Source organism: Sphingobium sp. CFD-1 (assembly GCF_024611115.1).
GTDB classification, from domain to species: domain Bacteria; phylum Pseudomonadota; class Alphaproteobacteria; order Sphingomonadales; family Sphingomonadaceae; genus Sphingobium; species Sphingobium baderi_A.
This window is the reverse complement of record NZ_CP084398.1, coordinates 2,179,500-2,235,262: the sequence shown is the minus strand read 5'-3', so window position 1 is coordinate 2,235,262 and position 55,763 is coordinate 2,179,500. Positions and strand designations below refer to the sequence as shown.

General features: G+C 63.6%; 56 protein-coding genes and 2 pseudogenes (2 of these 58 cut by a window edge). 22 read left to right on the top strand and 36 right to left on the bottom strand.

Annotation, left to right across the window (positions count from 1 at the left end):
* A protein-coding gene (locus LDB26_RS11325) for a hypothetical protein (RefSeq protein WP_373886107.1) crosses the window boundary here: on the bottom strand, nt 1-105 show its start. The gene continues 732 nt to the left of window position 1, outside the view; the window shows 105 of its 837 coding nt (coding positions 1-105); the start codon lies at nt 103-105; its stop codon lies off the left edge, out of view.
* Nucleotides 106-118: 13 nt separating this feature from the next.
* Between LDB26_RS11325 and LDB26_RS11320 the strand changes: the two are divergent.
* Nucleotides 119-319, top strand: a pseudogene (locus LDB26_RS11320) (hypothetical protein); the annotation flags it as partial.
* Here the strand turns inward: LDB26_RS11320 and LDB26_RS11315 are convergent.
* The 6 genes and pseudogenes from LDB26_RS11315 to LDB26_RS11290 all read right to left on the bottom strand — a co-directional run.
* On the bottom strand, nt 319-804 hold the full coding sequence (locus LDB26_RS11315) for an OmpW family protein (RefSeq protein WP_257538477.1): 486 nt from the start codon (nt 802-804) through the stop codon (nt 319-321). The pseudogene LDB26_RS11320 and the gene LDB26_RS11315 sit on opposite strands and share 1 nt — an antisense overlap.
* Before the next feature lie 615 nt (nt 805-1,419).
* Nucleotides 1,420-2,232, bottom strand: coding sequence for a universal stress protein (locus LDB26_RS11310; RefSeq protein ID WP_257538476.1), 813 nt, complete (start codon nt 2,230-2,232; stop codon nt 1,420-1,422).
* A gap of 240 nt (nt 2,233-2,472) precedes the next feature.
* A complete protein-coding gene (locus LDB26_RS11305; RefSeq protein ID WP_257542090.1) occupies nt 2,473-2,937 on the bottom strand; it encodes a hypothetical protein in 465 nt (154 codons plus the stop codon).
* On the bottom strand, nt 2,937-3,254 hold the full coding sequence (locus LDB26_RS11300) for a DUF1971 domain-containing protein (protein ID WP_169572433.1): 318 nt from the start codon (nt 3,252-3,254) through the stop codon (nt 2,937-2,939). The genes LDB26_RS11305 and LDB26_RS11300 overlap by 1 nt, the downstream gene beginning before the upstream one ends.
* Before the next feature lie 4 nt (nt 3,255-3,258).
* A complete protein-coding gene (locus LDB26_RS11295; RefSeq protein ID WP_043153852.1) occupies nt 3,259-3,702 on the bottom strand; it encodes a globin domain-containing protein in 444 nt (147 codons plus the stop codon).
* A 184-nt stretch (nt 3,703-3,886) separates the two neighbouring features.
* Nucleotides 3,887-4,240, bottom strand: a pseudogene (locus LDB26_RS11290) (group III truncated hemoglobin); the annotation flags it as partial.
* 139 nt (nt 4,241-4,379) lie between these two features.
* On the opposite strand from LDB26_RS11290, the gene LDB26_RS11285 reads away from it, so the two are divergent.
* Nucleotides 4,380-4,841 carry an Rrf2 family transcriptional regulator gene (locus LDB26_RS11285; protein ID WP_257538475.1) on the top strand — a complete coding sequence of 154 codons (462 nt, stop codon included), beginning with the start codon at nt 4,380-4,382 and terminating at the stop codon, nt 4,839-4,841.
* Nucleotides 4,842-4,876: 35 nt separating this feature from the next.
* Here the strand turns inward: LDB26_RS11285 and LDB26_RS11280 are convergent, their stop codons facing one another.
* Entirely contained in the window at nt 4,877-6,154 is a 1,278-nt protein-coding gene (locus LDB26_RS11280; protein ID WP_257538474.1) for a DUF4010 domain-containing protein, read from the bottom strand.
* Between the two features lie 277 nt (nt 6,155-6,431).
* Between LDB26_RS11280 and LDB26_RS11275 the strand changes: the two genes are divergently transcribed.
* Nucleotides 6,432-9,020, top strand: a complete 2,589-nt coding sequence (locus tag LDB26_RS11275; protein ID WP_043153848.1) for a cation-translocating P-type ATPase — start codon at nt 6,432-6,434, stop codon at nt 9,018-9,020.
* Nucleotides 9,021-9,027: 7 nt separating this feature from the next.
* Here LDB26_RS11275 and LDB26_RS11270 read toward each other — a convergent pair whose 3' ends face one another.
* The 6 genes from LDB26_RS11270 to LDB26_RS11245 all read right to left on the bottom strand — a co-directional run bounded on the left by LDB26_RS11270 (nt 9,028) and on the right by LDB26_RS11245 (nt 12,504).
* Nucleotides 9,028-10,089 (bottom strand): AI-2E family transporter, encoded by a 1,062-nt coding sequence (locus LDB26_RS11270; protein WP_257538473.1) that lies wholly within the window; start codon nt 10,087-10,089, stop codon nt 9,028-9,030.
* 10 nt (nt 10,090-10,099) lie between these two features.
* Nucleotides 10,100-10,435 carry a TraR/DksA C4-type zinc finger protein gene (locus LDB26_RS11265; RefSeq protein WP_048576312.1) on the bottom strand — a complete coding sequence of 112 codons (336 nt, stop codon included), beginning with the start codon at nt 10,433-10,435 and terminating at the stop codon, nt 10,100-10,102.
* Complete coding sequence (locus LDB26_RS11260) at nt 10,435-10,683, bottom strand: YdcH family protein (RefSeq protein ID WP_043153844.1); 249 nt, start codon at nt 10,681-10,683, stop codon at nt 10,435-10,437. The genes LDB26_RS11265 and LDB26_RS11260 overlap by 1 nt, the downstream gene beginning before the upstream one ends.
* 87 nt (nt 10,684-10,770) lie before the next feature.
* On the bottom strand, nt 10,771-10,962 hold the full coding sequence (locus LDB26_RS11255; RefSeq protein ID WP_257538472.1) for a hypothetical protein: 192 nt from the start codon (nt 10,960-10,962) through the stop codon (nt 10,771-10,773).
* A 159-nt stretch (nt 10,963-11,121) separates the two neighbouring features.
* Nucleotides 11,122-11,682, bottom strand: coding sequence for a response regulator transcription factor (locus LDB26_RS11250; protein WP_257538471.1), 561 nt, complete (start codon nt 11,680-11,682; stop codon nt 11,122-11,124).
* Between the two features lie 459 nt (nt 11,683-12,141).
* Nucleotides 12,142-12,504, bottom strand: coding sequence for a hypothetical protein (locus LDB26_RS11245; protein WP_257538470.1), 363 nt, complete (start codon nt 12,502-12,504; stop codon nt 12,142-12,144).
* A gap of 527 nt (nt 12,505-13,031) precedes the next feature.
* Between LDB26_RS11245 and LDB26_RS11240 the strand changes: the two genes are divergently transcribed.
* Both LDB26_RS11240 and LDB26_RS11235 read left to right on the top strand, forming a co-directional pair.
* The gene (locus tag LDB26_RS11240; protein ID WP_257538469.1) at nt 13,032-13,847 is read left to right on the top strand and encodes a universal stress protein; all 816 of its coding nucleotides are present in this window, start codon (nt 13,032-13,034) and stop codon (nt 13,845-13,847) included.
* A complete protein-coding gene (locus tag LDB26_RS11235; protein WP_257538467.1) occupies nt 13,844-14,191 on the top strand; it encodes a hypothetical protein in 348 nt (115 codons plus the stop codon). Before LDB26_RS11240 ends, LDB26_RS11235 begins: the two co-directional genes overlap by 4 nt.
* A 138-nt stretch (nt 14,192-14,329) precedes the next feature.
* On the opposite strand, the gene LDB26_RS11230 is transcribed toward LDB26_RS11235, so the two are convergent.
* The 4 genes from LDB26_RS11230 to LDB26_RS11215 form a co-directional block, all read right to left on the bottom strand.
* The gene (locus tag LDB26_RS11230; protein ID WP_257538466.1) at nt 14,330-14,785 is read right to left on the bottom strand and encodes a MarR family winged helix-turn-helix transcriptional regulator; all 456 of its coding nucleotides are present in this window, start codon (nt 14,783-14,785) and stop codon (nt 14,330-14,332) included.
* A gap of 47 nt (nt 14,786-14,832) precedes the next feature.
* Nucleotides 14,833-15,258 (bottom strand): organic hydroperoxide resistance protein, encoded by a 426-nt coding sequence (locus LDB26_RS11225; protein WP_257538465.1) that lies wholly within the window; start codon nt 15,256-15,258, stop codon nt 14,833-14,835.
* A gap of 694 nt (nt 15,259-15,952) precedes the next feature.
* The gene (locus LDB26_RS11220; protein ID WP_043153833.1) at nt 15,953-17,167 is read right to left on the bottom strand and encodes a phospholipase A; all 1,215 of its coding nucleotides are present in this window, start codon (nt 17,165-17,167) and stop codon (nt 15,953-15,955) included.
* Nucleotides 17,164-17,424, bottom strand: a complete 261-nt coding sequence (locus LDB26_RS11215; RefSeq protein ID WP_257538464.1) for a hypothetical protein — start codon at nt 17,422-17,424, stop codon at nt 17,164-17,166. The genes LDB26_RS11220 and LDB26_RS11215 overlap by 4 nt, the downstream gene beginning before the upstream one ends.
* A 517-nt stretch (nt 17,425-17,941) precedes the next feature.
* On the opposite strand from LDB26_RS11215, the gene LDB26_RS11210 reads away from it, so the two are divergent.
* The 4 genes from LDB26_RS11210 to lptB all read left to right on the top strand — a co-directional run bounded on the left by LDB26_RS11210 (nt 17,942) and on the right by lptB (nt 21,602).
* A complete protein-coding gene (locus LDB26_RS11210) occupies nt 17,942-18,682 on the top strand; it encodes an SDR family NAD(P)-dependent oxidoreductase (RefSeq protein WP_257538463.1) in 741 nt (246 codons plus the stop codon).
* A 49-nt stretch (nt 18,683-18,731) separates the two neighbouring features.
* Entirely contained in the window at nt 18,732-19,454 is a 723-nt protein-coding gene (gene phbB / locus LDB26_RS11205; RefSeq protein WP_257538462.1) for an acetoacetyl-CoA reductase, read from the top strand.
* Between the two features lie 25 nt (nt 19,455-19,479).
* Nucleotides 19,480-20,664 (top strand): acetyl-CoA C-acyltransferase, encoded by a 1,185-nt coding sequence (locus tag LDB26_RS11200; protein ID WP_257538461.1) that lies wholly within the window; start codon nt 19,480-19,482, stop codon nt 20,662-20,664.
* Between the two features lie 80 nt (nt 20,665-20,744).
* A complete protein-coding gene (lptB, locus tag LDB26_RS11195; RefSeq protein WP_373886202.1) occupies nt 20,745-21,602 on the top strand; it encodes an LPS export ABC transporter ATP-binding protein in 858 nt (285 codons plus the stop codon).
* A 150-nt stretch (nt 21,603-21,752) separates the two neighbouring features.
* Here the strand turns inward: lptB and LDB26_RS11190 are convergent, their stop codons facing one another.
* Nucleotides 21,753-22,478, bottom strand: a complete 726-nt coding sequence (locus LDB26_RS11190) for a TetR/AcrR family transcriptional regulator (protein ID WP_257538459.1) — start codon at nt 22,476-22,478, stop codon at nt 21,753-21,755.
* Nucleotides 22,479-22,608: 130 nt separating this feature from the next.
* On the opposite strand from LDB26_RS11190, the gene phbB (LDB26_RS11185) reads away from it, so the two are divergent.
* The 8 genes from phbB (LDB26_RS11185) (at nt 22,609) to LDB26_RS11150 (ending at nt 32,156) form a co-directional block, all read left to right on the top strand.
* Nucleotides 22,609-23,337 (top strand): acetoacetyl-CoA reductase, encoded by a 729-nt coding sequence (phbB, locus tag LDB26_RS11185; protein WP_257538458.1) that lies wholly within the window; start codon nt 22,609-22,611, stop codon nt 23,335-23,337.
* 102 nt (nt 23,338-23,439) lie between these two features.
* Entirely contained in the window at nt 23,440-23,877 is a 438-nt protein-coding gene (locus LDB26_RS11180) for a hypothetical protein (protein ID WP_257538457.1), read from the top strand.
* 110 nt (nt 23,878-23,987) lie between these two features.
* Entirely contained in the window at nt 23,988-25,439 is a 1,452-nt protein-coding gene (locus tag LDB26_RS11175; RefSeq protein ID WP_257542088.1) for an efflux transporter outer membrane subunit, read from the top strand.
* A complete protein-coding gene (locus LDB26_RS11170; protein WP_222886452.1) occupies nt 25,436-26,509 on the top strand; it encodes an HlyD family secretion protein in 1,074 nt (357 codons plus the stop codon). Before LDB26_RS11175 ends, LDB26_RS11170 begins: the two co-directional genes overlap by 4 nt.
* Entirely contained in the window at nt 26,506-29,277 is a 2,772-nt protein-coding gene (gene rbbA, locus LDB26_RS11165) for a ribosome-associated ATPase/putative transporter RbbA (protein ID WP_257538456.1), read from the top strand. The genes LDB26_RS11170 and rbbA overlap by 4 nt, the downstream gene beginning before the upstream one ends.
* 1 nt (nt 29,278) lies before the next feature.
* Complete coding sequence (locus tag LDB26_RS11160; RefSeq protein WP_257538453.1) at nt 29,279-30,403, top strand: ABC transporter permease; 1,125 nt, start codon at nt 29,279-29,281, stop codon at nt 30,401-30,403.
* 205 nt (nt 30,404-30,608) lie between these two features.
* Complete coding sequence (locus LDB26_RS11155; protein ID WP_051520107.1) at nt 30,609-31,232, top strand: hypothetical protein; 624 nt, start codon at nt 30,609-30,611, stop codon at nt 31,230-31,232.
* A 66-nt stretch (nt 31,233-31,298) separates the two neighbouring features.
* The gene (locus tag LDB26_RS11150; RefSeq protein WP_257538451.1) at nt 31,299-32,156 is read left to right on the top strand and encodes an SDR family oxidoreductase; all 858 of its coding nucleotides are present in this window, start codon (nt 31,299-31,301) and stop codon (nt 32,154-32,156) included.
* 17 nt (nt 32,157-32,173) lie between these two features.
* Here the strand turns inward: LDB26_RS11150 and LDB26_RS11145 are convergent, their stop codons facing one another.
* The 8 genes from LDB26_RS11145 to LDB26_RS11110 all read right to left on the bottom strand — a co-directional run bounded on the left by LDB26_RS11145 (nt 32,174) and on the right by LDB26_RS11110 (nt 40,769).
* Nucleotides 32,174-32,692: a GNAT family N-acetyltransferase gene (locus LDB26_RS11145; protein WP_257538449.1), complete on the bottom strand. Its 519-nt coding sequence runs from the start codon at nt 32,690-32,692 to the stop codon at nt 32,174-32,176.
* Nucleotides 32,682-33,371 carry an ABC-type transport auxiliary lipoprotein family protein gene (locus tag LDB26_RS11140; RefSeq protein ID WP_257538447.1) on the bottom strand — a complete coding sequence of 230 codons (690 nt, stop codon included), beginning with the start codon at nt 33,369-33,371 and terminating at the stop codon, nt 32,682-32,684. The genes LDB26_RS11145 and LDB26_RS11140 overlap by 11 nt, the downstream gene beginning before the upstream one ends.
* Nucleotides 33,368-34,258: an MlaD family protein gene (locus tag LDB26_RS11135; protein WP_257538445.1), complete on the bottom strand. Its 891-nt coding sequence runs from the start codon at nt 34,256-34,258 to the stop codon at nt 33,368-33,370. The genes LDB26_RS11140 and LDB26_RS11135 overlap by 4 nt, the downstream gene beginning before the upstream one ends.
* Before the next feature lie 44 nt (nt 34,259-34,302).
* Complete coding sequence (locus tag LDB26_RS11130; RefSeq protein ID WP_257538443.1) at nt 34,303-35,088, bottom strand: ABC transporter ATP-binding protein; 786 nt, start codon at nt 35,086-35,088, stop codon at nt 34,303-34,305.
* Entirely contained in the window at nt 35,085-36,197 is a 1,113-nt protein-coding gene (locus tag LDB26_RS11125) for an ABC transporter permease (protein ID WP_257538441.1), read from the bottom strand. The genes LDB26_RS11130 and LDB26_RS11125 overlap by 4 nt, the downstream gene beginning before the upstream one ends.
* Before the next feature lie 187 nt (nt 36,198-36,384).
* Nucleotides 36,385-37,581, bottom strand: a complete 1,197-nt coding sequence (locus LDB26_RS11120) for an acetate/propionate family kinase (RefSeq protein WP_257538439.1) — start codon at nt 37,579-37,581, stop codon at nt 36,385-36,387.
* On the bottom strand, nt 37,578-38,990 hold the full coding sequence (locus tag LDB26_RS11115) for a bifunctional enoyl-CoA hydratase/phosphate acetyltransferase (protein ID WP_373886201.1): 1,413 nt from the start codon (nt 38,988-38,990) through the stop codon (nt 37,578-37,580). Before LDB26_RS11115 ends, LDB26_RS11120 begins: the two co-directional genes overlap by 4 nt.
* 18 nt (nt 38,991-39,008) lie before the next feature.
* Nucleotides 39,009-40,769, bottom strand: a complete 1,761-nt coding sequence (locus LDB26_RS11110) for an alpha/beta hydrolase (RefSeq protein ID WP_257538437.1) — start codon at nt 40,767-40,769, stop codon at nt 39,009-39,011.
* 638 nt (nt 40,770-41,407) lie between these two features.
* On the opposite strand from LDB26_RS11110, the gene LDB26_RS11105 reads away from it, so the two are divergent.
* Nucleotides 41,408-41,809: a response regulator gene (locus tag LDB26_RS11105; protein ID WP_237366874.1), complete on the top strand. Its 402-nt coding sequence runs from the start codon at nt 41,408-41,410 to the stop codon at nt 41,807-41,809.
* A gap of 66 nt (nt 41,810-41,875) precedes the next feature.
* On the opposite strand, the gene LDB26_RS11100 is transcribed toward LDB26_RS11105, so the two are convergent.
* From LDB26_RS11100 to LDB26_RS11065, 8 genes are all read right to left on the bottom strand, one after another.
* Nucleotides 41,876-42,295: a response regulator transcription factor gene (locus tag LDB26_RS11100; protein WP_048576339.1), complete on the bottom strand. Its 420-nt coding sequence runs from the start codon at nt 42,293-42,295 to the stop codon at nt 41,876-41,878.
* 85 nt (nt 42,296-42,380) lie between these two features.
* Nucleotides 42,381-43,004, bottom strand: coding sequence for a response regulator transcription factor (locus LDB26_RS11095; RefSeq protein WP_257538435.1), 624 nt, complete (start codon nt 43,002-43,004; stop codon nt 42,381-42,383).
* Nucleotides 43,001-44,875, bottom strand: a complete 1,875-nt coding sequence (locus LDB26_RS11090) for a PAS domain S-box protein (RefSeq protein ID WP_257538434.1) — start codon at nt 44,873-44,875, stop codon at nt 43,001-43,003. The genes LDB26_RS11095 and LDB26_RS11090 overlap by 4 nt, the downstream gene beginning before the upstream one ends.
* 761 nt (nt 44,876-45,636) lie before the next feature.
* Nucleotides 45,637-46,812 (bottom strand): host attachment protein, encoded by a 1,176-nt coding sequence (locus tag LDB26_RS11085; protein ID WP_257538433.1) that lies wholly within the window; start codon nt 46,810-46,812, stop codon nt 45,637-45,639.
* A 2-nt stretch (nt 46,813-46,814) separates the two neighbouring features.
* Nucleotides 46,815-47,468 carry a dienelactone hydrolase family protein gene (locus LDB26_RS11080; protein ID WP_257538432.1) on the bottom strand — a complete coding sequence of 218 codons (654 nt, stop codon included), beginning with the start codon at nt 47,466-47,468 and terminating at the stop codon, nt 46,815-46,817.
* 2 nt (nt 47,469-47,470) lie between these two features.
* The gene (locus LDB26_RS11075; RefSeq protein WP_257538431.1) at nt 47,471-48,808 is read right to left on the bottom strand and encodes an erythromycin esterase family protein; all 1,338 of its coding nucleotides are present in this window, start codon (nt 48,806-48,808) and stop codon (nt 47,471-47,473) included.
* A gap of 30 nt (nt 48,809-48,838) precedes the next feature.
* Nucleotides 48,839-49,642 carry a universal stress protein gene (locus LDB26_RS11070; protein WP_257538429.1) on the bottom strand — a complete coding sequence of 268 codons (804 nt, stop codon included), beginning with the start codon at nt 49,640-49,642 and terminating at the stop codon, nt 48,839-48,841.
* Between the two features lie 887 nt (nt 49,643-50,529).
* Complete coding sequence (locus LDB26_RS11065) at nt 50,530-51,183, bottom strand: BON domain-containing protein (protein WP_053085635.1); 654 nt, start codon at nt 51,181-51,183, stop codon at nt 50,530-50,532.
* Nucleotides 51,184-51,546: 363 nt separating this feature from the next.
* On the opposite strand from LDB26_RS11065, the gene LDB26_RS11060 reads away from it, so the two are divergent.
* From LDB26_RS11060 to LDB26_RS11050, 3 genes are read left to right on the top strand one after another with little or no spacing between them, the layout of a single operon-like run.
* The gene (locus LDB26_RS11060; protein ID WP_257538428.1) at nt 51,547-51,795 is read left to right on the top strand and encodes a hypothetical protein; all 249 of its coding nucleotides are present in this window, start codon (nt 51,547-51,549) and stop codon (nt 51,793-51,795) included.
* A 56-nt stretch (nt 51,796-51,851) separates the two neighbouring features.
* On the top strand, nt 51,852-52,364 hold the full coding sequence (locus LDB26_RS11055) for an Hsp20/alpha crystallin family protein (protein WP_257538427.1): 513 nt from the start codon (nt 51,852-51,854) through the stop codon (nt 52,362-52,364).
* 4 nt (nt 52,365-52,368) lie between these two features.
* Nucleotides 52,369-53,925 (top strand): bifunctional aminoglycoside phosphotransferase/ATP-binding protein, encoded by a 1,557-nt coding sequence (locus tag LDB26_RS11050; RefSeq protein ID WP_257538426.1) that lies wholly within the window; start codon nt 52,369-52,371, stop codon nt 53,923-53,925.
* Between the two features lie 58 nt (nt 53,926-53,983).
* Here the strand turns inward: LDB26_RS11050 and LDB26_RS11045 are convergent, their stop codons facing one another.
* Nucleotides 53,984-54,943 carry a L,D-transpeptidase gene (locus tag LDB26_RS11045; protein ID WP_257538425.1) on the bottom strand — a complete coding sequence of 320 codons (960 nt, stop codon included), beginning with the start codon at nt 54,941-54,943 and terminating at the stop codon, nt 53,984-53,986.
* 301 nt (nt 54,944-55,244) lie between these two features.
* Here LDB26_RS11045 and LDB26_RS11040 point away from each other — a divergent pair, with 301 nt between their 5' ends.
* Nucleotides 55,245-55,763: the 5' portion of a universal stress protein gene (locus LDB26_RS11040; RefSeq protein ID WP_257538424.1), read on the top strand. Its footprint extends 294 nt past the window's final position; the window shows 519 of its 813 coding nt (coding positions 1-519); the start codon lies at nt 55,245-55,247; its stop codon lies off the right edge, out of view.

Here is a 55,763-nt window from a genome sequence, read left to right as displayed (position 1 = left end):
GTCATTGTGGAGGCGGCCGGCGGTTGCGTCCTTGCCCTTGGGTAACCCGGCCTTGGATACAGTGCCATGGTCAGTGCGATGGCTGACGGTGATCGCGTTGACCACCTCGCGCAGGTCGTTGCGAACGCTCGCTGACGCAATGCGGGGTGCCGATGTCTTCCTTGGATTGTCTGTCGAAGGCGCTGTTTCAGCCGAGATGGTAGACTCGATGGCGGCCAAGCCGATTATCTTCGCGCTGGCGAATCCCAATCCCGAAATCCAACCGGAGGTCGTCAAAGCGATCCGGCCCGATGCGATCGTCGCGACTGGCAGGTCCGACTAGCCGAAGCTGTCCTTCAGTTTCAGCTTCGTGTCACCAATAGCCGACTGGAGCGCATTGCTGGCCTTTTCCGAATAGAAGATCGTGTAGTTGACGCCCGCGCCGACATAGGGCCGAATATGTGCGTTGGGCGCAAAATGATATTGAAGCGTGAGCGTTGGCGGAAGCACCCAGGTTCGTCCTGCCTTGCCGAGCCCGTCAAGCGCGCCGCGTCCTTCGATGTAATGCTTCGTCGTGGCCAGGATCAGTTCGGCACCGATGTGCCTAGTCGCCATATAGGTGAAGTCCACTTCTGGCGCATAACTGTTTGTCACCGCCGTATGGGCGGTCGGAAAACTCGGAAGGATCGGGCCGGTCTTCTCGGTCGGCGTCACCCGGATCGCACGGGCACGGATGATCCAACGCTTGTCTGCTTCTTCGGCATGGGCCGGGACCGCGAGCGCGGCAACAACTGCGCCAATCGATACAAGGACTATCCTTTTCATGCCTATCTCCATGCCGTGTTAGATATGGATTAGGAGACTTGCCGACTTCGAACTTTGACCGAGCGCAAACATATGTGCGCGATCTGAGTTGGTTCCAATAGACCCGGTCGCATTGGTTTCGTCGGACTACAGAGGCGGAAATTACGTGCATTGGCGCGATAGATATCGCGCAGATTGCCGCGGATCCGATCCGCTCTCTGGCGCACTGTTCGAAGCGCGCCTGATAGGCTCTCTCAAGTGGTGGTGTCGCGGCCGTTCTCGAACAATACCGCCGCGTTGCTTGCGCGGGCCGTTCCGGGATATGATTCAACCGAACATGAATACTTCAAGGGGATGCGGAGGTTTGAGCTTCGTTTCCGCGATACGTACGAAAGGACGCCCCACCCGGTTGCCCGGAGGGGGCGAGTTCCGTTCGCGGGCGGGGAGGAGATGGCCCGCGTCCGGTATGGTGTTAGGCGAGGGTAGCGCTTCTCTCTTTGATCGTGGTCAAAATATGCAATGTGGGGCTGATATGCCCTTCAAGGAGTCATAGTGTAATTTGCGACTGCTTGCATGGCCACGGCGGCGCGAACTGGATGACGGCAGTCGACCGTCGCACTTACGCGCACGGCTCCTTCAGTGCCCGAGCACCAGCGGCAGCTTGCTCTTGGTGAGCATCCGCTTCGTGACGCCGCCAAACGCTTCCAACAGTCGGCCGTGACTATAGGCGCCCATCAGCACATAGTCGGCGTGCCAAAGAGCCGCTTCCTCGGCGATCAACGCGTCCGGCGCGTGAAGTCCGTCGTCGACGATCTTCACGCTCGCGTGCACGCCATGGCGTGACAGATATTCGGCGGCTTCGGTCGGTTCGGTCTTCTCGGCGCCGTCGCGAGCCATGAAGATATGGACGTCGGATGCGAGCTGAAGAAGGGGCACGCAGGCGCGCATCGTGTCTGCCGCAGACGCCTGACCATCCCAGGCGATGAGCGCGCGACCGGCCGCGTTGAGCCGTTCCAGGTTCTCCGGAACAGCAACGATGGGCTTGCGCGCGTGCATCAGAATCCGGCTGGCGATCGTGCGCATATCGGGAAGGGGATAGGCGTCGAGCGTCCGATTGAGCACGATCAGATCCGCGAGCGTCGCCGCCTCGAGGACACAACTGGCGATATCGCCGGTCGCGTCGGTCCAGTCCCAGCGAACGTCTTCATGCGAGAGGCGCTCCGTCAGCGCAGCCCTGTTCTTTGCCTCGTTCTCCCGCTCGTCGGTCAGCATCACGGCTTCACCAAAGCCGGCATAGAGGTCGCCCGCGACCACCGGCGATTGCGTGACGTCGATACAGGTCAGATGCCCATCAAGGGCACGTGTCAGGTCGAGCGCCGTCTGCAGCCTGGCTTCCTGCCCATCGTCGGCGTGAACCAGCAAAAGAATGTTCTTCATCGTCGCCTCCATATTGATGGAGGGACTCTATTTGCGACCCACGGCTCAGAATATGCGGGACTATACTGATGCGAGACAGTCACATGGTGACTGCAGCGATCGCTGGATGGCTGTTCGCTCAGCAACCTGTGGCGGCAAAGCGCCTTCGCGTTGCGGCAAACCAAATGGATGGTGGCATTGTCGGTGGCGTACCCCCGGGGACTGGCCGCCGGCCGGCCGACGGCCTCCGATAGTTTGCGAGTTCAGCGTTGCTCAGATGAGGCCATGGCTTCCCGCGACGGCAGCCATGACCGTCAGGAGTGACAGGACCAGCACAGCATTATGCATCCGTTGCATGCGATCGAAGACGGCCGCCGGCGTCACCGGATCCGCCAGGCGCCGGTGAGCGACCAACGGCTCGGCTACAAAGAGCATGGCGGCAAATCCGATCCAGAGCAGCAGCATCGCATGCATCCACCAGAAATGCAGGTCGGCGAACCTTTCGAGCATGCCGCCGCGCCCGATCATCCAGCCGCCACTTAACCCGGCGAGCAGCACCCACAGTCGCGCCTGCGCCGCGAACCGCCCCTCGAATGCATGGAAGGTCGCGAGCCGCTCGCCAGGTGGATGGCGTCGCCGGATGGCCGGCATGAGCACCGTCGTGACGAAGGCGACGCCACCGATCCAAAGGACGACAGCTGCCACATGCAGAGTCCGCGCGAGGGCGAGATCGTCGATCACGACGCGTCCGCCGCGCGCCAGAATTCGACATAAAAGCGAACCGGGCCAACCGGGAGTACATGGTGAAGGATTGTCGGCTCGACGACACCGGGCGGCCCGCCAGAGGCCAAAAGCCGTTCGCCCGGCTGCCGGCGGGGATCGGTCACCCTGTAGCGCAACGCGCCTTCGGTCACATGGACGAGCCCCCATGTGCCAGGCTTGGTGTTGTGGTCCCGCAGTAGGGCCGCCGGGATCGTCTCCGACGTAAACTCGGCGGTCCGCCGATAGACGGCAAGCCCATCGGGCAAAGTGAGCGCTGCGGGAGCCAGCTCCATCGGATCAGGCCGCCTCGGCGTAGAGCGCCGCCTCACGCGCGATCAGCACGTCGGCAAGAAACCAATAGGCTTCGCCCCAGGCCGCGAGTACCTGTTCGTCGATCGCGTCACCGAGCACGTCCTTGATCGCCGGCAGCAGGGCATCGGCGACGGCCGGGTAATGCGCGGGCTTGATATGCGTCTCGACATGCCGACTCGCGATGCGCTCGATCGCGGAAGTCAGGACGTCGAGCTTGTCGACATTCTTGGCAAAAGCGAGGATGGCGTCGGCTAGGCGTTTCGGCTGCTCGCCCGACCGTTGCGCGGCCTGATTGAACAATGCCCTTATCTCGGGATCAACAAACAGGCGTTCATACATTCGTGTCGTGATCGCCAAGCCGTGCTGCTGAAGCGCGGGTGCGGTGGATTTGACGATAGCCATCGTTTCAGCCGACATCGTGCGTGCCATCAGATATTCTCCAGATTGGGGCGTTGTGGTGGGATCGGCCGCATGCCCCTCGCTGCGGTCGAACCGGGAAATCAGGCCGCGAGGCGTATGTCTTTGGCATGCGCGGGATAGGGGGCGGGCTGCGTCTCCACGGGAAGCACGGACATGACGATACTCCTGGAGATCGGGCCGGCCTGCGGCCGGTCGGGGAAGGCGATGGCTTGAAGAACAGGGCGAGGCTCAAGCTTTCGGCAATGCGGGCGGCCTTGCCTTGCAACATATGCGCCGCTTCGGGCGTCATCAGCGCGTTCGTGGTTTCCGCCCACAAGGCGAGCCAACGGTCGAACATGGCCGGCGTGATCTGCGCGCGATAGCGTGCGTGCGCCGGCACCGGCTGCCCCTTATAGCGTCCGCTACCGAGCATGACCGAGGACCAGAAGTCGGCAAGCCTGGTCAGATGGCCTGGCCAGTCGTCGATCGCGCCGTTGAAGAGTGGGCCGATCAGCTTATCGGCCCGCACCCGGGCATAGAAAGCGTCGACCAACTGCCGCAGCCCCATTTCGTCGATATCGGTACGCTGCGCCACCGTCTCGTCCTCCAATCATGAATTGGAGATGCATCTATCGGGGCACAGAGAAACATGCATTTGGGATATATACTTATAGTGCTTGGACCGGCTTTCTCCCATATCTGGCGGCATGCGATTGACCCGTTACACCGACTATGCGCTCCGGGTGCTGCTGTATCTCGCCGAGCGTCCCGAACGTGTTTGCGCGATCGCCGAGATCGCCACCGCGCATGCGATTTCCAAGAACCATCTGATGAAGGTCGTCCACGAGTTGGGCAAGGCGGGCTATGTCCAGAGCGTGCGCGGCTGCCACGGCGGCATGCGCCTTTGCCGGCCGCCCGACGCCATCAATATCGGCGCTGTCGTACGGGAGATGGAAGGGGACTTCGACCTTGTCGATTGTGCTTCGTGCGTCATCACGCATCGCTGCGGCCTGCAGGGCGCGCTCGGCGAAGCCCTGGGCGCATTTCTTGCCGTCCTTGACGATTATTCGTTGGCGGACCTGTCCCGTCAGGCGCCAGCATCGCTGACGAATGCTCAGATCACCTCTCCAATGCTGGGGGCGGTGCAACGGCCCTTTGCGACGTCCTGACTGGGAATTCGGGGTGGCCGGACGCCCCCGATCGGTCAGTGCAAGAGGACGGGTAGCATCAGTAGGCTCGCTGCGACGCTCGCGATCAGGGCCAGGGCGGCAGATCTGCCCCGATGCCTCCCGGCCAGGCTGATCGTGGCCCCGGCCTTGACGAGGGTGTTGAGCATGACCGGGGCGGCCAGAACAAGGCCCGCCGTTCGTCCGTCCAGCACGCCCTTTGGCAACCCGCCCATCGTGATGATAGCGGAATCGACATCCACCATCCCCGACAGGGCCAGAACCGTGGCAAGGCCGGCATCGCCAAACCGACCGAGCACCCAACGCGAGGCCAGCGACAGAACCATCACCAGCGCCATGAGGCCGAGCGCCGGCGCGAGGTTGAACGGGTTGCGAACAGGAACTTCCCGGCTGGACGATGAGGGCAACAGCGCCGCTGCCCGGAGCTGCCAAGCCGTGGCGAGGGCACTGACCACCGCCGCCGGCGCGACCAGCAGCGCAAGCGCCGGCAGCGCAAATGGCGCCAGCACGCCCACTAGCACCAGCACGCGCACCAGCATGACCACGGAGGCGGTGGTGATCCCTGCTATCAGAATGGGAGCATTTTCCGTACCGTCGCGCAGCCGGGTCGCCAAAGCGGCGGTTACCGCCGTGGATGAGACCATGGCGCCGGCAGCGGCCGTTGCGAGTGTCCCGCGAGATGCGCCCAGGCGCTTGCTGGCCATATAGCCGGCGAAGGAAAAGCCCGAAACAAGGACGACCACCATCCACAGTTGCCGCGGATTCCAGGCATCGTAGGGACCGTAAGGGCGATCGGGAAGGATTGGCAGGATGGCGAGCGAGATCAGTGCGAATCGGGCGATTGCGCTTACCTCAACCTCGCTCAACCGCCCGATCCAGCCGTGAAGCTGCGAGCGGAGCGCAAGTACCAGCGTCATCAAAACTGCGATGATCGTGGCGAGGCGTTCCTGCTGGCTTGTCGCGAGGAACCCGCAGCCGAGCGTCAGCATCCCGGCAAGGCTCGCTGTTCCGCTGACCGGTCCGCCACGCCATGCCGCCTGCGCATATCCCATCAGGACCAGCATGGCCGCAGATGCGATCAGGATGATCGCCACGCCGGACTCGATCGACCGAAGGGCGCCCGCGACGCCGCCGGCCAGCCCCAGAAGTCCAAAGGTCCGGATGCCCGCGAAGCGGGAGCCGGCCGGTTCATGGCGTAAGGTCCAGCCACGCTGGACGCCGATGAGAAGGCCAAGGGCCAGCGCTAGCGCGATGCCGGCTATGGTAGCAACGCCTCCGGCTATCGCAAAATCCATCTCAAACGCCGTCACTTATGTCCTCGGTTCTGAATGCAAGGTAGTCCAATGGCCTTGATGCGACCGTATGACCCAATCCAAATGCGAATATCTATTGGCTGCGGGTAGCGGCCAAGGCTCACGGCGCCAATCTTGGCGAGCATAATAGGATAACAGGAATGACGATCAGAGGAATCCGTAAGTACCCGTAATGTGCCGGTAGTCGGCTTGCACCAGAATGATCTTGAAGCAGGCCGGCGACGCAGCACGTCGCTCACTTCGAACAGGAAGAGAATGGATGCCGATCGCCACTGACCAGCGACCTACCGCGCCATCCCGGTCCGGGCTGACCGCAGCGGAGGCCCGGCGACGCCTTGATGCCCAGGGACCGAACGAACTGCCTAGAGCAGGGCGGCGCACGGTGCCGCACATTCTCGCTGAAGTGGTCCGGGAGCCGATGCTGGCGCTGCTGCTTGCGGGCGGCGTCGCCTATATGCTGCTGGGTGACCTTGGCGAAGCGCTCATCCTCCTTGGCTTCGCGACCTTTTCGATCGGCATCACGGTCATCCAGGAAAGCCGCACCGAGCATGTCCTAGAGGCGCTGCGCGACCTGTCGGCGCCGCGTGCGCTGGTGATCCGCGACGGGACCCGCATCCGCATTGCCGGGCGCGAGGTGGTCGATGGCGACCTGCTCGTCCTGGAGCAGGGGGACAGGGTCGCCGCCGACGCGATGCTGATCGCGGCGGACGATCTTCAGGCCGATGAATCGCTGCTTACCGGCGAGTCCGTACCTGTCCGCAAGCAGGCGGTGCTTCAGGGCGAGGAATCGTTGCGGCGACGGCCGGGCGGGGAGGACCAGCCGCTTGTCTATTCGGGCTCGCTCATCACCCGCGGCTCGGGGCTGGCGCTGGCGATCGCGACCGGCCCGCGCAGCGAGATCGGCAAGATCGGCCAGTCGCTCTCGACGCTCGATGCCGAGCCGCCGCGCCTACGCCGGGAAACCGCCCGGATCGTCCGGCTCTGCGCGATCGGAGGCGGCTTCGTCGCCCTCCTTGTCGTCCTGCTCTTCGGGCTCCTGCGCGGAGGATGGATCGACGCTATGCTCGCGGGAATCGCGATCGGCATGTCCATGCTGCCGGAGGAGTTCCCGGTGGTCCTCACGATCTTCCTCGCGATGGGGGCATGGCGCATTGCCCAAGCCGGCGTCCTCACGCGCCGGGCGGCCGCCATTGAGACGCTCGGTTCCGCGACAATATTATGCACCGACAAAACCGGAACTCTCACCGAGAACCGGATGGCCGTGACGGAGCTGTGGCTGGCGTCGGGCGAGACGGCGACGGTCGACGGCGTGACCGAGCCTTCGACCCGGTTTCACGAACTCCTGGATACCAGTATCCTGGCCAGCGCCCCGGTGCCGGTCGATCCGATGGAGGTCGCCTTTCACCAGGCAGGCGCGGGCATCCCGGACCTTGCAGAACGCCGTGCCAAGCTCAGTTTGGCCCACAGCTATGGACTGCGGCCTGAATTGCTGGCGATGTCGAACGTCTGGCAAGCGCCCGACCCCGAGGCGGCCTGCACGGTGGCGGCCAAGGGCGCGCCGGAGGCCATCGCTGCGCTCTGTCATCTGTCGCCGGATGAGCGCGCGCGCCTGAAGGCTGCCGTCGATACCATGGCTCTAAGGGGCATGCGCGTGCTGGGTGTCGCAACGGCATCGACTGGCCCGGGCGACAGCTTGCCGGAATCCCAGCAGGAGCATGATTTTGCCCTGATCGGTCTGATCGGCCTTGCCGATCCCCTGCGCGCCAGTGTGCCGGCCGCCGTGGCCGAATGCCGTAGCGCCGGGATCAGGGTCGTGATGATCACGGGCGACTACGCTGCCACCGCGCGAGCGATAGCGACGCAGGCCGGAATCATGGATGGCGATGTGCTGACCGGGACCGAGCTCGCTGCCCTGGACGACGCGGCGCTTGCAGAACGGCTGAAGACGGTGACAGTCTTCGCGCGGATCATGCCGGAGCAGAAGCTGCGGATCGTGGCGGCATACAAAGCGGATGGCGAAATCGTCGCCATGACCGGAGACGGGGTGAATGACGCACCGTCGCTCAAGGCCGCGCATATCGGCATCGCCATGGGTAAGCGCGGCACCGATGTCGCCCGGGAAGCCTCGGCGATCGTCCTGCTCGACGATGATTTCGGGTCGATCGTGAAGGCGGTGCGGCTCGGGAGGCGCATCTACGACAATATCCGCAAGGCGATGGCCTTCATCTTTGCCGTCCATGTGCCGATCGCAGGCCTCGCGCTGCTGCCGCTTGCCTTCGGCCTGCCCATCCTGTTCGGGCCGATCCATATCGCGTTGCTCGAGATGATCATCGATCCTGTCTGCGCGCTCGTCTTCGAAGCCGAGCGCGAGGAGCAGGATTTGATGAACCGTAAGCCGCGCCACCCCGAGGAACGGCTCTTCTCGCTGCGCATGATCGGCTGGAGCGTGTTCCAGGGCGGGCTGGGCTTTGTGCTGCTCGCCGGGATATTTCTGGCATCGAGCTATTCCGGCATGCCGGAAGCCGATGCGCGCGCGTTGACCTTCTTTTCGCTCATCGGCGTGATCTTGGTGCTGATCCTGGTCAATCGCTCGTTCGACACATCGCTCCTTCACGCGCTGGTCCGGGGCAATGCGGCCCTGCGCTACGTCCTGGGCGCGGTGGTTGCGGTCGCGGCCATCATCATGACCGTTCCCGCACTTCGTAGCCTACTTAAATTCGGTCCGCTCCATGGCCCCGACCTCGCGATCACCATGGGGTCAGCAGCGCTGCTCCTGATCCTGCTTGAGGCGAGCAAGATGGTCGAGTTGCGGTGGGCGTCAAGCTTTGCACGGCAGCCGCGAACGTGACACGTGCCTATGATGCATCCGGTTGAGGCTGGAATCGCGAGCGTGCGAATATATCCCATGCAGCGATGAACAAAGCCGCCGCCGCCGGACCGATCACGAGCCCGTTGAAGCCGAGTACTTGCAGACCGCCGAGGGTGGAGATCAGGACGACATAATCGGGCATGCGCGCGTCCCGACCCACCAGGATCGGGCGCAGGAGATTGTCCACGAGGCCGATCACGAACAGGCCGCACAGGATCAGAATGACGCCTTCCCAGACCGCGCCGGTTACGAGCAGATAGACAGCGACCGGCGCCCAGACGATGCCTGTCCCGATCGCCGGCAGAAGCGACAGAAACGCCATCAGCACGCCCCAGAGCAACGCGCTATGGATGCCCAGCGCCCAGAAGACGATCCCGCCGATGGCGCCCTGGATGACCGCAACCACGAGGCTGCCCTTGATCGTCGCCCGAATAACGGCGGCGAATTTCGCCAGCAGCGCTGCGCGTTGGTCCGGATCGAGCGGAATGGCCGTTTCCACCCGGGCAGCCACCTGCTTGCCGTCGCGCAAAAGAAAGAAAGTCAGGTAGAGCATGACGCCCAGGGCGACGACGAAGCCGAAGGCGCTCTGGCCGATGCTGAATGCTCGCGCCGTCAGGGTCTGGAAGCTAGCGGCGATCCCGGCGGTCAATTTGGTCCGGACGGAATCGAAATCGCTCAGGCCCAACCCTGTCAGCAGCGACTTCAGCCATTGCGGCAGATGTGCCTGGAACCGGAGGAAGTAGGTGCCGGGATCAGCCTCGCCGCTTTGCATTCGCGCGTAGACGCCCGCCACCTCCTGAAGCAGGAACGCAGAAAGCAGGATGGCGGGGAGGATTACCATCGCCATGATCACGAGCAGCGTCAGCAGAGCGGCAAGGTTGTTCCGCGTCGGCATCGCACGCAGCAGGCGATCGTTGAGAGGCGCGAAGAGGATCGATGCGATGACGCCCCAGAGAATGGCGCCGAACAGCGGTTGCACGATCCACGCGAAGGCCATCGACACGGCCAGGATGAGTACAGCAAAGCTCGTGTCCTCGATGCGGCGCATACGCGGTCCATCAGGCCCTGTCGTGCTCCGCCGCGCTTGCACATCGGATGCAATGTGCGGCGGCGGGCAGCGCCTCGAGCCGTGCCGGCGCTATCGGCTCCCCGCACGTGGTGCACAGGCCATAGGTGTCCGAATCCAGTCTTGCGAGCGCCTGTCGCGTGAGGGCGATTTCGGCCAACGTCGAGCGCTCGACAGCATCCAGTGCTTCATCATCCTGGCGGGCTATCGCCTGTTCTTCGAAATCGGCGTCGAGAGGTTGGCCCTGCTCCTCCTCGATGCGCTCGACTTGGGCGTTCAGTTCGGAGAGGCGATCGGTGAGACGCTGGCGCATAAGGTCGAAATCCATCACGCATCCTGCCTTTCCGCAATCATCGCTGCGACCTCATCGAGCAGGCTCAGGCGCTGCTTTTTCAGGTCTTCGAGTCGGTCATCGGAAGCGGCATCAAGTCCCGCCTCGATCCGGTATATCTGCTGGGCCAACTTATGATGGCGGTCGGCCAGGTCGCGGTAATGCGCGCTCTCCAGCTTCAGCGCGTGAAGGATCTCGCGCTGCGCGGGAAACAGCGCGTGCAGATCGTGGCCAAGTTCACTCATCTTTTCTCCGATCGAAGTTTGTCGTTGGGGACAGGTGTGTGGTTACCGCTCGTACACGGCGGCGCCAGCGCATCGAGCGGGCGGGCATCATGCGGCCAGCCGCTCCTGATACATCGGAGTTGCCGATGCGCGCGCGCGTCGCAGGGCAAGCAACCGCCGTTGGTAACTGCTGACGAACTGCTGATGAATGCAACGGGCTTCAGCACAGCTGGTGATACGGGCCAATGTCCGGTGTGAACGGCAGCGGTCTAGCAGGTAGGAAATGTCGGGATCATCCATGATGGCAGGCCTCCTTCCATGAGAAGGTGCCGCCTGACGGGGTAGATGTCGCTACGTGAATCTCCGCACCAGTTGGATCGATTGGTGCGTCTGCGGGAGGAAGGCTTCTACGCCGAGTCAGCATTCTGCCGCTGGGGCAAGGACCGACACACGGGACGTTTACGAGGGTTCCGCGGCTCCGACATCGGGCAGCTTGTCGCGCTGTGCAAGGGCAATGTCGATCAACGCGGGAAGGCTCGGCACCGCGAGCTTCCGCATCAGCCTCGCGCGATGGATTTCCACTGTCCTGTGGCTGATTCCCAGCTCCCGACCGATTTCCTTGTTGGTAAGCCCGTGCAGGAGCCAGGCCACGACTTCGCGCTCACGTGCCGTCAGCCGATCGATGTCCCTGGCATCGGGCGTCCGGTGAAGGTGTCCGCATTTGCTGGTCGCCAGCTGGATGGCATCCAGAAGACGCTGCTCGGACAGCGGCTTTTCAAGGATGTCGACAGCGCCGGCCCGAATAGCGGCAACGCCAAATGCGAAGTCCGGCGCTGCCTTCGCGAGCAACACAGCTTGCACCGATCCACGCTTGCGAAGGGTGGCGATGGCATCCGACACGTCATCCTGAACACTGTCGGCGTCGAACAGGACGATACCCGGCGCCAGCCGCGTCGAAGCCACAAGAAAGTCGTGAAGCGTCGCAAAGTAACGCGAAGCGACAGCACTCAGCGCTGACATCAGTTCAGGGCGCAGCTCGTTGCCGATACAGTAGACTGCGGGAGTTCCCGCAGCCGCCGATAAATCCTTCACCGTCCCGCCTTTCCACTCGTGCAACCTACGAAGGGGGCGGTGGGCATGTCATACGCAATGCTACGGACTCTCCCCGGGAGATTGCGCGTGGGCTCGGCCAAGCGAGGCACGGTCCTGGCAGGGGAAATATAGAGCCGCAAGGCAATGGCAATGCTCGTTGCTGCCGGGTCCACGGCAACGCTGCCGGTTTCATTCTGCTTGAGGACATCATCGCAGAGCCTTCCGGATCGCTGCGTCGAGGCCTTCAGACCCTTGCAAAGTTGGCGCGAGACGGCGGTGCCTGATTTCCGGCGATCAAGCGCCCGAAACCCTCGGCGGAATCATGGGCAGGCGATCCCGCCGGCAGGTCCTTCGACCGTCCTCAGACCTTAGTATCCACCAACATGGTCAGGATAAGATGCGGGCGATGATAGTCTCGGTATAACGGTCATCACCTGCATCATAGCCATCGAACGGATTGAACGGCTCTGAGGTGATGACCGCACCGCGAAGACCCGAAAGCTTGAAGGTGCCCAGTTTCGTTTCGGTGGACCTGGCGCCATTGCGCTCGATAACCACAGCATCCGCGAACCGGTCGCCGTGCCGCGTGTAGAGGATGTGCGGCGCAAGGATCACCAGCCCACGATTGTAGCTTGCCCGCACACACAGCTGATGGGTGATCGCGTGGGCGAAGATGCTCTCTCCCTCATCTTCCGGCGCGTTTCCGCCGCCTGAATGGCGGAGCGTCAAGGTTTTGCGAATCTGCATCATGCCACTGGCTATTCACCGTCTCAGGTCGTTGCAAGAACGAACCTGAAGATATTGCGATGAGGAAATCCAATGCTGGACACATCCCGCATTTGGTGACCTTGCCATAGCATAACGATCGCGCGATAGTCTCGACCAATAGACGTTCGCGCGCGCGTGAGAGGGCAGAGCGGGCGCGAACGGCGTTGTCGGAATGGCCGGTAGCGCCTGGAATCGTATCATGCACGCATGAGAAATATCCACCCGCATCGCCGCCGAATGGACACGCAACATTCGAGGTCGTCTCGATTTCCGCCGCGGCGCGAGAGCCTGTTGCCGGTGGCGTCGAGCGGGACCGTAAGGCCCGTCCGGGTGCCAAACCTACTGAGCGATCCACGCGACGAGAGCGCTCATCGTCGCGCCTGTAAGTAGATGACCCGATAGGGAAGCAATGTCGCATAGCCTACGGATATCTTCTGTCGATACCTTGGGAATTCGTCCCGGCAACGCGACACATCGTAGGAGGCCCGCCAGTGAGTTACGCAACTTTGATGGTGCATCTGGAGCTCGGCCGGTCCAATGCCGCGCTGCTCAATGTTGCTGCCGACCTGGCCGAACGATCGCAGGCTGGCGTCATCGGAATTGCCGCGTGCCAGCCGTTGATGGCGACGGCATTTGCTGGCGCTTATGTTTCCGGTGAAGCGATCGAACTGGATCGTGTCGAAATTGAAAGCGAAGCCAAGGAGGCCCAGGCAGAGTTTCGAGCTCTGCTGGACGGCCGAGTCGCGGATATTGAATGGCGCTGCGTGGAGATGGCCACGCCGCTTGCGGACTATTTCGCACGCGAGGCACGCGGCGTCGATGTCATCCTGACCGCACCGGATCGTGGCGGCTCGCTGCTTCCCGATACACGACGCGCAAATATCGGCGATCTGGTGATGCAGACTGGGCGACCGGTAATTGTCGTTCCTACGCACGCTAAGGGGCTGCGACCGGAGCAGGTGCTGGTGGCCTGGAAGGACAGCCGTGAAGCCCGGCGTGCCGCACTTGATGCATTGCCGCTACTGGAAATGGCCGGCCATGTGACTGTCGTCGAGGTCGCTAGGGAGGAGGACGAAGCTGCGGCCGGTCGGCGGCTGACCGATGTGGCCGCATGGCTCAAAAGACACGGTATTCTGGCGGAGACGCTGGTGGCGCCGTCGACCGGCGATGATGTGGCTGCCCTTGCGGCGGTCGCTCGCGCTCAGCACGCCGATGTCGTTGTCGCCGGAGCATATGGGCACGGCCGGCTCCGGGAATGGGCGTTTGGTGGCGTGACCGCCGATCTGTTGCTGGATCCCGTAAGATGCACAATGCTGTCCCATTGACCGCTGTCGACATAGGGGGCGGGCGGTCGCTGGCTCCAAAAGCAAACGCGCGATCAGCGCAAGTGATCGTGACGTCGCAAAAGATCGTGCTGCTCCTGGTCACACTCGGCCTCGCAAGCTGTGACAAGATGGTGGATCCACGCAGCAATGACACCAACAGAAGGGCGGCCGCGGCGGCGGTGACCCAATATGAGATAAACACGGAAGGGGCCAGCGCGGCGGATCGGTGCCTACAGGCCGGGTTGGCGGCCGCAGCCTATCTGCAGGCCCAGGATGAAAGCAACTACGCAAAGTGGAGGGCACTGGAGGAGGCCAGCTGTGCTGAAACGAAGACAGCAAGATAGCACTGATCAATGCCTCAAGTGGCAAGCTGATGCGGAACGCGGCGGGTCGAGGCAAGGCTGAGCGGTCCGGCGGGCAGCCCGCGCCACAATCCGCCGCTCCGATTGAGATATACCGAGATGATGGACGGTCAACATGGCTTATGTTCCTTTGTGCCGCGGTCGTTTCGTAAGCACCGCCACCAAATTCTGCACCGCATCCCGCAACGAGACGACCGCCTCTGGAGAAAGGTCAAGGCCTTCGCCCAGCGTCGCGGGCACGCTACTCGCCGGCACCCGCAGGCAGCGCCCGGCCTCGGTCAGCGCAACGATCACGCGGCGCTCGTCGGCGAGATCCCGTCGACGCGTGAGAAGTCCGGCAGCCTCCATCCGTTTCAGGAGCGGCGTGAGCGTTCCACTGTCCAGATGCAGCGTGGCGCCGAGCTCGCCAATGGTGTGGGGCTCAGACTCCCAGAGCACCAGCATGACAAGATACTGGGGGTAGGTGAGACCGATCTTTGACAGAACCGGACAATAAAGCCGGGTCAAAAGGTTCGAGGCGGCATAAAGCGGGAAGCAGACCTGACGGTCCAGTCGCAGGGGATCGTCCTCCGTCATCGCCGTTTCCGCCGAGATCTCGTCAGCGTCCGCTTCCCGCCTCACCATCAGCGCGTGCTCACGCTAATCGCGACGTCCACATTACCCCGGACTGCGTTCGAGTAAGGGCAGACGGCATGCGCGGCTGCGATCAGGTCTTCGGCGGCGACCTGCTCCAGGCCCGCGATCGAAACGTCGAGAGCGGCGGCCAATTTGAAACCGCCGCTGCCGTTGGGCAGAAGGCTGACCGTGGCGACCACTTCAAAATCATCATCGGCCATAGCGAGCTTCTTGCTCCGCGCGACGTGAATGGCCGCATTCTCGAAACAGGCGGCATAGCCGGCCGCGAACAGCTGCTCAGGATTAGTGGCTCCGCCCTTGCCTCCAAGCCCCGTCGGCAGGGCCAGGGAAAGTTCGAGCAGTCCGTCATCGCTGCGAACCGTGCCCGCACGGCCGCCCACGGCTTTGACTCTCGTCGTATACAGTGTGCTCATGATAATCCTCCAGTTGAAATGGTATGCACACCCGGCGTTCCATTGTTCTCGGAGCCGCTGCCCTCAATATCTTCGAGTCGCGGGTGTGCCAGACAGCGTGGCCATGCCTATGACGAAGCGGTACTTCACGTTCGTCCGTGTCAAGCATTCGCGGGCGTCGCTGATATTGCCGATCACGATCGTCTCGCAGTCGGGACCGATGTTCTCTGCGGCACAGAAGCTGGGCAACTCCGGGGATGGAATGATCTCCTTCTCGTTCGATCGCAGTCACGTCCCGTGATTATCGCTCACGAGGCGCCAGGATCCGTTCCCACGGATCCGACTCGATGGGTGCACACAATCAAATTGCACACAATATAATGTTGAACAATATATTTCTCAGATTCTAGGATGGAATCGCGTGAAGATGGCCGGGCAGGCGCGGGGCCCAGCTGCAAGAAGGGGAGGCGGCTAAGGTCCAGCCCAGCCAACGTCCGACGATCCCGACCCCGAAGCGACGCGAGGTACGACCGATTTTCTCCATTCCTACTCAATGCCGCAGATCGGCAGAGTCGACGCGGCCCGTCGGTCCGACCCTTGCCGGACCCGCACTCATATGCCAGCTATTGTCTGCTTGGCCTATGAAGAGTGTTGTCGAGTGGGGGGATGCAGGTTTCGTCCGGAATCGCCGTCTCGATCCCGGTCTCGATCTCCGTTATCGCACGAGCGCGACGCCTATTCTGAACCGCGTCATGCGCCGATCATAGTCGAGCAGGTTCTCGCCATAGCCAACGAAACTCTGTCCGAACAGATAAAGGTCCGGACCACCCCCCAGCAGACGAGGCAGCGGATAGGAGAGATCGGCACTGAGCGCGCCCTTGCCGCTCGAAAAGTTGAACCGGGTGGAGGTGGAGAGGCGCAGTCCTTCATCCTCCCCGATCTCCACGAATAGCCCCGTGATGCCGCGGTATCGGCGGATATCGGGATTGTCCGACTTGTCGCCGACGAAAAGCGCCAGACGTGGTGCGACCGAGAGGCGATAGTCTCCGCCGAGCGGGATCGCCGCCATCGGCGCGACATAGACGCTGTTGATGCTGCGCGACGCCGCGCCGTCGCGCCCGTTCGATTCATGCCGGATACCGCCCTGCGCGCTCACCGAGATGCCGTTCGACAAAGTGGCGGAAGGGGTCAGATAGAAGAGTTCGGGCTGATAATCGACATTGCGGAACGGCGAGGAGTTCCCGCCCAGGTCCCAGAACATACGCTGGCTATAGGCGAAGTGAAGCCCATCACGCCAGGACCCCGGCAGCCCATCAGCCCGTCTCGATCCGAACAGCTGGTATTTGAAGCTGATCTGGATCCTTGCCTCACTGTTGGTGCCAGGCCCGTAGACGGCGTAGATCGGCTCATAGGCCGAGAGATTGACGAGAAAGGCATTGCCAGCCGAACGGTCGGCGGGCGGCGGCGCCGCTTCCCGCTCCGGCTCGGAAGGCGCCTGCGGTGCGGATATGGCTTGCGCCACTTGCGTCGCCGACCGCAAAGCAACAGTGATCTGCTGCGAACGCCACGCCGGAATGGAAAGCGTCGCGCCATCCAGCGTCAGGTCGGAAGGCGCGCGAAAGCAATAGCGAGCGCGCATGAACCCGCCAGGCGGCACGGTCAGGCTGGCCGGGACATTCGCAGCGCGTTCGAGCCAGACGGTCCGGACAGATCCGGCAGCCCCGATCCGTGCCTCGATTCGGTCGGGCAAGGATACCGTTTGTGGATCTCGGTCCCCGTTGAGCAATCGCAGATCGACCAGAATGGCGCCGTCCTGGTCGCGCTGGCCGGCGTCGCCGATCAGGATCTCGACCGGCGAGGCGGCATGGGCCGTCGGCGCGAGGAGAATCGATGCGCCAGCCATGAACCAGAAGTGCGGACGGATCGTCATGCGCGCAGGTGCCAACCGCTGTCGCCTGCACCACGGACCGGATAATCGAGCAGCCGCGTATGTTCGCGCGCGATCCTGGCGTTGCGCCGCGGTCGCTTGCCCGGCGGGAGGGCGAGGTGAAATGTCCGGTCGGAGAAGACCTGGAGGAGCATTGCGGGCGGAAAAGCCGAGGCGAGCCGGGTAACCGCGGCGCGAATGAATGTCTCTGCAACGTCTTCCAACGGGTCTGGTGGCGAAGTGGCGGCGGATGTGTCCATGTTCCTCATCTCCAATCGGACATGCCCTTCCATCGCCTGACAGCGAGGAACACGCACTACGCGATGACGTAGCCTGACTCAGCATCCTCCCCTGAAACCGCCTCCGATTATACCATCGTTATCAAGCGGCTACTCTCATCTTACCACCACGCATGTCTTTCCGAGAGTCGCCAATTTCACAGAACGGTACTGCAGGGGAGAGATAAGGCGCAACCCCGGCCATCAGTATATTTGCGCCTGGCCCGACACAGAATATGTCCTTCGCCATCCGATTTGTGACGATCCTGCCGCTCCAGCCGTCGTCCATTCCTCACGCTTTCCCGGATGGAAAGAGGAACGAATTAGCGTCGATACGAAACGCATAAGTATAGTTCCCGATGGCGGGGTGGTGCTCCGGCGATGCACATGAACCGCATATCCCGTGGTGATCGGGAATCCAAAACGCCAGGGAGAGGTGCCGGATCGGCTTGGCGACGCCCGTTTTGGGCGGCGGCTTTCGTGCGCTCTGGAGAACCGGATGTTCGACTTCAATGACAAGGTCGCGATCGTGACCGGAGCCGCCAGCGGGTTGGGCGAAGCCATTTCCCGTGAGTTGGCTGCCTCCGGCGCCCGGCTCGTGCTCGCCGATCTCGATGTCGACCGCGCGGACACTCTGGCCGCCCAGATCGGTGACAACCGGGCCATTCCGCTTCGGACAGACGTAGCGAACGCCGCGGATGTCGAGGCGATGGTGGCTTTCGCGGTGAAGACCTTCGGTCGCCTTGATCTTGCCGTGAACAATGCAGGCGTAGGCGGCGTCTCCGCTCCAGCGGGTGAATATGATCTTGCCGAATGGCGGCGCGTGCTCAGCGTCGACATGGACGGCGTGTTCTACGGCATGCGCTATCAGATTCCCGCGATGCTCGCCTCGGGCGGCGGGGCGATCGTCAACATGAGCTCGATCTGCGGCATGCTCGGCCTGCCCGGCACGATCGCCTATACGGCCGCCAAGCATGCCGTGGTCGGCATGACCCGAACCGCCGCCGTCGACTATGCGCGTAAGGGAATCCGCGTCAACGCGGTCGGGCCGGCCGTCATCGACACGCCGCTGATCCGGGCGCAGGGCGAACCGTCGCCCGCGCTGATCGATCAGCATCCTATTGGCCGGCTCGGCCGGCCCGAGGAGGTGGCGGTGCTTGTCGCCTTTCTGCTCTCCGATCGCGCCTCGTTCATGACCGGCGGCTACTATCCCGTCGATGGCGGCTATCTCGCGCAGTGACCGCGTCGCCCACTCCCTTTTCATCAGCACTAGCAGCAAGGAATTTCTCATGTCCCGTATAGCGCTTATCACCGGCGGCGTGAGCGGCATCGGCGCCGCGACCGCACGACTCCTCAAGGCGCACGGCTACACCGTCGTCGCCAATTATTTCGGCAACGAGGCCGAAGCCCAGGCGTTTCACGACGAGACGGGCATTCCGGTCTATGGCTGGAACGTGGGAGATTTTGCCGCGAGCCAGGCGGGCGTCGCCAAGGTGGTCGCGGAGGTCGGGCCGGTCGATATCCTCGTCAACAATGCCGGCATCACCCGCGACGGCACGCTCCACAAGATGAGCGAGGAGCAATGGCGCAGCGTGATCGACGTCGACCTCGGCGGCTGCTTCAACATGTGCCGTGCAGTGATCGAAGGCATGCGCGAGCGGCGCTTCGGCCGGATCGTCAATGTGAGTTCAGTCAACGGCCTGTCGGGGCAGTTCGGCCAGACCAACTATGCCGCTGCCAAGGCGGGCGTGATCGGCTTCACCAAGGCTCTCGCGCTCGAGGGCGCGGCGCGCAACGTCACGGTCAATGCGATCGCGCCGGGCTATACCGACACGGCTATGGTCGCCGCAGTATCAGCGGACGCGATGAAGGCAGTTCTCGGCGCCGTTCCGGTCGGCCGTCTCGGCACGCCCGATGAGATCGCGCGCGGCGTCCTCTTCCTGATCGAGGACGAAGCCGGCTTTGTCACTGGCGCCACGCTTTCGATCAACGGCGGCAAATACATGGCCTGAAGCGGCCGAATGGAAGGAGAAGATCATGACCACGAATGTTGTTCTTTGCGCACCCGTGCGAACCGCCATCGGCAGCTATGGCGGCAGCCTCAAGGACATGGCCGCGCCGAGACTCGGCAGTATCGCCATCGCGGAGACGCTGAAGCGCGCCGGCGTAACCGGGGAGGCGATCGATACGGTCGTCATGGGCCAGGTGGTGCAGGCCGGTGCGAAGATGAACCCGGCGCGGCAGGCGGCGATCGGGGGCGGAATCCCCGACACTGTGCCGGCGATGACCGTCAACCGGGTCTGCGGCTCCGGAGCCCAGGCGATCGCCACCGCAGCGCAGGAGATCATGCTGGGCCTGACGAATGCCGCGGTCGCGGGCGGGATGGAGAATATGGATCAGGCACCCTACCTCATCGAGAAGGGCCGCTGGGGCTATCGGATGGGAGACGGCAAGCTTTTCGACAGCATGCTCCATGATGGTCTCAACGACGCATTCGTCGACCAGCATTCGGGCTGGGTGACCGAGGATCTCGTCACGAAATTCCAGATCTCGCGCGAAGCCCAGGACAGCTGGGCCGTGCGTTCGCAGCAGCGGTTCAGTACGGCCCAGGCGGCCGGCAAGTTCGATAGCGAGATCGTGGCGGTCGAAATTCCGGGACGAAAGGGGCCGACCAGCTTCTCGCGGGACGAGCAGAACCGGTCGGATGCGACGCTCGAAAGCCTCGCCCACCTCAAGCCGGCCTTTCGTCCGGAAGGAACAATCACGGCAGGCAATGCGCCCGGCCTCAATACCGGTGCGGCGGCGATGATCGTGGCGAGCGAGGACTGGGCCAGCCAGCACGGCGTTGCTCCGGTCGGTCGGCTGGTCGCTTTCGGCGTGGGTGCGGTGGAGCCCGGACTGTTCGGGCTGGGGCCGGTCCCGGCCGTGCGCCAGGCGCTCACCCGTGCGGGCTGGTCGGTGTCGGATCTCGAACGGGTCGAGATCAACGAGGCGTTTGCCGCCATCGCCATCGCCGTCGTAAGGGAACTGGGCTTGCCCGAGGACATCGTCAACGTTGAAGGCGGAGCTATCGCCCACGGACATCCGATCGGCGCGACGGGTGCCGTGCTAACCGCGCGGCTTCTCCAGTCGATGCGGCGCGACGGGCTCAGGCGGGGGCTCGTCACGCTTTGCATCGGGGGCGGGCAGGGCGTTGCCCTGCTCCTTGAGGCAGTCTCCTGAGCGAAGAGGCTTGGGGCGGCGATCGATCTTCCATCGACGCTGCCCTGGCCCGAACGCAACCGATAAGGTGTCGCGTGCCCATGCTCATCGCGAGCTTTCTGGAAAACCCACTCTCGCAGGGGAACCGGAGAGCCGTGGATAGCGGCACGTCTGTTCATACGGGTGGCGGTCCGGTGACCGGTCGACTAGGCGAATTGCAGAGCTCCGACGGTACGGCCCAAGGACTCTCGATTGTCGGGATCGAAAAATCATTCGGCGCCCGAAAGGTTCTCCACGGCGTTTCGCTCAACGTCAAACCGGGCGAAATCGTGGGGCTGCTTGGTCCCAACGGCGCCGGAAAGACGATTTGCTTCTATGCGATCGTCGGCTTGACGAGCGTCGATGCCGGCACGATCCTGCTTGGCGGAGCGGATGTCACGGCGCTTCCGATGGACAGGCGCGCGGCACGGGGTCTGGGCTATCTTCCGCAGGAGCCATCGGTCTTTCGGGGAATGACGGTTGCGGAAAACATCACCGCGGTGCTCGAGTGCCGCACGGACGATCCCGCGGTGATCGCGGCGCGCCTTGATGAACTGCTCGCCGAGTTCAGTATTGCCCATGTCCGCGATACGCCGGCTCCGGCTTTGTCAGGCGGAGAACGCCGCCGCACCGAGATTGCTCGTGCGATGGCTGCACAGCCGGCGATCATGTTGCTGGACGAGCCCTTTACCGGCATCGACCCCTTGTCGATCGTCGATATCAAGCTGATGGTGCGCGACCTCAAGCAGCATCGGGTCGGCGTCCTCATAACCGACCATAATGTCCACGAGATGCTCGAACTGGTCGATCGGGCCTATGTCATCCATGAGGGGAGGGTGCTGTTCGAGGGGGCGCCCGACGCCGTGCTTCACAATCCCGATGTGCGCAGACTCTACCTTGGCGAGAACTATGAGCAGTGACCTGTCCTTTGGTCGATCATGGCCGCTCCGTTGCCGCCGCTCAGCACCGGGCCAGCCTCGACGGCGGCCTGCTCGTGTTCATGCATCGGGGCGACGGCATGACGCCAGACTTGCGGTCGGAGTCCGTATCCAACAGGATCGAACATGGAGTTAACCGGAGCAGTCTTCGTCCAGGAAGGGCATTCCGCGCGCGATGAGATTCATGGTGCGCTTGAGATAGTCGGCTTTGGCGCGGGATGTGTTTTCCAGTTCGTGCCGCAGGAGAATGCGCGTCCGTGGGCAGGTGACCAACGCATCGAAGAGGAAGGTCGCGAGGAACGGCAGATCATACGCGCGCTTTTCGTCGCCATCGCCGACTTGTTCGAGGATGGATTGGATCAACGCAATCCCCGCCTTCGCGCCCATCGAAGGAGTGACCTGGCTGACCTCCGATTTATGGTCGGCAATCCAGCTGACAAGTGACTCCAAACCTATGGCTTCGCGCTTGAGCGATGCATCGAGCATTTTCCTGCTAACATGGAGAAGTTTGTCCTGCGTCGAGCCGGCCGGAATATTCGCGGCGATTGGCCTGAGATAATGCGCCGTCCCATGTTCGATGGCAGCAAAAAGCAGCGCCGTTTTGGACCCGAACCGGGAATAGAGCGTGCGCTTGGACACATTGGCGGCATTCGCAATCCCCTCCATGCTGGCGCCTTCCACGCCCTGGGCGATGAACTGCTCGAGCGCCACATCAAGAATGTGAACGCCCAGTAGGGCCGCGATTTCCTGCGTCGGCCGACCACCTTTGGGGTCACGCGGCGGCAGGCGCCTGGCGGTTCCGGTTGATGTTGCTCGTGTCATAAAACCGTCTCTAACCCGATCATCCAGGTCTTGCATGAGTTTTGACTTGATCCGGTATCGCCAGGAGGCGATAACAAAACCGCTAAGTATACATACGCATTGTCCGGGGAGGAGCTGTGGGGGAAACCTCGCGGCGCATCTGAAACAGGAACGGACCCGGACGATCATGACGGATATCGCACTCGTAACCGGTGGCACGCGCGGGATCGGCGCGGCCATCGCCCGATCGCTGAAGGCCGAAGGCCATGAGGTAGCGGCCGTCTATCATGGCAATGACGCCGCCGCCGCCCGGTTCAAGCAGGACACCGGCATACCGGTGTTCAAGTGGGACGTTGCGGACGAGGCGGCGTGCCGGGACGGCGTGGCCCAGGTCGAAGAACGGCTTGGGCCGGTGTCCATCCTCATCAACAATGCGGGCATCACCCGCGACGGGGTCTTCCACAAGATGAGCTGGGACAATTGGCGGTCCGTGCTGGCGACCAACCTCGACTCGATGTTCACCATGACCCGCGCAATCATCGGGGGCATGCGCGAGCGGCGCTTCGGCCGGATCATCAACATCTCGTCGATCAATGGGCAGAAGGGCCAGGTCGGGCAGGTCAACTATTCCGCGGCGAAGGCGGGCGTGATCGGCTTCACCAAGGCGCTGGCTCAGGAAAATGCCGCGCGCGGCATAACCGTCAACGCCGTCTGCCCCGGTTATGTCGACACGGACATGGTCGCCGCCGTCAAGGAGGAGGTGCGCGCCGGGATCATCGCCGGCATCCCTGTCGGCCGTCTCGGCGACCCCGACGAGGTTGCGCAAGCCGTCTCCTATTTCGCCTCGCCAAAGGCAGCCTTCTGCACGGGTTCGGTGCTCACCATCAACGGCGGGCAATATATCGCGAATGGCTGAGCCTCGTCTGCCGTCATGCGTAAGGATAATCCCTCATATCGCAGCGCAGCATCGCAACGGAAACTGTTTTCCCCCACCTCGATCCTCGAAAGGACCTGACCTATGAGCACCCCCCTCGATCAGATCACCGCGCTTGCCAAGGCCAATGGCGAGCTCGTCCTCAAATTCGCCGAGATCGCCCGGACCGGCGGTGAGGATTATGCGCAGATCGGCAGCAAGGCGGCGACCCTCTTCGTCGATCAGCTGAAGGAGCTGAAGCCGGGGACGGTTCCCAGCTTCAGGAGCGATGCGGTCACGAGCCTGTTCGCCGAGGCGGAGAAGAGCCGAGAGGCGTCGGTGGGCAAACTCAAGGCCGCGATCGACGAATGGCAGGGTAGCTGGAAAGATCTGTTCTCGCAGGCGACCAGCCAGCAGGAACTGACCGGAACCATCCAGGCGTGGTTCCAGCCCCTGCTCAAGAAGTCGGCGGCCGAGCCGGAGAAGGCGAAGGTTCCCGCGGCCCCGGTGCGCGCGCCTGCGAAAGCTACCGAGACAGCCTGAGGGTCGCATCTCACGGCGAACAACGGCTCCCGCCCGGTTCCCGGACGGGAGCCGGCTATTTGAAGACCGAACCAGGGGCAGTGCGCGACGATATGGCCGTTCCGGAGATCATGAGGGCCAGATACCGACGGCCAGCTACAAGCGTAGCCTGTCTCGCTGCGTCCATGCTTCTGGCCGGCTGCTCGTTCGCGCCGGCACACGTCCGTCCGCCGCAGCCCGTTCCGCAGGGCTATGCCGCATCGGCCTCCGACTCGTCGTCCATCGCCCGGGTCGGCTGGTACGATTTTTTCCATGAGGAGCAGCTTCGGGCACTGATCGCTGCGGCGCTGGAGAACAACCGCGATATCCGGATCGCCTCGGGGCGTGTCGCGGAAGCGCGGGCGTCTTGGCGGATCCAAGGCTCGGCGCTCTATCCCCAGTTCGATGCCGTGGCGACCGGAACGCGGGGACGAACCCCTGCCGATCTGTCGGTGACGGGCCAGGCCGTGACGGGCAACCAGATCTATGCGCAGCTGAGCGCCGGCTGGGAGATCGACTTCTGGGGCCGGCTGCGCAACCTCAACGCGGCGGCGCGCGCGCAGTATCTGGCGACGGAAGAAGCTCGACGCGCGATCGCTACCGACCTCATCGCCCAGGTCGCCAACGGCTATCTGCTCGAGCGCGAATATGAGGAACGCGTCGCGCTGGCGAGCCGGACGATCACGACGCGCGAGGACGCGCTTCGGATCCTGCGGCGGCGTTATGAGGTGGGCTCGGGCTCCAAGCTCGAGATGACGCAGGCGCAGACCCTGTTGGCGCAGGCGCAGACGGCGCTGCAGGCGCTCGATCAGGATCGCGAGGTCAATCGCAACGCGCTGGCACTGCTGGTCGGGCGTCCGGTCGACATCCGGCCGGGGCCGCTCGGCCTTGCAGAAGCCGCGCCGGAGGTCGTGCTTCCTCCGGGCCTGCCGTCAGAGCTTCTCGTCAACCGGCCCGACATCGTGGCGGCGGAATATGTGCTTCGCGCAGCCGAAGCGAATATCGGCGCCGCGCGCGCCGCTTTCTTTCCGAATATCAGCCTGACCGGCGCCTTCGGGACGGCGAGCAGCGAACTGGACGGCTTGTTCAAGGGGGGAAGCCTTTCCTGGAATTTCACGCCGACCCTAAGCCTGCCCTTGTTCAATGCCGGACGCCTCAAGGGCAATCTCGACGTGGCGAAGGCCCGGCAGGTGATTGCGGTCGCGGATTATGAAGGGACGGTACAGGCCGCGTTCCGCGATGTGTCGGATGCCTTGGTCCGGCGCCGGCAGATCGGCCTCCAGATCGAAACGACGCGCATCATGCTCGCGGCGCTTCAGGAACGCGCGCGCCTTGCCCAGTTGCGCTTCGATAACGGGCGCTCGGCCTATCTCGAAGTGCTCGACGCGCAGCGCGACCTGTTCGACACCGAGCAGGCGCTTGTCCAGCTTCGCCGCGCCCATCTCGGGAGCGCCGTCGCCCTCTATGCGGCGCTGGGCGGGGGCTTCATCCAGAATCCAGCCTTCGACATCAACGCAGCTGAAACCGGGAATCCAGCACAATGACGACGCCCCAGAAGAAATGGTTCATCAGGGGCGCCATCGCCGTGGCCGTCATTGCCGTCGCTCTGACCCTGTGGCAGCTGCTCAAGCCCGGCGGCCTGCCGGACGGCATCATTGGCGGCAATGGCCGGATCGAGGCGATCGAGATCGACATTTCCGCCAAGACCCCTGGGCGGATCCGCGACATCGTCGCCGACGAGGGCGACTTCGTGAAGGCGGGACAGGTCGTCGCGCATATGGACACCGATGTCCTCAACGCCCAGCGCTCCGAGGCACAGGCGCAGCTCGCCCAGGCGCAAAACGCGATCCTGATCGCGCAAAGCCAGGTGTCGCAGCGCCAGAGCGAGCGCGCGGCCGCCTTTGCCGCCGTGCGGCAGCGTGAGGCGGAGCTGAGCGCCGCGCGCAAGCGGCTCGCTCGCTCGGAAACGCTGGCGCGCGAGGGTGCGACCGCGGTTCAGGAGCGCGACGACGATCAGGCGCAGGTCGAAGGCGCGACGGCTGCCGTCGAGGCGGCGCGCGCGCAGCTGGCTGCGGTCGATGCGGCCATCGGCACCGCGCGCAGCCAGGTGATCGGCGCGCGCTCGAACGTCGATGCCGTCCGCGCGACGATCGAGCGGATCGAGGCCGATATCCGCGACAGCGACCTGCGCGCTCCGGTGGGCGGAAGGGTTCAGTATCGCGTGGCCCAGCCGGGCGAGGTCGTCGCCGGCGGCGGGCGGGTGCTCAACCTCGTCAATCTCGGCGACGTCTACATGACCTTCTTCCTGCCCGAGACGGTGGCGGGACGCGTGGCGCTGGGGAGCGACGTGCGGATCGTGCTCGATGCCGCGCCCGACTATGTGATCCCCGCCAGGGTCTCGTTCGTCGCCGATGTCGCGCAGTTCACGCCCAAGACGGTGGAAACGGAGAGCGAGCGGCAGAAGCTGATGTTCCGCGTCAAGGCACGGATCGATCCCGCTTTGCTCGATCGCCATATCACCCAGGTCAAAACCGGGCTTCCCGGCATGGCCTATGTGCGGACCAGCCGCGATGCCGAATGGCCGGCGAAGCTGACCGTCAACGTGTCACGATGACTGAGCCTGGAATTTCGGAGGGCGCATCGCCTCGATTGGCGGCGCGCCTTTCGGGCGTCGCCCTGGATTATGGCAGGACGCGGGCGCTCGATGGCATCGATCTGGAAATTCCGGCCGGACGCATGGTGGCGCTGATCGGTCCCGATGGCGTCGGCAAGTCCACCCTGTTCTCGCTGCTCGCCGGCGCGCGCGTGATCCAGGAAGGCAGTGTCGAGGTTCTCGGCGGCGACATGGCGGACCGGCGGCATCGCGAAGCGGTCTGTCCACGCATCGCCTATATGCCGCAGGGCCTCGGCAAGAACCTCTATCCGACCCTCTCCATCGACGAGAATCTGGAGTTTTTCGCGCGCCTGTTCGGGCAGGATGCGCAGGAGCGCGAGCGGCGGATCGCCCAGCTCACCGAGAGCACCGGCCTTGCGCCGTTCCGCAAACGTCCGGCGGGTAAGCTTTCGGGCGGGATGAAGCAGAAGCTCGGGCTCTGCTGCGCGCTGATCCATGATCCGGATTTCCTGCTGCTCGACGAGCCGACCACCGGCGTCGATCCACTATCGCGCGCGCAGTTCTGGGACCTGATCGATCGCATCCGCGCCGACCGGCCGGGCATGAGCGTGCTTGTCGCCACCGCCTATATGGAGGAGGCGGCTCGGTTCGACTGGCTGGTGGCGATGGATGCGGGGCAAATCCTCGCAACCGGCACGCCGGCGGATTTCTATCGACGCACCGACACCGACGGGTTGGAGCAGGCGTTCATCGCGCTGCTGCCCGAGGAACGCCGACGCGGGCACAAACCGGTGATCATCCCTCCGCGCAACGACGGGAGCGATGCCGAGATCGCGATCGAGGCCAAGGGACTGACGATGCGGTTCGGCGATTTCACCGCGGTCGACCATGTCGATTTCCGGATCGAGCGCGGCGAGACCTTCGGCTTCCTGGGTTCGAACGGCTGCGGCAAGTCGACGACGATGAAGATGCTGACCGGCCTGCTCAAGGCGAGCGAGGGCCAAGCGTGGCTGTTCGGGCGCGAAGTCGAGAATGACGACGTGGCGACGCGTCGGCGCGTGGGCTACATGTCCCAGGCCTTCTCGCTCTATTCCGAGCTGACGGTCCGGCAGAATCTCGAGCTGCATGCACAGCTCTTCCATGTGCCGGCGGAAGAGATTCCCGCCCGGGTCGAGGAGATGGCCGGACGCTTCGACCTGACCGACATCATGGACGCGCTGCCCGACGCCCTTCCGCTCGGCCAGCGCCAGCGTCTCAGTCTGGCGGTGGCGATGATCCACAAGCCCGAGATGCTGATCCTCGACGAGCCGACCTCGGGCGTCGATCCGATCGCGCGGGATCAGTTCTGGCAGATGATGATCGACCTGTCGCGCAACGACAAGGTGACGATCTTCATCTCGACCCATTTCATGAACGAGGCCGAGCGTTGCGACCGGATTTCGCTGATGCATGCCGGCAAGGTGCTGGTCAGCGATACGCCGGCGGCGATCGTCGAGAAGCGCGGCAGCAAAAACCTCGAGGATGCGTTCATCAGCTATCTGGAGGACGCGGCGGGCGGAGATGAAAGGGCGGAGGCGGGAGTGGCGGCCGCGGCGCCGGCCACCGAGACAAAGGCTGAGCCTGCTTCGTCCTTTTCCCGCACCTTCAGCCGCCGACGGATGCTGAGCTATTCCCGGCGCGAGGCGCTGGAGCTGCGTCGCGATCCGATCCGCGCCACGCTCGCCCTTCTGGGAAGCGTGCTGCTCATGTTCATCATGGGCTATGGCATCAGCCTGGATGTCGAGAACCTGCCGTTCGCGGTGCTCGATCGCGACGGGACGACCACCAGCCAGAATTATGCTCTGAATCTTGCGGGATCCCGCTACTTCATCGAACGCCCGCCGATCACCGATTATGCGCAGCTCGACCGGCGCATGCGCGATGGCGAGCTCAGCGTTGCGATCGAGATTCCACCGGGTTTCGCGCGCGACCTGCGCCGCGGCGATCCGGTCCAGATCGGCGTGTGGATCGATGGCGCCATGCCGATGCGGGCGGAGACCGTGCAGGGATATATCCAGGCACTGCACGCGCAATGGCTGGGAGAGATGGCCGTGCAAGAGCTTGGCGCTCGGCCCTCGGCGGGCCTCATCAATATCGAGACGCGCTACCGCTACAATCCCGACGTCAAGAGCCTGGTCGCGATCGCGCCGGCGGTCATCCCCGTCCTGCTGCTGCTGTTCCCGGCGATGCTGACGGCGCTCAGCGTCGTGCGCGAGAAGGAGCTGGGCTCGATCATCAACTTCTATGTCACGCCGATCACGCGGATCGAGTTCCTGCTCGGCAAGCAGCTTCCCTATGTCGCGCTCGCCATGCTCAACTATGTGCTGCTGGTGCTGCTGGCGCTGCTCGTCTTTCGCGTGCCGATCACCGGCAATGTGCTGGCGATGACGGTGGCGGCCTTGCTCTACACGCTGTCCGCGACCGCGATCGGGCTGCTCTTCTCGATCTTCATGCGCAGCCAGATCGCGGCGCTGTTCGCCACCGCGATCGGCACCATCCTGCCGGCGGTGCAGTTTTCCGGGCTGATCAATCCGGTCTCGTCGCTGGAGGGCGTCGGCGCGTTCGTCGGGCGCATCTTCCCGACCACCCATTTCGTCACCGTCTGTCGGGGCGTCTTCTCCAAGGGGCTGGGCTTCGGCGATCTGGGTCAGCCGCTTCTGGCGCTGGCCGTGGCAGTACCGGTGCTGCTCGCACTGTCCGTCGCGCTTTTGAAAAAGCAGGAGGGCTGAGATGCGGCATATCGCCAATATCGGACGTCTGGGCGTCAAAGAACTGCGCAGCCTGTGGCGCGATCCGATGATGCTGGTGCTGATCGTCTACGCTTTCTCGCTCGGCATCTATGTGGCGGCCTCCGCCATGCCCGAGACACTGAACAAGGCGCCGATTGCGGTTGTCGACGAGGATCAGTCGCCGCTGTCCAGCCGGATCACCGGAGCGTTTTACCCGCCACACTTTACGCACCCGGCGCTGCTCGCCTTGGGTGAGGTCGATCCCGCCATGGACGCCGGGCGCTACACCTTCGCGCTCGACCTGCCGCCCGATTTCCAGCGCGACGTCCTCGCCGGCCGCCAGCCGACCGTCCAGCTCAACATCGACGCCACGCGGATGAGCCAGGCGTTCACCGGCGGCGGCTATATCCAGCAGATCGTCCAGGGCGAGGTGTCGGAGTTCATGAAGGGAACGCGGGCCACGGCCGCGCCGCCCGCCGATCTCGCCCTGCGGGCCCGCTTCAACCCGACGCTCGCGCAAAGCTGGTTCGGGTCGGTGATGGAGATCATCAACAACGTCACCATGCTCTCGATCGTGCTGACCGGCGCCGCGCTGATCCGCGAGCGCGAGCATGGCACGATCGAGCATCTGCTGGTAATGCCGATCACGCCGTTCGAGATCATGGCGAGCAAGGTCTGGGCGATGGGGCTCGTCGTCCTTGTCGCCTGCGCCTTCGCGCTGCTGGTGGTGGTCGAAGGAATATTGAAGGTGCCGATCGAGGGATCGATCCCGCTGTTCCTGACGGGTGCGGCGCTGCATTTGTTCGCCACCACGTCGATCGGCATCTTCATGGGCACGATCGCGCGCTCGATGCCTCAGTTCGGTCTGTTGCTGATGCTCGTGCTGCTGCCGCTCCAGCTGTTGTCCGGCGGTATGACCCCGCGCGAGAGCATGCCCGAGTTCGTGCAAACGGTGATGCTCGCCGCGCCCACCACCCATTTTGTGAGAATGGCGCAGGCGATTCTCTACCGGGGAGCGAGCTTCGACGTGGTCTGGCCCCAGTTCCTTGCCATCGCCGTGATCGGTGCAGTGTTTTTCCTGATCGCGCTCGCGCGGTTCCGCCGGACGATCGGAACGATGGCATAAGCAGGCACATGGTGATGGCCGCCTCAGTAACACTACCAATATGCCCACCAGCGCGGCTGCGCGAAACTTTTCTCACCACAAAGGGGAGAATCTCCATGCACGCCCTGGACAGAATTCGTCAGTCGATCGACGTCATTTTCCTGTATGGATTGACAGCAGGTCTGGTGATGGCGATCGCCGCCATCATCATGGCGAAGCTTCCCGAATGAAAAGGAAGACGCGTCTCCGGCGTCTTGCGCCGCTCGTTCTGAGTGTTCTTCTTGGGCTTTCTATTCACACCGCCGCCCAGTCGGCGCCCGCTGCCGCCGAAGCGACCGCCCCGGCGGGCTTCCGCCTCGATTCCGACGGGACCTTGGTGCATGTGGGAAGCGGTGCGCGCTTTCCCCATATGCTCGCCGGATTCACCCGCGTAGCCGAGCAGGGATATGATCCCAGCGGCCAGTATGTTTCCGTCGAATATCGTTCGCCAGTGCACGGTTCGACGATCGTTGCCCGCATCTCGCTGGTTCATATCGAGCAAATGTCGGCGAAGGAGCATTATACGATCATGAAGTGGCTTGCGCGCAGCTATTTCGATGAAAGCACGCCGCTGTCCGAGGGGCCGGTCGTTCTTCCCGACATGCCAAAGGATGCCGTCTGGCGCGGACGGTTCCGCGGCAGCCGCGAAGGCGTTCCCTTTGAATTCAGTCTCACGACGGTCGATCTTGGCTATTGGGGCGCCCGCGTCGCCACCGCTTATCCGGAGGCCGAACATGGTGAAGCCGAACAGCGGCTCGATGCGTTGATTGGTGGATTGCGGGCATTGGCGCCGACCGCGAAGCCGGAATAGAGTCGATCTCATGCAGGGCGTTGCCGCTTGCGGTCCAACGCCCCCAAGCAAAGAAGAGGAAGAGCCATGCTCGCCATCACCGGAGCGACGGGACAACTCGGGCGGCTCGTCATTTCGGCGCTGTTGAAAACGGTGCCGGCCGGCGAGATCGCAGCCCTGGTACGTAATATCGACAAGGCGTCCGACCTCGCTGCGAAGGGCGTCGTCGTGCGCGAAGCCGATTATAGCCGACCGGAGACCCTGGGCCCGGCCCTGGCGGGTATCGACAAGCTGCTGCTCATTTCGGGAAACGAGGTCGGACACCGCGTGCCGCAACATAAGGCGGTGATCGACGCCGCCAGGACGGTGGGCGTGAAGCTCATCGCCTATACCAGCGTGCTGCACGCGGATACGTCACCGCTCGGTCTTGCCGAAGAGCAGCGCCAGACCGAAGCGCTCCTCCGGGAAAGCGGCGTACACTATGTCTTGCTACGGAACAGCTGGTACACCGAGAACTACACCGCCTCGATACCCTCCGCTCTCCAGCATGGCGTGGTGATAGGCTCCGCCGGAGACGCCCGCATCGCCTCGGCCACCCGCGCCGACTTTGCCGACGCAACCGCCGCCGTTCTGGTGGCGCAGGAGGATCAGGCCGGACGCGTCTACGAACTGGCGGGTGACGAAGCCTATACGCTCGCCGAATTCGCGGACGAACTCTCCCGCCAGGCGGGCATGACGATCATCTTTCGCAACCTGAGCGAGGCCGACTACAAGGCGGCACTGGTCGACGCCGGCCTGCCGGAGGCGGTGGCGGCGATGCTCGCCCAGTCGGACGCTGCGGCCGGACAGGGCGCGCTCTTCGACGACGGCCATCAACTCAGCCAGCTGATAGGCCGGCCGACCACGCCATTGAAGGACGCGATCACCGCGGCCCTGGCGCGTTGAGCGCTGGGCGCCGGCGGTCAACCGGCGCGCAGCGTTTTCCTGACCAGCACCAGGGTCGAGTCCCCTGGATATTCCTCGACCGTGAAGCCCATGTCGCGTTCGAGTTCGATTGCAGCGACATTGGCGCGGCTCTCGATCGACTCGATTATCGAGAGCCCCCGCGCTTCCGCCTGATCGGCCATGAAGGAGAGCAATGTCCATCCGACGCCTCTGTGCCGATAGTCGGCGTCAACCGAGATCGCCACCTCGCCCCGCTCGCCCGCTGCATCGGATACGAGCATCGCGCTTGCAACCGCGGCGCCGCTCTCGGCATCGAAGGCGAGGAAGCTTAGCGCGTTGCCATCATCGATCGGGGTCAGGGCACGAAGTTGCTCCGGTCCGATCTCGTTCAGTCCTGACAGGAACCGGAAGCGCAAATCCTCATGGCTCACATGGTGGAACAATTGCGTCAGGATCGGCCCGTCCTGCGCGCCTGCCGGTCTCACCGAAAGCTCAAGCCCGCTGCGCGTGACCAGATGGGTTGGGTTATTGCTCATTGTTCTGACCTTTCTGAGACCTCACGTCCATGAGTTCTGCGCCGGACGCCTGTATGGTCCAATCGACAAACTGTGTTGCATAACGCGCCACCGCCCGGTCGAACGCCGCGACAATCCCGCTCTTGCTATTGGCGGTCACCGGCTCCTCCACCGTGAAACGGCGTGATGCGATCGGCTGCCGATCCCGCAGATCAAGCAGTGTTGCGTCTCCGGTGATGATCACGGCTGGCGGACCCTGTTCCGCACCTTCCGCAGGGTAGCGCGCCTCGAACCGGTCGATGCTTATCTGCAATGCCTGTAATGCGCCGGTCGCGCTTCCAGGCGGCGCCAGCCGGATCGTCGGTAGGCGCTCGCCGAACTGTCGGCCCAGCGCCTGCACGAAAAGCTCCGGAACGGACGCTACCCAGCGCGCGTCCTTCATGTAGAGCGCGCGCGCGCCTTGTGTTGTGAGGATCCGGTCACCTTCGATCTCCGGCGCGAAGCGGACACGCAGGAGCGAAATGGTACGGGGCATCGGACTGTGCCCAACCGTTGTCGAGGGGCGCGCGGGAAGGTGCGGCACGCCAAAACGGAAAAGATCATCCCGCGCGCCGCCACCGAGCAGGCTGCCACAGCCGGAAAGTGCGAGTAAGCCAATGAGGAGGGCCGCAGATATCCTCAAGACGGCAAAATGTTTCATTGCGGAAGCTCCCGTTCCCTGCCGCTGCCCTTGCCAAGCGCGTGACGTGGATCCCGCTGGATCTGCCGGATGAGACCGTCGAGCGACTCGGCCGTGTCCTGAAGACTGATCATGGCGGCGTTGATGTTGGGAAGGGTGGTGGTGCTTATGTCGGCGCTTCGCGTGTCGAGTCTGGCGACGGCTTCCCGGGCTTCGTGGATTGCGGTCTTGAGCTCACCTGCCGCACCCGAGATATCGGCGAAAGCGCGCCTGCCGTCGCCGTCGGCGATCTGGCGGACCGATGCTGAGGCGCCCTGGATGTCGGTCGCGGCACGATCGAGCTTCGCAAGGGCCGAGGCAGCGTTCGATATCATCCTCCGGTTCGCCGCGAATTCCGCGCTGGTCAGGCGAATATCCTCTACAGCCGCACCCACATTGGCGATCGTGCGATCCGAGAGCAGCCGGTTCACGCGGTTGAGCGCTTCGGTAGCGGCCTGGACCATCTGGCCGCCGCCCTGCAGGAGAGTCGACAGAGCGTTAGCCTTGCTGGAAATGATCGGGCGTCCGCTCCCATCGACCTTGCGCAAGAAGGGCTTTTGCAGGGATCCGGCGCTGATCTGGATGACGCTGACACTCGAGATCCCCTGAATTTCGGTCGAAGCCATCGAGTCCACGCGGATCGGCGTCCCACGGTCGACCGCGATGTCGGTGAGCACGCGATTGGGATCGTCCTCATCAAGCCGGATATTCTGAATCTGACCAACCTTGATACCGTTGAACTGAACTTCACCGCCTTTGCTCAGCCCGCGCACCGGACCCACAAACATGATGCGATACAGGTCATGGTCACGCCTGAACTGGGACCCGCCCAGCCAGACGACAAAGACGATCGAGGCGATCAGAAACACCGTGGAGACAATGCCCACCAGAGCATAATTGGCATGGCGTTCCATCAGCGCAGCTTCTTCTGGACGGCACGGCCGCGCGGCCCCAGGAAATAGCTCTTGATCCAGGGATGGTCCGATCGCGCAAGTTCATCGACGGTCGCGACGGTGATTATCTTCTTCTCCGCCAGTACCGCCACGCGGTCGCAGATGGCGTAAAGCGTGTCGAGATCATGGGTGATCATGAAGACGGTGAGGCCAAGCGCCTGGCGCAAGGTGGTAACGAGCGCGTCGAACTCGCTCGCTGCGATCGGATCAAGACCTGCGGTAGGTTCGTCGAGGAACAGTATGTCGGGATCGAGTGCGATCGCACGCGCTACGCCCGCGCGCTTGCGCATGCCACCCGAAAGCTCCGCCGGCTTGAGCGAACCGACGTTGTCGGGAAGGCCTGCGAGTGCGATTTTCAACCGGGCAAGATCGCGTACGAAGTCTTTCGGCAGACGCGCATGCTCGAGCAGCGGCGTTTCGACATTTTCCTGGACGGTCAGGAAGGAGAACAAGGCGCCCTGCTGGAACATCACGCCGATGCGCCGCTCGACCGCCGATCGAGCGTCCGGATCATCGATACGCCGTCCGAAAATCTCGACCGTCCCACCATCGGGGCGCTTGAGGCCGAGGATCGTATTGAGCAGCACCGATTTGCCCGAGCCGGAGCCGCCGACCACACCCAGTATTTCTCCCTTGCGAACTTCGAGATCCAGCTTCTCGTGGATGACCTTCTTACCAAAGGCCGTGCGAAGGCCGGAGATGCGGATCGGCGCGTCGCCGTCGCCGGTTGCGGACGGGGCGCTCACAAGTCGAGCACCGTGAAGATCACGGCGAACACCGCGTCGAACATGATGACCATGAAGACCGACTGAACGACCGAAGAAGTGACGTTGCGGCCGAGGCTCTGCACATCGCCGCCCACCATCAATCCGTGCCGGCAGCCGGCGGCGGCGATCACCAGCGCGAGAAACGGCGCCTTACTCATCCCCATCCAAAAATGCTTGATGGCGACCATCTCGAGCGTCCGTTGGATAAAGAATGCGGGATTGATATCGATCGTTGCCCAACTCACCAACAGCCCGCCGGCGAGGCCGCCTATATCGGCGCAGAAGGTCATCAGCGGCATCATCAAGAGCGCCGCCAGGACGCGCGGGATCACAAGGGCGTCGAAGCGGTCGACGCCCATGACCTGCATGGCGTCGGTTTCCTGGTTCATGCGCATTGCGCCGATCTGTGCGGCGAACGAGGACGCGGAGCGGCCCGCCAGCAGGATCGCGGCGATGACGACGCCGAACTCGCGCAGGACGGCAACACCGACGAGTTCGACCGTGAACACCTCCACGCCCAAAGTCGTCAGCAGATTGGTGCCGACGAGCGCGATCACCGCGCCGATGAAGAAGGTCATCGTGAACACGATCGGCAAGGCGTTGATGCCCGCGTCCTGCATCACTGCGAAGAGCGGCGTCATCCGCAATCGTCCGGGATGGATGATCGTTCGCCCAATGGCCGCTACGAGGTGCCCTGTGAACCCCAGCATGTCATATGCGTCGCGGGCGAGATGGACGACGTGGCGCCCGAAGCGGTCGAAAATGCTGGCCAGATCCCCGCTACTCTGCCGGGATGGTGTTTCCGCATCTAGCGCCGGCCGGACGAGCGTGATCAACCGGTGCAGATCCTCTCGCGGGCCACAGTCGATATCGACGTCTTTCGCCACGAACTGCAGCAGCGCGAGCGCCCCAGCCGTATCGATCCGTCCCAGGTCGGACAGGTCAATGCGACGGACCTCGTCACGCCCACCCATACGTGCGGACAATCGGACCAGGGCGTTGCCCAGGTCCAGCGCCGTCCAGTCGCCGATCGTGTGAAGCGTCGTCTCGCCGTTGCGATCATAAAGGCGCCAATCCGCGGTTGTCATCGCGGGAGCGCCGCTCCAAGTCGAACGCGGGGCGGCGATCGACGATGACCGACGAGATTTTTGCCGTGACTGGCAAGCCACTGCCTGATGCAATGGTAGCCTGAAGCTCCATCAGGTGGTCGGCCGGTGATATCGCTTTCAGTGACGGCGGCGAGCCGAGGTTTGGCCACATAGGCGGCAATCGGGGTCACCGTCCACCTCCTGGTGCAGGCAGGACGCCAAGGGTGTGGACGGCGATCATGCGCTCCTCGTCGGTCGGGATGACGCGGGCGATGATCCTGCTGTCCGGCCGGCTGATGACCGGCGCATTGCGGGCGTTGAGATCCCGGTCGATGGTCAGGCCGGTCCAGGCCAGGCGCTCGCAGATCGATGCACGGATGATCGGGTCATTTTCGCCGATGCCCGCCGTAAAGACGATCCCGTCAAGGCCGCCGAGAGAGGAGACGAGCGCACCGGCTTCCCGCGCCGCGCGCCAGGTGAAGAGGTCGATGGCCTCGGCGGCGTGCGGGTCTTCGCTCTTGTGGAGCGCGCGCATGTCGCTCGACACGCCTGACACGCCGAGCAGGCCGGACTGCTGGTACAGAAGCGTCTCGATCTCGCCGCTGCTCATGCCTTCCTGGGTCAGAAGGTGGAGCAGGACGCCGGGATCGATGTTGCCGCAGCGCGTTCCCATCATCAGCCCGTCGAGCGCGGTGAAGCCCATCGTCGTATCGACGCTCTTTCCCTCACGCATCGCGCACAGGCTCGCGCCGTTTCCCAGGTGGGCGACGATCAATCGCCCGCCCGCCAGCTCCGGGTCGATCTCCCTCAGCGTCCGCGCGATATATTCGTAGGAGAGACCATGGAAGCCATAGCGCCGGATGCCCTTGTCGTGCAGCGCGCGGGGCAGGGCGAAGCGCGTGGCGCTGTCCGCCCGGTCGTGATGGAAGGCGGTATCGAAGCAGGCGACCTGGGGAAGGGCAGGCGCCAGCGCGCGGATGGCCCGGATCGCTGCGAGATTGTGGGGCTGGTGGAGCGGCGCCAAGGGGCTCAGCGCGTCCAGTGCAGTGAGCAGGGCGTCGTCGACCAGTAGCGGCCGCGCAAACGCCATTCCGCCATGGACGACGCGATGGCCGATGGCGATGATCTCATGTTCGGGCAGGTGATCTCCCGCCCAGGCGAACAGGTCATGAAGCAGGGCCTCGTGGGTCAGCCCCGCGCCATTGTTCCAGCTGCGGTCGACCAGGACGGCGCCATCGGCGTCGCCCGCCACGAGCCGCGGAGCCGTGCCGATCCCTTCCAGCTTGCCGGCCGCGGCATGGCGCGGGCCGTCGGTGTCGAGCGTGAACAGCGCGAACTTGATGCTCGACGAGCCCGCATTGATGCTGACGACGGCGCCGCTCATGCCAGGGGCTTGCCTTCGGGCAGGCCCGGTGCCGCCTTGGTGGCGGCACGCGCGAGCAGCACCGCGACCGCGCAGGAGGCGAGCCGTGTGCGTAGGGAATCTGCGCGGCTGGTGAGGATGATCGGCACGCGCGCGCCCAGCACCACCCCGGCGGCATCCGCCCCGCCGAGAAATGTCAGCTGCTTGGCAAGCATGTTTCCGGCCTCGAGGGTGGGGACGACCAGGATCTCGGCCTTGCCCGCCACGGGCGAGACGATCCCCTTTTCCTTGGCCGCCGCCTCGCTGATCGCATTGTCGAAGGCCAGAGGGCCGTCCAGCACGCCGCCCGAAATCTGGCCGCGATCGGCCATCTTGCAGAGCGCGGCGGCGTCGAGCGTCGATCGCATCACTGGGTTGACCGTCTCCACCGCCGACAGGATCGCGACCTTGGGACTTTCGATCCCGATGACATGGGCGAGATCGATGGCGTTGCGGATGATGTCCGCCTTTTCTTCGAGCGTCGGTTCGATGTTGATCGCCGCATCGGTGATGATCAGCGGAGTAGGGTGCTCCGGCACATCCATCAAATAGGCATGGCTGATGCGGCGCTCGGTCCTGAGCCCCGTTGCGGACGAGACCACTGCGCCCATCAGTTCGTCGGTATGGAGGGAGCCCTTCATCAGCAACCGCGCCTCACCCGAGCGGACGAGCGCCACGGCCTGCGCGGCAGCGGCGTGGCTGTGCGGCGCGGCTATCAGGCGGAAAGCGGTTATGTCCTTGCCGGCGTCCCTGGCCGCCGCCCGGATTTTCTCCTCGGGGCCAACGAGAATCGGCTGGATCAGGCCGGCCTCGGCGGCCTCCACCGCCGCGAGAATCGCGGCGGTATTGCAGGGATGTGCTACGGCGGTCGGTATGGCGTCGCCGCCGGCCGTCATCTCGATCAGCTTGCGATATCCATCATGATCGGAAACGCGGATGTCGGGCAAGGCCATCCGGGGGGCGCGGACCTTTTCGGTCGGCGCCTTGACCTCGGCCTGCCCTGTTATGACGTCCTGTCCGTTCTGGTTGACGCAGCGGCAGTCGAGGCGAACGACATGGTGCTCGGCACGTTTCTCCGTGACGGTCACCGAGGCGGTGACGGTATCTCCGAGGCAGACCGGCCGGATGAAGCGCAGGGTCTGGCTGAGATAGATGGTGCCGGGACCGGGGAGCTCGGTTCCGAGCGTGGCGGAAATGAGCCCGCCGCCCCACATGCCGGGCGCGATCACCTGATGGAACATGTCGGTGGCGGCATAGGCCGGATCGAGTTGCACCGGATTTGCGTCGCCTGAAACGCGCGCGAAAAGCTGCATGTCCTGCTCGCACAACGTGCGGACAACGCTCGCCGTGTCGCCGACGACAATCTCGTCGAAGGTGCGGTTCTCGATCATATCGATCACGGCCACCGCTCAATGCTCCAGCACATAACGGCCGGGAGCGTTGTCGATCACCGGATAGTCCTTGTCCGGCGCGCCCATCGGCGGCGGAGCGACCGGCTCGCCCGAACGCGCGCGCAGCCACTCGTCCCAGGCGACCCACCAGGATCCGTCCCGCACGGGCGCACGCGCCATCCAATCGTCCGGATCGAGCGCGGCGCCGTCTGCCTCACGGGTGAGGATATGGTAGCGTCGCCCCTTGTGCCCGGGCTCGGAGACGATCCCGGCATTGTGCCCGCCGCTGGTCAGCGCGAATGTGATCTCGGCGCTGCTCAGCATATGGATCTTGTGGACCGAACGCCACGGAGCGACATGGTCGCGTTCGGTGCCGACGACGAACATCGGCTTGCGCAGCGCGGACAGGCTGATGGTTCGGCCGTCGATCTTGTAGCGACCCTCGGCGAGATCGTCGTCGAGGAACAGGCGGCGCAGATATTGGCTGTGCATCGCGTAAGGCATCCGCGTGCCATCGGCGTTCCACGCCATCAGGTCCGACATCGGCTCGCGCTCGCCCATCAGATAGGTGTTGAGGATCCGCGACCAGACGAGGTCGTTCGAGCGCAAAATCTGGAAGGCGCCGCCCATCTGCGTGCCGTCGAGATAGCCCTTGCTCCACATCATATTCTCGAGCACGTTGAGCTGCGCCTCGTCGATGAACAAGCCAAGTTCGCCCGGCTCGCTGAACTCGGTCTGGGCGGCGAACAGGGTGATGGTGGCGAGCCGCTCATCGCCGTCGCGCGCCATCGCCGCCGCCGCGATCGACAGCAATGTGCCGCCGATGCAATAGCCGACGGCGTGAACGGCCGGCGACCCCGTTATCGCCGTCACCGCATCGAGCGCCGCCATCGGGCCCAGGCGCCGATAGGCCTCCATGTCGAGGTCGCGGTCCGCGCTGACGGGATTGTGCCAGGAGATGATGAAGACCGTATAGCCCTGCCCGGTCAGCCAGCGGACCAGCGAGTTCTCCGGCGACAGGTCGAGAATATAATATTTCATGATCCAGGCCGGCACGATCAGAATGGGTTCCGGCCGCACGGTGTCCGTGGTCGGCGCATATTGGATCAGCTCGATCAGCTCGTTTCGGTAGACGACCTTGCCGGGCGTGGCGGCGACGTCCTTCCCGACCTCGAACGCTTCGGTCCCCGCCGGCGGCTCGCCGCGCATCGTGCGCTGCATGTCCTCCAGCAGCAGCCTGGCACCCTCGACAAGGCATTGCCCGCCGGTCTCGAATATCCGCTTCTGGAGGACGGGATTGGTCGCGACGAAATTGGTCGGCGCCATCGTGTCGAGGATCTGCCGCGTCCCGAAGGCGACCATGTCTTCATGATGCCTCGTGACGCCCGCCACGCCGGTCGTGGCCGCGTGCCACCATTGCTGGTTGAGAAGGAAAGCCTGCGCGATCAGACTGAAAGGCGCTTCCTTCCAGGCCGGATCGACGAAGCGACGATCCTGCGGCAGCGGCTCGATTGCGGGAGCGGCGTCGTGGTCACCGATGCTGCGCACCGCATATTCGCCGAGCCGCATGAATTTGCGTGTCGTCTTGGCCGCCAGCTGCAACTGCTTGCCCGGCGAGCCGGCAAGATGCATGCCCCAGTCGGAAAACGCCTGCAGGATCGTCGCGGGCGAGAGTCCGCTGGTCATTTGCGCCATGCCGGCGATCGCGGCCCGGTCGAGGGTTTCGGCAATGCCGTCGAGCGGATCGGACGCGTCCTGACGTGAATGCGCTGCTGCCATCTTGGAGCTCCTGAAAAAATCCTGTCTCTACTGCGGCTGAACACGCGCAAGCGCATTACGTAAATGCCCCATGCCGCATGTCCCACGGCATTCCATTGCTATCACTTTCGCCTGTATTCTCAGGTATTTTGGGCCAGGGCTTGATCCGTGCCTTGGAAAAGAATCGCACCTTCGCAACGGCAATAAACGGTACTGCAAAGGTTAGATACAGCGCAAGTCCGTCGGTTGCTCCCGAACATTTTCGTCAGCGATCCATCGCCGCGCGCGTCCCCTGAGAAGCAGCTTGCCTTCATGGATGACATAGGTGCGACACGGCGGAATTGATCTTGGTAAACCCAATGATCGAGCAGAAGCAGACGGTCTTGCCCAGCCGTCCTTACATTGTGACCCTATAGTGCGGCACCAGATCGCGACCGGTCAAATGCTCTCCGTACGGTCATCCAGAGCGCGCTTCTTGCCGCTGTCGCCAGGGGGTTCGCAGGATCGGTCGCGGATGGATTGAGATCGCTCCCCTCGGAGGGGAAATCAGCAGTGGCGCTATCCGTCACTTGGGAAATCTACGTAGTTCAGAGCGGCGACGTTGCCGTTAGACCGAATCGACCGGACGATTCCGGCAGTCCTTGGTTTGTTTGGCACGAGTGACACATAGGCCCACCGACCCGCAGATTCCTCACGCTGTGATCCTCCTTGTCGAGAGCGACACCGGATTGAGGCGCGCGTTGCACCTGTTGTTTATGGCTCGCGGCTATAGCGTGAAAGCCTATGCAGAGGAGACCCGCCTCCTGGCAGATCCGATGAGAGAGGAGGCAGCTTGCCTGATCGCCGAGCATCGGCCCGTTCATGTGGATGGAATCGACCTTCTGCGTCAGCTCCGGGCGGCGGGCTGGCAGCGCCCGGCCATTCTAACCACAGCCGATCATTCCGCGGAGACCGAACTCTGCGCACGCGGTGCGGGCTACGCGCATATTCTCCACAAGCCGTTCGCGCACCATGTGCTGCTTGGCCTTGTCGATGGAGTCCTGCCTCTGGGTCTCGGTTAGACGCAGCAATAGGCAGGGGTACGCGCTCCCATGCACGCGCTGCAGCGGCCAACGCCGCTTCGCCGCTCACGAAGATGGGGCAGGGGAGGCGCGGGGCGGGGCCGTCAATCGCGCGACAGCGTCAGCGAGCGCATGCTCGCGCAACGGTTTCTCGATGACGATGCTGAAGCCCTCCTTCATCGCCCGCTCGACAAGATCTGGCGAGCCATAGGCGGTGACGAGGATGGCCGGTCCCCGCCATCCGCGCGCACGAAGCGATTGCAAGACCTCCAGACCGTCCATTTCGGGCATGCGATAGTCGGTCACCAGGCAGATCGCGTCGTTCACAAGCGGATCGGCAAACATGGCCGTGCTCGATGCGTAAGAGCGGATGTCATAGCCTCGGGCGTGAAGGAGAAGCTGGAGAGAGCGGCGGACGGCCGGCTCGTCCTCCACCAGTAAAATCTTAGGGCGCTCCACCGGGAGAGGTGCAACAGTGCCATTCATGATCGTCTCGCATTGATCCGGTTCCTAACGTCGACCGGATGCAAGGAATCGCAGGAAAATCGCGGCAAGTCGCTACGTAGAGGTCCTATGAGCGGTCGTCGCCGAGATTGGCGGCGAATGCGATACGCAGCGCATCGGACAGGCTACGGACCCCCAGTTTCGTCATCAGATTGGCGCGATGCACCTCGACGGTCCGGGGCGATATGCCGAGATCATAGGCGATTGTCTTGTTGGGTAAACCTTCGGCCAGTCCCTTGAGCACGTCCTGTTCGCGTCCGGTCAGCGCGGAGATCATCACGGCCGCGTCGGCCGCCCTTGTCGCCCGTTTGTCGCTGTCGTCGAGCCGTTCGAAGGCGGCGGCGATAGCATCCAGTAGCACGGCCTTTTCGAAAGGCTTCTCGATGAACTCGACTGCGCCTGCCTTCATGGCCCGCACCGCAATCGAGATATCGCCGTGCCCGGTCAAGATGATGACGGGCATGGCGACGCCGCGCTCGAGAAGCGCCTGCTGCACCTCCAGTCCGTCCATCTCGGGCATGCGGACATCGAGAAGGATGCAGCCGGGCTCGGCGTGCCGCACCTCGCGCAGGAAGGCGACTCCGGACGCGTAGCTCGCCACCGTGAAACCCGATGTTTTCAACATGAATCCGGCTGATCGCCGGATCGCCTCCTCATCATCGACGATATGGATCATACGTCTTTCGGTCATTCGATAGTCTCCGGCTCCGCTTCGACGAGCGTGAAATGAAACTGAGCCCCGCCGCCGGGACGTGGCTCCAGCCATATCCGACCGCCGTTCGCCTCGACGATGGTGCGGCAGATCGAGAGCCCCAGACCCATGCCCTCGCTCTTCGTGCTGACGAAGGCGGTGAAGAGCTGTTCCGCGACTTCAGGCGAAACGCCCGGGCCAGAATCAGCAATAGTTAGCCGAATGAAGCCAGCTTTGTCACGGCGGGATGCAATCCACAGATGCCGTTCGGACGATTCCGCCATGGCCTCCACCGCATTGCGAAGGAGATTGATTAGCACCTGCTGGATCTGCACCTTGTCGAGAAGCACTTTCGAAGCGTCGGGAGCGAGATCGAACTGGGCGTCGATACCCTTCTCCCTAGCGCCCATCAGCCCGAGCGCCGCCGCCTCGCCAATGAGGGTGGGAAGATTCTCGACGGTCTTCTCAACCTCCCCGCGCGCGACGAAGTCGCGCAGCCGCCGTACGATCTGTCCGGCGCGCAGAGCCTCTCGAACCGAATCATCCAGGGCTTCGCGGATCATCGGCAGATCCTCGGGATTGGCTTCGGCGAGCAGGTCGCGCACCGCCTCCACATAGTTGGCGACGGCGGTGATCGGCTGGTTGAGCTCGTGGGCGAGCGTCGAGGCCATCGTGCCCATCGCGCTCACCCGGGCGACATGAATCAGCTTGGACTGCAGTTCATCGAGGCGCTCCTGGGTCTCCTGGCGTTCGGTCAGGTCCCGGATGAAGCCGGTGAAGACGCGCTGGGTCTCGCCAATGGCTTCGCCCACAGATAGTTCCATCGGGAAGGTCGAACCATCACGCCGCGCGCCGATGACGACGCGCCCGATCCCGATGATCTTTCGCTCGCCGGTTGCAAGATAGCGTTCGAGATAGCCGCCATGGCGTTCACGATCGGGCGATGGCATGAGCAGGCTCACGTTCGATCCGCGAATCTCAGCCTCTGAAAAACCAAACAGCCGTTCGGCTGCGGCGCTGAACGAGAGGATGATGCCGTGTTCGTCGATCACGATCATCGCATCGGGGACCGTCGAGAGGATCGAGCGGAGATGGCTGGCGCTGGCTTTGTGCGCACTCTCGGCGGCGCGCTCCCCCGTTGCATCGCGGACCACCTTGCCGAAGCCGCGCAAGGCTCCGCTTTCATCACGCAGCGCAGTGATCGAAACATGCGCGAGGAACTCGGAACCATCCTTCCTGAGCCGCCAGTCTTCCTCCTCGAATTTGCCCTGCTCGCGCGCCCGCTTGAGGTCGGCTTCGGGCTTGCCGGCCTGGACGGCGTCCGCCGGGTAGAAGATCGAGCAATACTGGCCGACGACCTCTTGTTCTCTCCAGCCCTTAAGCCGCTCGGCGCCGTCGTTCCAGATCGTGACGCGGCCTTCGGGATCGAGCATATAGATTGCATAGCCCTGTGCCCCGTCGATCAGCAGGTTAAGTTCGTCGGCGATCTCCGAGAGCTGGTTCTGGCGTCTCTTGTCCCAGGCTGCACGCCGCCGCCGCAAGGACGCGTTGCGAGCGTCGAGCAGGGCGATGCCTGCGGCCACCAGCAGCGAAAGCAGCAGATCAAAGGGTTCAAGACCAGGCAATGGGCGCAATAGGGCAAACAAGGCGCCGACCAGAATAGCGAGAATAGCCGCGCCCGTTGCGGCGCCCGTTCCACCCAGCGCGGCTGCAACGATGATCGACAGGATGAGCAGCAGATAAGGGCTGTGGTTGACGCCCCCTGCCCGGAGGGCAAGATCGGCGGGTACGGCGAGGAGGACGGCCACGATGCCAATCGCATAACCCCAGCGGACCTGCCGAGTTGAGCTATCCTGCGAGTCACTTTCCATGAGTCATTTCCCGTATGGAATCCAGTCTGACTTTGATCCATCCTCTCTGGTCGCACCTTGATTATATTCCGAGCGTCGGAACTCCTCAGTTGACTACATCAGAAAATGCTACTCAATAGAATAGAGGGACTATTGGAATGAGGCCGAAGCCCGTCTTCGCAACTCCACTGCTGTCCTTCCAAATTGCCTCGAATCAGCCCAAGATTCTTGCAGGTTCCGTCTCACTTTGGGACCTTTATCTGGCAACCTTGCCTTGAGAAAGCATCAAAACACCATAATGTCAGACATCGTTCGGGCTCGCGGCCGCCTACCATCCTGTCAGCAGCAGGTCCCAATATATCGATCAATGCATGAGCAAGCCGAGAGGCCTTCGCGGGTCGTGAGGCATACGTCATAGGCTATCCCGTGCCTGCCGCGCATCCCGTCAGCCGGGACGGTTGATCGCGCGCAAACATAGGAAAACGCGCCCGGCGTATTCCCCGAAGGTCTTTTATTCCGCAGGCCGCCCGACCGAAGCCGAGAAACCCATGTTTGCCGCGCGATGCGGACCCCTCCTCACGATCAAGATCGGAAGGGTGAGGAGAGGCTATGCCGATCGCATCCGCTTGTCCATATCGTATAGCGGTATCGCTCCTCCGACGATTGTGCGTATTCTAAGCTGTTGGCAAAGAAGGTGATCACCAGCGCAGCGTACAGGCTTCGATATCAAGCCCCCGCATCATCTTGGGTCCCAAAGCGGCGACGCGAGGCCGGCCGTACCTTCAGACCTGATGCGATTGCAGCAGGGCCAAGATATCCCCGTCGCCACGTTGAGCGAAGTCCTTGGCAATCTCCGCCAGGATATGATTCTGCATCTTCGGGTCAAGGTCGCCGCGAAGCACGCCCAGCATGCGCGGCGGTGCGATCACGATCAGCGGCCTGTCCTGCCTGCCCAGCGACGCCACCGCCCGCAATGCTTCCTGTCCGAACCGGTCCTGCCAGCGCTGGTGATAGTCCGCGTCGGCATAGGCGCTGCGCGTCGGTGCCGCGCTGCCGAAGCTGCGCCCCGGAGCGTCCGTGGCCATCGCGCGGCTCGGCGGATTCTTCATCGCCTGCTCGTGTAGAAGCTCCAACTCGGGCGCGGCGTCGGTGCCGCGATTGCGAAACACCTGCACATGGCCGCCATCGACAACCAGAATCGTCGTATCGTGGGTAATAAGCATCGTCTCTTCCTTATCCTGGGGCCGGACCCCTTCGCCTCGCATGGCGATCGGACGCCCGGGCGAGCCGTGCGAGTGACCGAAAGGTGTCGCCTCTCGAACCAGCCGGACCACCTCCTCGTCCGTCGTCTGATCGAACACGGCATAGTGTGTGCCAACGGCGTAGAAAGGATCGGGCTGTGCCAGACAGACGATGTCATCGCACTCTGGCGAAATCTCGGCGATGCTGTCGCTAGGCGCGACCGGTATGCCAAGGACAAGGCGTGCCGGCCGATTCTTGCGCAGTCCTTTGAGGGCAGCCTTCACCGTGCCCCCGGTCGCGATCCCATCGTCGATCACGATGACCGTGCGGCCCGTCACCTCCACCGGGACGCGACCGCCGACATAGGATGAGCGCCGTCGCTCGATTTCCGCGAGCTGCCGCCGCATCTCGGCCCTGATATAGTCGGGGCTGGGCGCCAGCTGGCGGACGATGTCCTCGTTGAGCACGAGCTGCGGTTCGGCACCATCGACCACCGCGCCGATGCCCAACTCCTCATAGCCCGGCGCGCCGATCTTGCGGACGAACAGTAGGTCCAGTTCCGCATCAAGCGCCTTGGCCACCTCGAACGCGACCGGCACGCCGCCGCGGGGCAGCGCCAGCACCAGTGGATGCGCCCCCGCCAAGGGGGCGAGCACGATCGCCAGTCTCCGGCCGGCCTCGCGCCTATCGTGAAACTCAGGTTTATGGCCGGCCATGGTCAAGCCTCCTGGAAATGTTGCCGGAACCATCGCGCGGCGTGGTCGATCACTGCGTCGAGCGTGCCTGGCTCTTCGAACAGGTGCGTCGCTCCCGGTACGATCAGCAGCTCGTTCTCGGCATGAAGATGGCGTTGCGCGATCCGGTTCAGCTCGATGACCGGCAGGTCCCGGCTGCCCACGATCAGCAGCGTTGGCGCGCGGACATGCGCGAGCGCGGCCGAACCCGCCAGATCCGGCCGGCCACCGCGCGAGACAATGGCGGCAATGCGCGCGTCGGGGCCGGACGCGGCCAGCAGAGCCGCGCCCGCGCCCGTGCTCGCCCCGAAATAGCCCACCGGCAGCGCCGCCATTCCTGCCAGCAATCTCACCCACCCGGTGGCGGCCTTCAGCCGGGACGCCAATAACGGAATGTCGAACACATTGACGCGGTCCTGCTCCTCGACCGGAGTCAGCAGATCAATCAGCAATGTCGCAAGCCCCGCGTCGCGTAAGCCTTGCGCGACATGAGTGTTACGCGGGCTGAGCCGTCCGCTGCCGCTGCCATGGGCGAAGATGACGATCCCCTTGGCAGCGACGGGCACGCCCAGCAGCCCCTTGAGCCCATCGGGCTGAACGGTGACGGGAACCGGATCGTGGGCGGCGAGGGCGATCATCGTCACAGTCCGAAGGGCCAGGTTTCGGGCGCGCCATGGGGATGCTCATGTCCCAGCGGGGTCACCGCGGTCGTTTGCTCAAACCAGACCCAGGCATCGAACTGCTCAGCCAGGACCGCCTCGAAATAATGGCTGAGGCGCTCGGTTTCCGGGCGGTACACGACGCCTATGGCGCGCTCGAGCAGGGGCTCGCGCAGCAGCCCGGCGAGATTGGGCTTCCTCCGCCAATCGGTCAGCGTCCGCGCCAGTCCCGTGGACCGAAACGCATGCTCGTAGCTGTCGGCACGTGCCGACCGCACGGTCTTGATCTGCATGTCGGCGCCCCAGTCGCTGGCGGCGGCGACCGTGCCGGTATCGGTGCCAAAGCCGATCGACACCGCTTCCTCGCCATAGGCCATGCGGCAGAGCTCACCGATGTTGAATTCGCCCTGCCAGCCCATCGCGGTCGCGGCGGCGTTGCCGACATGGCTGTTATGCGCCCAGACGACAGCCTTGGCACCATCGCCGCGATGGGCGAGCAGCGCCTGCAACGTTTCGAACATATGCCGGTCACGCAGGTTCCAGCTCTCGGTCGAGCTGCGGTACATGGCACGGTAATAGCGCTCGGCAGCGCGCGCGATACGCGCGTTTTGTACCGCGTCGAACCAGGCTTCGCCGTCTCCGTGCAAATATTCGAGCCGATGGGTCAGAAGTTCATGAAGCTGTGCGACCGCGCGATCCTCGCAACTCGGACGGCCGCCATGAACCACGGCGCGGCCATAATGCGCCGGTTCATCCTGCCATGGTGTCAGGCACCCATAGCGCCGGCGGGCATTCCCGGCGGCCTCGGGATCGACCGTGTCGAGATAGGCGAGCACTGCGTGGATCGATTCGCTGAGGCTGTAGACATCCAGACCATGGAATGACGCGCGGCAATCTTCGTCAAGCGATGCATTATGCCCCCGCATCCAGTCGGCAAATTCCAGCACCTCGACATTGCGCCACATCCAGGTCGGAAAGCGCACGAAGCTGTCGCCGCGTCGGGGGCGCGGTGCTTGATGCCGGACATAATCGTCGATCCGCGCGGCGTCCGGCCAGTCGGCTTCGACCGCCACGACGGTAAATCCGTGACGCTCGACCAGGCGGCGGGTGATTGCTGCTCGCGCACGATAGAATTCGGACGTACCGTGAGTTGCCTCGCCCAGCAGGACGATCCGCGCATCGCCGAAGCGATCGAAGAAGCTGCCGAACTCGTCGATCCGCTCGGGCGACGGCAGCGGTTCGGCGTGGCGGCGCAGCGCTTCGATCAGCGCCGCCGGTGCCTCCCGGCCGATACGGTCGTGTAGCGCTGCGTTCGGCATACGCATCTCCTTGTCAGGCCTGGCCCACTGTCAATGCCCAAGAAGGAGCGGCACCGGACTCTCGGCGAGCATCCGCCGGGTCACGCCGCCGATCAGCCGCTCGCGCAGGCGTGAATGGCCATAGGCGCCGATAATGCAGTAGGCTGGTTGCCGGTCCCGACAGGCGGCGAGAAGCGCATCCGCCACCGTCCATTCCAGCGGAATATCACGGTCGATGCGGGCATGGATGCCATGGCGTGAGAGATAGGCGGCGGCCTCTTCCGCAGGCGGTCCATCGGTCTTGCCGATCTCAACGATCGTCACGCCTTTCGTGAGGGCGAGGAGCGGCGTGACCGCGCGAAGCGTCTCGGCGACAGCGGGAGCACCGTTCCAGGCGACCAGCGCCTGTCCATGGGCATCGAGGCTGCAGAACTGTTGTGGAACCGCGAGGATTGGCTTTCCGGCGCGCATAACGACGTCGGATACGATCGCCCGCATGTCGGGAGGCTCATGATCGGCGAACATAGTATTGAGCACGATGATGTCGGCGAGCCCCGCCTCGGCTTCCAGCAGACCGGCAATGTCGCCGGTCGCGTCAGCCCAGTCCCATGCGATGTCCTCGACTGAAAGGCGCGCCTCGATCCGGTCGCGATTAACCGCTTCCCGGTTGCGCGCGTCGGCGAGCAGGGCGACTTCGGCATCGGCCATCATATAGTCTGCGCCGACCAGGATTGGCGCCTGGACAATGTCGAGGCATGTGAGATGCCCGTTGGTCGCGCGGACAAGATCGAGCGCGGCCTGGAAGCGAGCCTCTTCACCGGCGTCATCGTGAATCAACAGCAGAACATTCTTCATATGAATCTCCAGCGCATGCCCGCCATCGAGGCGGAGTCGTAGCCGAACAATGGCGGTCACATTCGCGACAATCATTACGTGAGGATACGGAGGAAGAGTCCGCGGTGCGCCAGTGCGTAGACTTCCGGATGCCGAACAGGTCGTTCGTTGCGTACGACTCCGACGTTCTCCGGCCAGACCCCGGACAAAGATTAAACCCAGGAGTCCCTGATGAACCGGTCCATCCAAACACGCCGAAACCTGCCCGACGGCGCCAACCGTTTGCGGATTGGTATAATCATGCTGTGCGGCGTGGTTGCGAGCCAGATCATGGTGTCGATGGCGACTGGGGCTGACCCCCTACCTCGTTTGTCGGCGGTCTTCAGCACACGGCAAGTCCATCCCCAAATCGATGCGCGGGCATCCACGATCATGGCGCATTCCCGGTAATAGAACTCCCAGACGGAATAGCCAGTCAGCGGCTCTAATCGCTGTCGAAATTTCGGCGCGTGATGCCCAAGGAGCTTCTCGCTTGATTGTCCGCAGTCCTCGTGGCGCGCGCTCGGAGTGGCTACTTCTGGCCTGTGGATCTTGGCCAGTTCCACGCCGGTTTTGTTCATACCGTCTGAGGCGAGCCGTTGGTATCGATAGCCACGCGGGCGTCCTCGACGGTGGGCACCTCAAAGTCTAGCCCACATGCGTCGATCGCCGGGTAGGCGACATAGAAATCGAATGCCAACCCACAGATAATGTAACCGGGTCGATGTGCTCGCCGGCCGGGCTTCCTGCATAAAATGCGAAGAGGAAGGATCGCCAGGAACGGACAGGCGCGGACTTCACGTTCATCTTGAGCGATTATCGAAGCTGGCCGCCGGGATGTCCCGACGGCCGTCTGCTCGCTGCGAAGGTCAGAAAGCGACGATGATATTGTCGTCGACCGTGGTGACGCCGGGAGCGGCCCAAGCCGCACGCTCGGCGATCTGGCGCTCGTTCCACGCCTTGACCTTGCCGCCCAGCGTCACCTTGCCGCCATCGGTGAACACCGTCACCGATGCCGCATCGAGATCGGCATTGCGCTTGAACGCAGCCATGATCCGGTCCTTGATATCGCCCGACGTCGGCAGCTTGCGCACCTCGATCAGATTGCCGACGCCGACGACGCCGTTGACCTTGCCGACGACCTTCCGAGCCTCGTCGCTCTGGTAGTGCCAGTCGACCGTGCCGCTCAGCGTCACCCAGCCATGCTCGACCTTCACCGCGATCTTGTCGTCGGGGATCGAGACGTTCCAAGCGAACATGTCGAGGATGCGCTTGGCGATTTCATGATCGGCGGTCTTCGGATCGGAGGCGAAGCGCACCTTGATCTCCTCGGCGAGCGCCTTCACGCCAGCCACGCGCCGTGCCGCCTTTTCCGCCGCCAGCTTCTCGGCATAGCTCTTCACGAAACCCGACAGCGTCACCACGCCGTCGGTCACCGCCACCCCGATATCCGCATGATCGACGCTCGGCTCCCATTCCAGTTCCGCCATCACGTCACGCTGCAATTGACTGTCGCTCTTCATCTCAGCTCTCCTTGGCTCGCATAATAACCGTCCCAGGTGGGTCGGCAGCTTATCGACGGCCATAAACCGGGGACCATCGGCAAGTTCATCGCAGGGCGCCAATGGCTTGACCGCGCATCGGGGGATCCCTGCAACGTCTCTTGTCTGTTGCCCGGCGCTGCCACAGAATCCGTAATGTCCCGGAGGCGCCAGGGTATGCCAACATCCCCGGCACGCCGCGGCTCGACTCCCTGGCCAAGCGACAAATTTCAGCCGAGCGCGGCGGCAGGACGGCGCCCGAAGACGATCGGCTAGGTAAACTCCCCAATATAGGCGCCGATGGACCGCCATTATCCTCAGCAAGACTCGGCGAAGGAGGCCATCATGAGTGACGAGAGCACCATCCGGGCGAGCTGGCCCTCCGGTGATCCCGACACAGCCGCGGTGCTGCTTGCCGCCCAGCGCCTGTGGCAGTTGCCACTGACGCTTTGCACGATCTGGTGGAACGCGGGCGTGGAGGCACTTTGGCCCCATATGCAGCATCCGCACCATCCCGCCCATCACGACGAGCATGACCAACTCGTGGTTCCCGAACCGATCGAGGCTGAAGGCGAACATGCCCTGTTCGCCTGATGAAAGGTCTTTCCCTCGTCACGGGATCGACCATCTTTAACCTGAGGAGAAGCAAGATGAACGATTTGACCAATGTTCCAGTGACCAAAACGCGTCCGGCGTCATCGTTGCGCGATCTCGCAACCCAGATCAGCGAGCCGGTCGGCTGGCTGCGGTCGGAGATCGACCGGCTGTTCGACGATTTCGGTAGCTCCGGCCGCAGCCTTTTCCACTTCGCTCCGCGCGGCGCCTTGGCAATCGTGCCGGCGCTCGAGCTGGTCGATGACGAGAAGGCCTATCGTCTTACCGCGGAGCTTCCCGGGCTCGATGAAAAGGATGTGGAAATCAACGTCGCCGATGGCGTGCTCAGCATCTCGGGCGAAAAGAAGGAAGAGGAAGAGCGCAAGGAGAAGGGCTTCCTGCTCAGCGAGCGCCGCTATGGTTCCTTCCGACGCCAGATTTCGCTTCCCGCCGATGTGGATGCCGAGGGCATCAAGGCGCAGTTCAAGGACGGCGTCCTGACAGTGACGCTGGCCAAGGACGAGAACGCGGCTGCACGCACGCGCAAAATCGCGATCGAGAAGGCCTGAGCCAATGGCGACGACATCGCCTGGCCGCGGCACGCCGGACGACCAGGCCGATGTCGTCGCCTTCCTCGACCAGGGTCACGCCTTCGAGCGAACGCGCCCCACGCGCATCGATACCCACTGCGCCAGTATTTTTCTTGTCGGCGACCGCGCCTGGAAGCTCAAGCGCGCGGTCCGGTTCGGCTATCTTGATTTCTCGAGCCCCGACAAGCGCCATGCCGCGCTCGAGGCGGAACTTCGCCTCAACCGCCGAACCGCGCCCGATCTGTATCGTGCTCTTCATCCGATCACGCGGGAAGCCGGCGGTCGGCTGGCGATCGACGGCGCCGGTGACGTGCTCGACTGGCTGCTCGAAATGCGGCGCTTTCCCGATGATGCGCTGCTCACCCATATCGCCGATCGCGGCCAGCTCGATGAGCGCATGCTGATGCGGCTGGCGGACCACATAGGCGCTTTTCACTCAGCAGCAGCGGAGGCTGATCGGGCTCACACGGGTGCGAAATCGTTCCGCCGCGTCGTAGACGGTAATATTGCCAGCATGGCGGCCTTTCCCGATATCCTCGACCCGGGCAAGGCGAAGCATCTGGGCGACAGCCTGCTCCAGATGACCGATGATATGGCACCGCTGCTCGATGTGCGAGCCCGGGAAGGCCGGGTCAGACATGGTCATGGCGATCTCCATCTGGCCAACATCGCGCTGATCGACGGCGAGCCGACCTTGTTCGACTGCCTCGAATTCAGCGTCGAACTGGCCACGATCGATGTCCTCTACGATCTCGCCTTTCTCCTGATGGATCTCTGGCATCGCAACCTCCGCACCGAGGCGAACATCGTCTTCAACCGCTATCTCGATCTGTCGCCGGCGGATGAGAGCGGGATCGGGCTGCTGCCCTTGTTCCTGTCGGTTCGCGCCGCGATCCGCGCGCATGTGCTGGCAGCGCAGAGCCTGCGTGCTCCTGAAGACAGGGCGCTCGCGCAGAATGCGCGATCCTATCTCGAACTTGCGCTCGCCATGCTGGTGCCCGCTCCCCCGCGGCTGGTAGCGATCGGCGGACTCTCGGGAACCGGCAAGTCCAGTCTCGCACGTCGGCTCGGCGGCGCGATCGGACGCGCGCCCGGTGCCAGGATCCTTCGGAACGATGTACTGCGCAAGCGCCTCGCGGGGCTGTCTCCCGAGGCAAGGCTTCCCCGCGGCAGCTATTCGGCGCAGGCCGCCGCCCGGGTCTATGAGACAACTGACAGGATGGCCGCATCGGCGCTTGCGCTCGGTCAATCCGTCGTGGCCGATGCGGTGTTCGCGCAGCGTGTCGAGCGCGAGAGGATCGAGGCGGTCGGGCGGCAGTCGGGTGTTCCCTTCGACGGTCTCTGGTTAGAAGCGGCGGCAACCGCGCGGCTCAGCCGGGTCGGGACGCGCGGCGCCGACGCGTCGGATGCCGATGTTGCAGTCGCGCAGGCCCAATCCCAGCTGGAAATCGGCGATCTCGGCTCGTGGCATAGGGTCCATGCGGACGGATCGCTGGACGAGGTGGCTGCGGTGGCGTGCGCCAAACTGGGACTCTGCTGACGGAAACGCCTCACCTCATGCCGGTAGGCATGTTGGCCGCAGCCTTTGTCCGCGCCCGCTATTCGTCTTCGCCGGTTATAACTGTGAGCCGCCGGCCGGTTTCACTCCTTGCGAGACTGTCGTTGGTAACCAGCACCGTTGCGCCCTCGGTCAGGATCGCTGCGACGGAACGCCGGAATTCCTCGGCGACGCGCAATCGGTTCCGATCCTCGGATGGCGCCGTCTGCTGCGCCGGCGATGCCTCGCCGGACAACGGGATGTGCAGCCAGTGAAACCCGGTTTCATCGATAGCGCGCAGCGTATAAGCCTTCGTTCGGTCGACGGCGGTGTCGGGTGCTATGGGTGCGGATCCGATCTGGCGGCCGTTGCGGAGCACGATCATTCGTCGATCCGCGGTGCTGATCACGATGGATACAGATCCCGAGGGTGACAGTTCGGGACGCCATGTGAACGGCCCGGAAGGTGGAGCGTCGTCGATGTCGGAGGCGGTCGGCCGCATGGGATCGGGTACCGGCGCGACACGCGGCACTGCCGCCTCTTTCGTGATGACGACGGTCAAGCCGAGGCGGGTGACGCCATAGAGAAGCCTGGCGAAGCCCAGCGGCAGGCGGATGCAGCCATGCGACGCGGGATAGCCAGGTAGATTGCCGCCGTGCAGAGCTACGCCGCCCCAAGTCAGGCGCTGCATATAGGGCATCGGCGCATCGTCGTAGAGGTTGGACTTGTGGTCGACATGCTTTTGCAGGATCGTGAACAGCCCCGTTGGTGTCTCATGTCCGGGCTTTCCAGTCGAGACCGTGGAGACGCCGATCGGCACGCCGTTTCGGTAGGTGACGGCCCGCTGGTTGGCGAGGCTGATGATGATCAGCACGGGGCCGGCGGGAGCAATATCAGGCGCCCAGATATATTCCCCCGGCTTTAGCCGCTCGACCGTCTCAAGGACCGAACTCGTATCCAGCGTCGGTTGCTGCGCGGACAGCGGCACGGACAGCATGCCAAGGAGCAATGCCGACATCATGGCCATCCCTATGCTGCGACCCAAACGCGTCGAGGTTCGCGAAATCGGATATATCGCCAAGCTCAAACACGGCATGGTTCGCGTAGCTGAGGCGTATGTGCCGGCCGAACGCATCGCATTTGATCCTCGATAATCTGTCATGTCGATCCTGCGGACAACGATCCGTATCTGGACCCGTCGCACGCGAGAATGATGTGATCGGCACCGTCCCGGGATTGGTATTATCCCCTAGTTATCCGCGCCGCCCTAACCTCTAGCGTGCGATTTCAAACGGGATCGTAGCGAAAACGAGGAGGGCGTGGTGAAATCGATACTTCTGCATATCAATGACGATCACGGACAGACGGAGCGGCTTGCCGTGGCGCTGGACCTTGCGCGCGCCCACCAGTCACATATCACCTGCGTCCAGGTCACTCCGTTCAACAGCTATGTCGTCGGCGACCCCTTCGGCGGCCTTTATGCCTCTTCGCAACTGCTTGAGGCCCTTCAGGCGCGCGACGATGAGGAGCGAGAACGCATCGAGCAGCGACTGAAAAGCGAGGATATCTCCTGGGATTGGGAGCATGCCGATGGAAATGCCGCCGATGCGCTGGTGAGCCGCGGGCGCCTGGCCGACGTCCTGATCTTGAGCCGCCAGTACAAGGGGCAGGATGACACGCCGGAGCCTCTGCCGATCGTCGCCGACGTGGCCATTCACGCGCGCGCGCCGGTGCTGGTCGTGCCCCCGGGCACGACCAGCTTCAACGCCAGCGGGCCGGTCGCCATAGCCTGGAACGGATCGATCGAAGCCGCGCACAGCCTGCGTCTGACGCTTTCCTTC

Bases quoted from the DNA above. Each gene is read 5' to 3' on its own strand.
- phbB (WP_257538458.1), top strand. From the start codon at position 22,609: ATGACGGATATCGCACTCGTAACCGGTGGCACGCGCGGGATCGGCGCG.
- phbB (WP_257538462.1), top strand. From the start codon at position 18,732: ATGTCCCGTATAGCGCTTATCACCGGCGGCGTGAGCGGCATCGGCGCC.
- LDB26_RS11295 (WP_043153852.1), bottom strand. From the start codon at position 3,702: ATGGCACGCACGATGTCGGCTGAAACGATGGCTATCGTCAAATCCACC.
- LDB26_RS11210 (WP_257538463.1), top strand. From the start codon at position 17,942: ATGTTCGACTTCAATGACAAGGTCGCGATCGTGACCGGAGCCGCCAGC.
- LDB26_RS11100 (WP_048576339.1), bottom strand. From the start codon at position 42,295: ATGAATGGCACTGTTGCACCTCTCCCGGTGGAGCGCCCTAAGATTTTA.
- LDB26_RS11115 (WP_373886201.1), bottom strand. From the start codon at position 38,990: ATGATCGAGAACCGCACCTTCGACGAGATTGTCGTCGGCGACACGGCG.
- LDB26_RS11265 (WP_048576312.1), bottom strand. From the start codon at position 10,435: ATGGATTTCGACCTTATGCGCCAGCGTCTCACCGATCGCCTCTCCGAA.
- LDB26_RS11155 (WP_051520107.1), top strand. From the start codon at position 30,609: ATGAAAAGGAAGACGCGTCTCCGGCGTCTTGCGCCGCTCGTTCTGAGT.
- LDB26_RS11075 (WP_257538431.1), bottom strand. From the start codon at position 48,808: ATGCCGAACGCAGCGCTACACGACCGTATCGGCCGGGAGGCACCGGCG.
- LDB26_RS11085 (WP_257538433.1), bottom strand. From the start codon at position 46,812: ATGGCCGGCCATAAACCTGAGTTTCACGATAGGCGCGAGGCCGGCCGG.
- LDB26_RS11315 (WP_257538477.1), bottom strand. From the start codon at position 804: ATGAAAAGGATAGTCCTTGTATCGATTGGCGCAGTTGTTGCCGCGCTC.
- LDB26_RS11095 (WP_257538435.1), bottom strand. From the start codon at position 43,004: ATGACCGAAAGACGTATGATCCATATCGTCGATGATGAGGAGGCGATC.
- LDB26_RS11145 (WP_257538449.1), bottom strand. From the start codon at position 32,692: ATGAGCAATAACCCAACCCATCTGGTCACGCGCAGCGGGCTTGAGCTT.
- LDB26_RS11190 (WP_257538459.1), bottom strand. From the start codon at position 22,478: ATGCAAGACCTGGATGATCGGGTTAGAGACGGTTTTATGACACGAGCA.
- LDB26_RS11060 (WP_257538428.1), top strand. From the start codon at position 51,547: ATGAGTGACGAGAGCACCATCCGGGCGAGCTGGCCCTCCGGTGATCCC.
- LDB26_RS11260 (WP_043153844.1), bottom strand. From the start codon at position 10,683: ATGAGTGAACTTGGCCACGATCTGCACGCGCTGTTTCCCGCGCAGCGC.
- LDB26_RS11245 (WP_257538470.1), bottom strand. From the start codon at position 12,504: ATGATGCAGATTCGCAAAACCTTGACGCTCCGCCATTCAGGCGGCGGA.
- LDB26_RS11140 (WP_257538447.1), bottom strand. From the start codon at position 33,371: ATGAAACATTTTGCCGTCTTGAGGATATCTGCGGCCCTCCTCATTGGC.
- LDB26_RS11055 (WP_257538427.1), top strand. From the start codon at position 51,852: ATGAACGATTTGACCAATGTTCCAGTGACCAAAACGCGTCCGGCGTCA.
- LDB26_RS11065 (WP_053085635.1), bottom strand. From the start codon at position 51,183: ATGAAGAGCGACAGTCAATTGCAGCGTGACGTGATGGCGGAACTGGAA.
- LDB26_RS11125 (WP_257538441.1), bottom strand. From the start codon at position 36,197: ATGACAACCGCGGATTGGCGCCTTTATGATCGCAACGGCGAGACGACG.
- LDB26_RS11175 (WP_257542088.1), top strand. From the start codon at position 23,988: ATGAGGGCCAGATACCGACGGCCAGCTACAAGCGTAGCCTGTCTCGCT.
- LDB26_RS11120 (WP_257538439.1), bottom strand. From the start codon at position 37,581: ATGAGCGGCGCCGTCGTCAGCATCAATGCGGGCTCGTCGAGCATCAAG.
- LDB26_RS11275 (WP_043153848.1), top strand. From the start codon at position 6,432: ATGCCGATCGCCACTGACCAGCGACCTACCGCGCCATCCCGGTCCGGG.
- LDB26_RS11285 (WP_257538475.1), top strand. From the start codon at position 4,380: ATGCGATTGACCCGTTACACCGACTATGCGCTCCGGGTGCTGCTGTAT.
- LDB26_RS11215 (WP_257538464.1), bottom strand. From the start codon at position 17,424: ATGGACACATCCGCCGCCACTTCGCCACCAGACCCGTTGGAAGACGTT.
- LDB26_RS11250 (WP_257538471.1), bottom strand. From the start codon at position 11,682: ATGTCAGCGCTGAGTGCTGTCGCTTCGCGTTACTTTGCGACGCTTCAC.
- LDB26_RS11045 (WP_257538425.1), bottom strand. From the start codon at position 54,943: ATGATGTCGGCATTGCTCCTTGGCATGCTGTCCGTGCCGCTGTCCGCG.
- LDB26_RS11300 (WP_169572433.1), bottom strand. From the start codon at position 3,254: ATGGAGCTGGCTCCCGCAGCGCTCACTTTGCCCGATGGGCTTGCCGTC.
- LDB26_RS11200 (WP_257538461.1), top strand. From the start codon at position 19,480: ATGACCACGAATGTTGTTCTTTGCGCACCCGTGCGAACCGCCATCGGC.
- LDB26_RS11225 (WP_257538465.1), bottom strand. From the start codon at position 15,258: ATGAGCACACTGTATACGACGAGAGTCAAAGCCGTGGGCGGCCGTGCG.
- LDB26_RS11050 (WP_257538426.1), top strand. From the start codon at position 52,369: ATGGCGACGACATCGCCTGGCCGCGGCACGCCGGACGACCAGGCCGAT.
- LDB26_RS11240 (WP_257538469.1), top strand. From the start codon at position 13,032: ATGGTGCATCTGGAGCTCGGCCGGTCCAATGCCGCGCTGCTCAATGTT.
- LDB26_RS11230 (WP_257538466.1), bottom strand. From the start codon at position 14,785: ATGACGGAGGACGATCCCCTGCGACTGGACCGTCAGGTCTGCTTCCCG.
- LDB26_RS11220 (WP_043153833.1), bottom strand. From the start codon at position 17,167: ATGACGATCCGTCCGCACTTCTGGTTCATGGCTGGCGCATCGATTCTC.
- LDB26_RS11270 (WP_257538473.1), bottom strand. From the start codon at position 10,089: ATGCGCCGCATCGAGGACACGAGCTTTGCTGTACTCATCCTGGCCGTG.
- LDB26_RS11280 (WP_257538474.1), bottom strand. From the start codon at position 6,154: ATGGATTTTGCGATAGCCGGAGGCGTTGCTACCATAGCCGGCATCGCG.
- LDB26_RS11070 (WP_257538429.1), bottom strand. From the start codon at position 49,642: ATGAAGAATGTTCTGCTGTTGATTCACGATGACGCCGGTGAAGAGGCT.
- LDB26_RS11170 (WP_222886452.1), top strand. From the start codon at position 25,436: ATGACGACGCCCCAGAAGAAATGGTTCATCAGGGGCGCCATCGCCGTG.
- rbbA (WP_257538456.1), top strand. From the start codon at position 26,506: ATGACTGAGCCTGGAATTTCGGAGGGCGCATCGCCTCGATTGGCGGCG.
- LDB26_RS11110 (WP_257538437.1), bottom strand. From the start codon at position 40,769: ATGGCAGCAGCGCATTCACGTCAGGACGCGTCCGATCCGCTCGACGGC.
- LDB26_RS11310 (WP_257538476.1), bottom strand. From the start codon at position 2,232: ATGGAGGCGACGATGAAGAACATTCTTTTGCTGGTTCACGCCGACGAT.
- LDB26_RS11160 (WP_257538453.1), top strand. From the start codon at position 29,279: ATGCGGCATATCGCCAATATCGGACGTCTGGGCGTCAAAGAACTGCGC.
- LDB26_RS11180 (WP_257538457.1), top strand. From the start codon at position 23,440: ATGAGCACCCCCCTCGATCAGATCACCGCGCTTGCCAAGGCCAATGGC.
- lptB (WP_373886202.1), top strand. From the start codon at position 20,745: ATGCTCATCGCGAGCTTTCTGGAAAACCCACTCTCGCAGGGGAACCGG.
- LDB26_RS11255 (WP_257538472.1), bottom strand. From the start codon at position 10,962: ATGGATGATCCCGACATTTCCTACCTGCTAGACCGCTGCCGTTCACAC.
- LDB26_RS11080 (WP_257538432.1), bottom strand. From the start codon at position 47,468: ATGATCGCCCTCGCCGCCCACGATCCGGTTCCCGTCACCGTTCAGCCC.
- LDB26_RS11150 (WP_257538451.1), top strand. From the start codon at position 31,299: ATGCTCGCCATCACCGGAGCGACGGGACAACTCGGGCGGCTCGTCATT.
- LDB26_RS11090 (WP_257538434.1), bottom strand. From the start codon at position 44,875: ATGGAAAGTGACTCGCAGGATAGCTCAACTCGGCAGGTCCGCTGGGGT.